Source organism: Dictyobacter kobayashii (assembly GCF_003967555.1).
GTDB classification, from domain to species: domain Bacteria; phylum Chloroflexota; class Ktedonobacteria; order Ktedonobacterales; family Ktedonobacteraceae; genus Dictyobacter; species Dictyobacter kobayashii.
This window is the reverse complement of sequence record NZ_BIFS01000002.1, coordinates 922,741-980,411: the sequence shown is the minus strand read 5'-3', so window position 1 is coordinate 980,411 and position 57,671 is coordinate 922,741. Positions and strand designations below refer to the sequence as shown.

The 57,671-nt window shown below is 48.5% G+C and carries 44 protein-coding genes, 2 pseudogenes and 1 riboswitch (2 of these 47 only partly in view); of the genes and pseudogenes, 23 read left to right on the top strand and 23 right to left on the bottom strand.

The features are described 5' to 3' along the window. Positions 1-219, top strand: partial view of a hypothetical protein gene (locus EL645_RS30985; RefSeq protein WP_126556160.1) — the 3' portion only. It extends 183 nt beyond the left edge of the window; only the last 219 of its 402 coding nucleotides appear in the window; its start codon lies off the left edge, out of view; its stop codon occupies positions 217-219. Positions 220-315: 96 nt separating this feature from the next. Here the strand turns inward: EL645_RS30985 and murA are convergent, their stop codons facing one another. Further along, the gene (gene murA / locus EL645_RS30980) at positions 316-1,608 is read right to left on the bottom strand and encodes a UDP-N-acetylglucosamine 1-carboxyvinyltransferase (RefSeq protein WP_246035637.1); all 1,293 of its coding nucleotides are present in this window, start codon (positions 1,606-1,608) and stop codon (positions 316-318) included. 586 nt (positions 1,609-2,194) lie between these two features. Between murA and EL645_RS30975 the strand changes: the two genes are divergently transcribed. The 4 genes from EL645_RS30975 (at position 2,195) to EL645_RS30960 (ending at position 6,977) form a co-directional block, all read left to right on the top strand. Next, on the top strand, positions 2,195-2,872 hold the full coding sequence (locus tag EL645_RS30975; RefSeq protein ID WP_161977837.1) for a DedA family protein: 678 nt from the start codon (positions 2,195-2,197) through the stop codon (positions 2,870-2,872). A gap of 39 nt (positions 2,873-2,911) precedes the next feature. Continuing rightward, positions 2,912-3,808, top strand: a complete 897-nt coding sequence (locus EL645_RS30970) for an alkaline phosphatase family protein (protein WP_218032145.1) — start codon at positions 2,912-2,914, stop codon at positions 3,806-3,808. Between the two features lie 352 nt (positions 3,809-4,160). Next, positions 4,161-5,288 carry a HEAT repeat domain-containing protein gene (locus EL645_RS30965; RefSeq protein ID WP_126556154.1) on the top strand — a complete coding sequence of 376 codons (1,128 nt, stop codon included), beginning with the start codon at positions 4,161-4,163 and terminating at the stop codon, positions 5,286-5,288. A 423-nt stretch (positions 5,289-5,711) separates the two neighbouring features. Further along, positions 5,712-6,977 carry an MFS transporter gene (locus tag EL645_RS30960; RefSeq protein ID WP_161977836.1) on the top strand — a complete coding sequence of 422 codons (1,266 nt, stop codon included), beginning with the start codon at positions 5,712-5,714 and terminating at the stop codon, positions 6,975-6,977. A gap of 58 nt (positions 6,978-7,035) precedes the next feature. On the opposite strand, the gene EL645_RS30955 is transcribed toward EL645_RS30960, so the two are convergent. Then, positions 7,036-7,884: a phosphatase domain-containing protein gene (locus EL645_RS30955; protein WP_126556149.1), complete on the bottom strand. Its 849-nt coding sequence runs from the start codon at positions 7,882-7,884 to the stop codon at positions 7,036-7,038. Positions 7,885-7,948: 64 nt separating this feature from the next. Continuing rightward, complete coding sequence (locus EL645_RS30950; RefSeq protein ID WP_126556146.1) at positions 7,949-9,004, bottom strand: RNA ligase; 1,056 nt, start codon at positions 9,002-9,004, stop codon at positions 7,949-7,951. Positions 9,005-9,542: 538 nt separating this feature from the next. Next, a riboswitch (cobalamin riboswitch) is annotated at positions 9,543-9,688 on the top strand. Between the two features lie 140 nt (positions 9,689-9,828). Here EL645_RS30950 and EL645_RS30945 point away from each other — a divergent pair. Continuing rightward, on the top strand, positions 9,829-12,288 hold the full coding sequence (locus tag EL645_RS30945) for a ribonucleoside-diphosphate reductase subunit alpha (RefSeq protein ID WP_126556143.1): 2,460 nt from the start codon (positions 9,829-9,831) through the stop codon (positions 12,286-12,288). 27 nt (positions 12,289-12,315) lie between these two features. Next, on the top strand, positions 12,316-13,347 hold the full coding sequence (locus EL645_RS30940) for a ribonucleotide-diphosphate reductase subunit beta (RefSeq protein WP_126556140.1): 1,032 nt from the start codon (positions 12,316-12,318) through the stop codon (positions 13,345-13,347). Between the two features lie 49 nt (positions 13,348-13,396). On the opposite strand, the gene EL645_RS30935 is transcribed toward EL645_RS30940, so the two are convergent. Next, the gene (locus tag EL645_RS30935) at positions 13,397-14,530 is read right to left on the bottom strand and encodes a potassium channel family protein (protein ID WP_126556137.1); all 1,134 of its coding nucleotides are present in this window, start codon (positions 14,528-14,530) and stop codon (positions 13,397-13,399) included. Between the two features lie 362 nt (positions 14,531-14,892). Here EL645_RS30935 and EL645_RS30930 point away from each other — a divergent pair, with 362 nt between their 5' ends. Beyond that, positions 14,893-16,239: an acetyl-CoA hydrolase/transferase family protein gene (locus tag EL645_RS30930; protein ID WP_126556134.1), complete on the top strand. Its 1,347-nt coding sequence runs from the start codon at positions 14,893-14,895 to the stop codon at positions 16,237-16,239. 110 nt (positions 16,240-16,349) lie between these two features. Here EL645_RS30930 and EL645_RS30925 read toward each other — a convergent pair whose 3' ends face one another. Next, positions 16,350-16,904, bottom strand: coding sequence for a Dps family protein (locus EL645_RS30925; protein ID WP_126556131.1), 555 nt, complete (start codon positions 16,902-16,904; stop codon positions 16,350-16,352). Between the two features lie 333 nt (positions 16,905-17,237). Between EL645_RS30925 and EL645_RS30920 the strand changes: the two genes are divergently transcribed. Continuing rightward, positions 17,238-17,957 carry a response regulator transcription factor gene (locus EL645_RS30920; RefSeq protein WP_126556128.1) on the top strand — a complete coding sequence of 240 codons (720 nt, stop codon included), beginning with the start codon at positions 17,238-17,240 and terminating at the stop codon, positions 17,955-17,957. Positions 17,958-17,969: 12 nt separating this feature from the next. Continuing rightward, positions 17,970-19,670: a sensor histidine kinase gene (locus EL645_RS30915; protein WP_126556125.1), complete on the top strand. Its 1,701-nt coding sequence runs from the start codon at positions 17,970-17,972 to the stop codon at positions 19,668-19,670. Positions 19,671-19,960: 290 nt separating this feature from the next. Here EL645_RS30915 and EL645_RS30910 read toward each other — a convergent pair whose 3' ends face one another. Next, positions 19,961-22,972 carry an NACHT domain-containing protein gene (locus EL645_RS30910; RefSeq protein WP_161977835.1) on the bottom strand — a complete coding sequence of 1,004 codons (3,012 nt, stop codon included), beginning with the start codon at positions 22,970-22,972 and terminating at the stop codon, positions 19,961-19,963. Positions 22,973-24,092: 1,120 nt separating this feature from the next. Here EL645_RS30910 and EL645_RS45940 point away from each other — a divergent pair. From EL645_RS45940 to EL645_RS30890, 3 genes and pseudogenes are all read left to right on the top strand, one after another. Further along, a pseudogene (locus tag EL645_RS45940) lies at positions 24,093-24,484 on the top strand (DUF4135 domain-containing protein); the annotation flags it as partial. A 50-nt stretch (positions 24,485-24,534) separates the two neighbouring features. Further along, positions 24,535-26,610 (top strand): type 2 lanthipeptide synthetase LanM, encoded by a 2,076-nt coding sequence (gene lanM / locus EL645_RS30895; protein WP_126556113.1) that lies wholly within the window; start codon positions 24,535-24,537, stop codon positions 26,608-26,610. 133 nt (positions 26,611-26,743) lie between these two features. After that, positions 26,744-27,001: a mersacidin/lichenicidin family type 2 lantibiotic gene (locus EL645_RS30890; protein ID WP_126556110.1), complete on the top strand. Its 258-nt coding sequence runs from the start codon at positions 26,744-26,746 to the stop codon at positions 26,999-27,001. Between the two features lie 148 nt (positions 27,002-27,149). Here EL645_RS30890 and EL645_RS30885 read toward each other — a convergent pair whose 3' ends face one another. The 3 genes from EL645_RS30885 to EL645_RS30875 all read right to left on the bottom strand — a co-directional run bounded on the left by EL645_RS30885 (position 27,150) and on the right by EL645_RS30875 (position 31,925). Further along, complete coding sequence (locus EL645_RS30885) at positions 27,150-28,310, bottom strand: carboxylate-amine ligase (RefSeq protein ID WP_126556107.1); 1,161 nt, start codon at positions 28,308-28,310, stop codon at positions 27,150-27,152. 291 nt (positions 28,311-28,601) lie between these two features. Beyond that, complete coding sequence (locus tag EL645_RS30880) at positions 28,602-29,396, bottom strand: alpha/beta fold hydrolase (RefSeq protein WP_126556105.1); 795 nt, start codon at positions 29,394-29,396, stop codon at positions 28,602-28,604. A 249-nt stretch (positions 29,397-29,645) separates the two neighbouring features. Continuing rightward, positions 29,646-31,925 (bottom strand): PAS domain S-box protein, encoded by a 2,280-nt coding sequence (locus EL645_RS30875; RefSeq protein WP_126556102.1) that lies wholly within the window; start codon positions 31,923-31,925, stop codon positions 29,646-29,648. 598 nt (positions 31,926-32,523) lie between these two features. Between EL645_RS30875 and EL645_RS30870 the strand changes: the two genes are divergently transcribed. The 3 genes from EL645_RS30870 (at position 32,524) to EL645_RS30860 (ending at position 37,213) form a co-directional block, all read left to right on the top strand. Continuing rightward, entirely contained in the window at positions 32,524-35,556 is a 3,033-nt protein-coding gene (locus EL645_RS30870) for an ATP-binding protein (protein WP_126556099.1), read from the top strand. 104 nt (positions 35,557-35,660) lie between these two features. After that, entirely contained in the window at positions 35,661-36,053 is a 393-nt protein-coding gene (locus EL645_RS30865; RefSeq protein ID WP_126556096.1) for a response regulator, read from the top strand. 224 nt (positions 36,054-36,277) lie between these two features. After that, a complete protein-coding gene (locus EL645_RS30860) occupies positions 36,278-37,213 on the top strand; it encodes a DUF2705 family protein (protein WP_126556094.1) in 936 nt (311 codons plus the stop codon). Between the two features lie 151 nt (positions 37,214-37,364). On the opposite strand, the gene EL645_RS30855 is transcribed toward EL645_RS30860, so the two are convergent. The 4 genes from EL645_RS30855 to EL645_RS30850 are packed head-to-tail and all read right to left on the bottom strand — an operon-like array spanning position 37,365 to position 38,653. Further along, positions 37,365-38,114: an RNA-guided endonuclease InsQ/TnpB family protein gene (locus tag EL645_RS30855; RefSeq protein ID WP_218032144.1), complete on the bottom strand. Its 750-nt coding sequence runs from the start codon at positions 38,112-38,114 to the stop codon at positions 37,365-37,367. Continuing rightward, positions 38,059-38,346 carry a hypothetical protein gene (locus tag EL645_RS41620; RefSeq protein ID WP_218032143.1) on the bottom strand — a complete coding sequence of 96 codons (288 nt, stop codon included), beginning with the start codon at positions 38,344-38,346 and terminating at the stop codon, positions 38,059-38,061. Before EL645_RS41620 ends, EL645_RS30855 begins: the two co-directional genes overlap by 56 nt. A 33-nt stretch (positions 38,347-38,379) precedes the next feature. Then, a complete protein-coding gene (locus EL645_RS45935) occupies positions 38,380-38,502 on the bottom strand; it encodes a helix-turn-helix domain-containing protein (RefSeq protein WP_218032142.1) in 123 nt (40 codons plus the stop codon). After that, the gene (locus EL645_RS30850; RefSeq protein ID WP_126556091.1) at positions 38,468-38,653 is read right to left on the bottom strand and encodes a hypothetical protein; all 186 of its coding nucleotides are present in this window, start codon (positions 38,651-38,653) and stop codon (positions 38,468-38,470) included. Before EL645_RS30850 ends, EL645_RS45935 begins: the two co-directional genes overlap by 35 nt. A 382-nt stretch (positions 38,654-39,035) precedes the next feature. Here EL645_RS30850 and EL645_RS30845 point away from each other — a divergent pair, with 382 nt between their 5' ends. Together EL645_RS30845 and glk are read left to right on the top strand one after the other, a co-directional pair. Next, the gene (locus EL645_RS30845) at positions 39,036-40,136 is read left to right on the top strand and encodes a WD40 repeat domain-containing protein (protein ID WP_161977833.1); all 1,101 of its coding nucleotides are present in this window, start codon (positions 39,036-39,038) and stop codon (positions 40,134-40,136) included. 361 nt (positions 40,137-40,497) lie between these two features. Then, on the top strand, positions 40,498-41,520 hold the full coding sequence (gene glk, locus EL645_RS30840) for a glucokinase (protein ID WP_126556085.1): 1,023 nt from the start codon (positions 40,498-40,500) through the stop codon (positions 41,518-41,520). A gap of 143 nt (positions 41,521-41,663) precedes the next feature. Here the strand turns inward: glk and EL645_RS30835 are convergent, their stop codons facing one another. Both EL645_RS30835 and EL645_RS30830 read right to left on the bottom strand, forming a co-directional pair. Beyond that, positions 41,664-42,674 carry an aldo/keto reductase gene (locus tag EL645_RS30835; protein ID WP_126556082.1) on the bottom strand — a complete coding sequence of 337 codons (1,011 nt, stop codon included), beginning with the start codon at positions 42,672-42,674 and terminating at the stop codon, positions 41,664-41,666. A gap of 16 nt (positions 42,675-42,690) precedes the next feature. After that, the gene (locus tag EL645_RS30830; RefSeq protein ID WP_126556079.1) at positions 42,691-43,410 is read right to left on the bottom strand and encodes a ThuA domain-containing protein; all 720 of its coding nucleotides are present in this window, start codon (positions 43,408-43,410) and stop codon (positions 42,691-42,693) included. A 366-nt stretch (positions 43,411-43,776) separates the two neighbouring features. Here EL645_RS30830 and EL645_RS30825 point away from each other — a divergent pair, with 366 nt between their 5' ends. Beyond that, a complete protein-coding gene (locus EL645_RS30825; protein WP_126556076.1) occupies positions 43,777-45,264 on the top strand; it encodes a hypothetical protein in 1,488 nt (495 codons plus the stop codon). A gap of 57 nt (positions 45,265-45,321) precedes the next feature. Here the strand turns inward: EL645_RS30825 and EL645_RS30820 are convergent, their stop codons facing one another. The 6 genes and pseudogenes from EL645_RS30820 to lepB all read right to left on the bottom strand — a co-directional run bounded on the left by EL645_RS30820 (position 45,322) and on the right by lepB (position 52,523). Then, on the bottom strand, positions 45,322-46,503 hold the full coding sequence (locus EL645_RS30820; RefSeq protein WP_126556073.1) for a hypothetical protein: 1,182 nt from the start codon (positions 46,501-46,503) through the stop codon (positions 45,322-45,324). Between the two features lie 1,099 nt (positions 46,504-47,602). Beyond that, the gene (locus EL645_RS30815; protein ID WP_126556070.1) at positions 47,603-49,063 is read right to left on the bottom strand and encodes a hypothetical protein; all 1,461 of its coding nucleotides are present in this window, start codon (positions 49,061-49,063) and stop codon (positions 47,603-47,605) included. 365 nt (positions 49,064-49,428) lie between these two features. Beyond that, positions 49,429-50,468: pseudogene (gene hemE / locus EL645_RS45930) on the bottom strand (uroporphyrinogen decarboxylase). 161 nt (positions 50,469-50,629) lie between these two features. Next, positions 50,630-51,430 carry a uroporphyrinogen decarboxylase family protein gene (locus EL645_RS30805; protein ID WP_281276439.1) on the bottom strand — a complete coding sequence of 267 codons (801 nt, stop codon included), beginning with the start codon at positions 51,428-51,430 and terminating at the stop codon, positions 50,630-50,632. Continuing rightward, entirely contained in the window at positions 51,408-51,701 is a 294-nt protein-coding gene (locus EL645_RS44665; protein ID WP_281276438.1) for a uroporphyrinogen decarboxylase family protein, read from the bottom strand. The genes EL645_RS30805 and EL645_RS44665 overlap by 23 nt, the downstream gene beginning before the upstream one ends. 273 nt (positions 51,702-51,974) lie before the next feature. Then, positions 51,975-52,523 (bottom strand): signal peptidase I, encoded by a 549-nt coding sequence (gene lepB / locus EL645_RS30800; RefSeq protein ID WP_126556067.1) that lies wholly within the window; start codon positions 52,521-52,523, stop codon positions 51,975-51,977. A gap of 412 nt (positions 52,524-52,935) precedes the next feature. Between lepB and EL645_RS44660 the strand changes: the two genes are divergently transcribed. Both EL645_RS44660 and EL645_RS30795 read left to right on the top strand, forming a co-directional pair. Continuing rightward, positions 52,936-53,067, top strand: coding sequence for a hypothetical protein (locus EL645_RS44660; RefSeq protein WP_281276436.1), 132 nt, complete (start codon positions 52,936-52,938; stop codon positions 53,065-53,067). Between the two features lie 15 nt (positions 53,068-53,082). Further along, positions 53,083-54,717: a protein kinase domain-containing protein gene (locus EL645_RS30795; protein ID WP_307720595.1), complete on the top strand. Its 1,635-nt coding sequence runs from the start codon at positions 53,083-53,085 to the stop codon at positions 54,715-54,717. A 111-nt stretch (positions 54,718-54,828) separates the two neighbouring features. Here EL645_RS30795 and EL645_RS30790 read toward each other — a convergent pair whose 3' ends face one another. Next, positions 54,829-55,110 carry a hypothetical protein gene (locus EL645_RS30790; protein ID WP_126556061.1) on the bottom strand — a complete coding sequence of 94 codons (282 nt, stop codon included), beginning with the start codon at positions 55,108-55,110 and terminating at the stop codon, positions 54,829-54,831. Between the two features lie 417 nt (positions 55,111-55,527). Here EL645_RS30790 and EL645_RS30785 point away from each other — a divergent pair, with 417 nt between their 5' ends. Further along, positions 55,528-56,094, top strand: coding sequence for an HdeD family acid-resistance protein (locus tag EL645_RS30785; protein ID WP_126556058.1), 567 nt, complete (start codon positions 55,528-55,530; stop codon positions 56,092-56,094). 281 nt (positions 56,095-56,375) lie between these two features. Continuing rightward, positions 56,376-56,744, top strand: coding sequence for a DUF1622 domain-containing protein (locus EL645_RS30780; protein WP_126556055.1), 369 nt, complete (start codon positions 56,376-56,378; stop codon positions 56,742-56,744). A 26-nt stretch (positions 56,745-56,770) separates the two neighbouring features. Here EL645_RS30780 and EL645_RS30775 read toward each other — a convergent pair whose 3' ends face one another. Beyond that, positions 56,771-57,671 carry the 3' portion of a DmpA family aminopeptidase gene (locus tag EL645_RS30775; protein ID WP_126556052.1) on the bottom strand. 203 nt of this gene lie beyond the right edge of the window, so only the last 901 of its 1,104 coding nucleotides appear in the window; the start codon falls outside the window, past its right edge — the gene reads right to left on this strand; it ends in the stop codon at positions 56,771-56,773.

The following is a 57,671-nucleotide window of genomic DNA, read 5'->3' as shown; positions in this document are numbered from 1 at the left end:
GGAACCTATAATACAGCTACCGGTGAAGAGGATACTGTGACTGAGGCCTCTGAAGAGTCATTTCCTGCCAGCGATTCACCTGCCTGGGCTGGCATTCCTGATCAGTTTTCTCGTGCTCAAAACGCGGCTAATGCCACTAATGGCTTCTTTTTTGTGGCGACTGAGGATGGAAGTGTATGTGGTTTATGTGTGGGCATGAAGGTCCGGACCGCTTCATAAATTAAGCACATAGCTTGCCCTTAATACTTACAACTAGAGAGCGACCTTTGATCTATATCTATGGGTCGCTCTCTAGTTGTAAGTATTAAGGGGATATTAGTGGATGGCGGCTTCTTGCCGTTCTTCTTCGATCTGTAGCCCCAGGCGTGTCAGGCGGCGAATAATTGAGCTGTAGCCGCGCTCGATCATCTGGGCATTGTCGATGATGGTTTCTCCTTCAGCTACTGAGCCTGCGATGATCAATGCGCTTCCGGCGCGTAGATCATGGGCCCATACCGTGGCCCCTGTCAATTGAGCAGGACCAGTGATGACTGCTGACCCATCTTCGAGTTTGATTTTGGCACCCATGTTATTGAGATCATTAGCAACGCCAAAGCGCTGATCAAACAGTGTCTCACGAATATAAGATGTACCCGAGGCCAGACAGGCCAGGGCCATCAAGGGCGATTGTAGATCGGTGGGATAGCCCGGATAAGGCCAGGTGATGACGTTGACGGGACGTAGAGCACCCCGACGCTGTACACGAATGACTGGTCCGTCTTCCTGGAGCTCGACACCCATCTGTTCTAGCTTGGCGCGGACAACACCAAAGTGGCGCAGATTCGCACCAATCAGCGCGACATCTCCCTGGGTGGCGGCGGCCATAATCGCCATTGTTCCGGCGTCGATGCGGTCTGGCATAATAGTATATTCAACCGCAGATAATTCTTTGACACCATCGATCTGGATCACACCTGTGCCGACCCCTGAGATCCTGGCGCCCATCAGGTTTAAGAAATTGGCCACATTGGCGATCTCGGGTTCCAGGGCTGCGTTCTCAATAATGGTTGTCCCTTCGGCCAGACAGGCCGCAGCCATCAGATTTTCCGTTCCTGTGTGACTGGGTGTATCCAGATAGAGATAAGCACCTTTAGGTTTTTCCATATACACTGAAATGGCCTGTTCATCTTCTACCACTTCAGCTCCCAGGCGTACAAATCCGCGATAATGGAAATCCAGGCTACGCTTGCCCAGGTTGCAGCCTCCAACCTTTTCAATGGTCACCTGGCCGGTGCGCATCATTACTGGTGGCAGGAAGAGCACAGAGCCCCGAATCAGGTTGGTTAGTTCAGGTTGCAGGCTGCTGGATGTAATGTTTGAAGCATCAATGACCAGTACTTGCTCTTCTTCATGTAATTTTATCTTGGCTCCGAGCGCGCGAGCAATCTCGATGGCCACATAAACGTCGTTGATCAACGGAACATTATGCAAAATAGTCTGCCCATGCTTGGCGAGCAGAGAGGCGGCAATAATGGGTAATGCGGCATTTTTCGCCCCTTGAATAATAACAGTTCCTTCAAGGCGTTGACCGCCGCGCACGTGATAGCGAACTGGTTGGCGTATCGACATAGAATTAGAATCCCCTTTAATGTATATGCATAATCTATGCGTATTTAGCATATCATATCGTTAGGTCTGAAATGGGAATGGCAGTATAAAGGTATAGTAGGGGTCCCATTTGGTGGCAACCTTATGGAGGGACAAGTCGTAAATGAATAGAAAAAGATATTTTTCTCTATGTTTCAAGGTCAATAAGCAGGAATAGAGAGATTTCTGACTGCAATTAGGAGAAAAGTACTATTTTATAGCTGATGAAGCCGATAAAATGCTCAGCCTTCTGAATTATATCGATATGCTAGCGCTTAATAACATACTATAATAGATTTGGAAATGCTATTGTATGGCGTTCCCTTTGAGTGTCCCGCTGTTTTTTAATGTTCCTCTTTGGCGCCTGCGGCGCCGGGTTGGGAGTGTGGAGTGTATGGTGGGCGGCTGCGGTCGCCCACCATACACTCCACACAGGAAAGAATGTCCATCGTATCGCTGGCTTGTAATCTCTGGACGAACATGAAAAAGCCCTTTGAGTGTCCCACGGTGAATTGGATGCGATATAGGAATGTAGGCTATCCGTCGTATGGATAAGGAGATGATGTGTATGTTAGCGTCCTTGATTTCTTTGGAAACGCTACAAAACGTTTTACATGTGATTGGATATCCTGCGGTTACGCTATTTATTCTGATTGAGTGCATTGGTATTCCAATTCCCGGTGAGACTATGTTGTTGTTGGCTTCATTTTATGCTGCTACAGATGATACGCTGCAGATTCCAATTGTAATTGCTTGCGCGGCCTTTGGTGCGATTATGGGCGATAATGTTGGCTATTATGTCGGCCGTACTGGTGGTAGGGCCTTTGTGGCCCGCTTTGGTCGCTTCTTCTTTATCAAGATGGAACATCTGGATGTGGCGGAACGTTTTTTTCAACGTCATGGGGCTAAAACGGTTTTCTTTGGTCGCTTTATCTCTATTCTGCGCATATTTTCCGCGTTTCTGGCGGGCGTTAATCGCATGGAATGGCGCTCCTTCATGCTTTATAATGGACTGGGAGGTATTGTCTGGGCAACCTATGTCGGTCTACTTGGTTACATTGCTGGACGCTATTTCCATGAGCACTTTGATCAGGTTGAGGCAGTAGCTAGAACGGTTGGCTGGGCTGGATTTGTCATTGCGGCTGCAATTACGATTGGCATTATTATATTCGTCAAGAAACGTATTGCACGCAGCATTGAGACTCCTGTAACGGTTGAGGAGCCTAGGGAGCACTCGCTCCGCTAGTTGTGTTGTGCATTGTAGTAGTGTTAGTTCAGGAGATTAATGATGAAGTTGCGCACATTTGTAATTGTGCTTATTGCGGTTGTTATAGTGATTGCTGGTAGTTTGCTAGCTAGCTTTTTTTTAATCCGGCCTGGCGAGACTGCATCTCAGGCTCTGGTTGCTCAAACTAAACTTCAGAAACCCGACCATATTGTGATTGTGCTTGAAGAGAATCACAGCTATGCTGATATCATCGGCTCTTCCCAGGCTCCATATATCAATGCCCTGGCCAGCAAGAGTGCTGTTTTTACTAACTCCCATGCCGAGACCCATCCAAGTCAGCCTAACTACCTGGCATTTTATTCTGGTTCTACGCAAGGAACCACCAGCGATGACTGCCCTAATACTTTTTCAGGTCCCAATCTAGGCCAATCCTTAATCGCTACCCACCTCAGTTTTGCTGGTTATTCTGAAAGCATGCCAGCAGCTGGCTATACCGGCTGCGCTTATCCTGACCCTTCTAATGCTCTTTACGCACGCAAACACAATCCCTGGGTAAACTTCACCAATGTCCCGGCCAGCAGTAATCTACCCTTCACACAATTTCCCACCGACTACAGTAAGCTCCCCACAGTCTCATTCGTCATTCCAAACCAGATCGACGACATGCATTCCGCCTCGGTTGCCGCCGGTGACACATGGTTAAAGCAGAATATGGATAGCTATGCCCAATGGGCCACTACCCATAACAGCCTGCTTATCGTCACCTGGGATGAAGACGACGGCTCTGATGTCAACCAGATATTAACGCTCTTCAGTGGCTCCATGGTCAAACCGGGACAATACAACGAAAACCTCAATCACTACAACATACTGCGCACCATCGAAGACATGTACAAACTCACCCCCATCAACCAGAGCGCCACCGTCCCATCCATAACAGATATCTGGAAATAAACACCATATCACAGTGGACCCGATCCCGGGCCCACTGTGATCTACTCATGCGACTTTTCGCCCTTCACATTCAAAAAGTTTCCTGTGAGTTGCAAGAAGATTTTAAAGGCTCCAAACAAAAAATTATAACTGTGAGTTGCGGGAAGATTTTAAAGGCTCCAAACAAAAAATTATAACTGTGAGTTGCGGGAAGCGCGCGAAGCACGTTTTCCGCAACTCACAAACAAAAAGTGTGCGACCGCATCGCGGTCGCACACTTTCCCCCATTTTTTATGGAATTTTGATCTCAAAATCCCCAACTTTCGAGTAAAATAAAAAGAGATGACGCAATATATAAAATAGGGGGTAGTGTATGAATGAGGGCACATTTCTAACTGCACCGGAAAAAACCATTTCAGAATTGAAAAACACAGCTGATTCTATACGCGAAGCAGCCGTTTACTATAGTATGGCACTAAATGCTACTCAAATTATTGAACCACTCATTACCGCCTTCAGCGTCGAAGGCAACACAAAAATTCGCGCCACCATGGCGCGAGCACTAGGCGTATTAAAAGACAGGCGAGCGATAGAACCTTTGTTGTTGGCCTTGACTACAGATAGATGCCCTTCTGTACGTTATGAGGCCGCCAATGCTCTTGGGGAATTGGGAGATGCGGATGTGGTTGAGCCGCTCATAGCTGTCCTCTCAGTTTCAAATGAACACAAGGGTAATAAGATGGATGTAAATGTTGTCTCCAGTGTTGTATCTGCATTGAGAAAGCTGAATGACGGGCGTGCAGTCGAGCCACTTATCGCGGCCATTGAGCGCAAGGATGAACAAACACGCGCTGTAATCGCCCTCTCCCTGGGTAGCTTTGGTGATACACGCGCGGTTGAGCCACTGCTGAATCTTCTTCATGACAGTGAACCTCTAATTCGGCGTGCGGCCGCCTGTGCTCTAGGTGACCTGGGAGATCGGCGTGCCGTTGCGCCTCTGATCGCCCTACTTAGTGATCCAGATTATGAAACGCGCAGTAGCGCCATCAAAGCTCTGGGGCTACTTGGCGATCGGCGAGCCATTGCGCCGCTCTGCGCCCTATTGAAATTGGATCGATCCTCATATCGACGCGTATTTATTATCGAGGCCCTTGATCGCCTGGGTGGCATCCAGGCAGTCGAATCGCTAATTACCCTTCTATTGAATCCTCTCGAAGAGGAAGAAGTGCGGACAGCATCAATCGAAGTCTTAGGGCATCTAGGCGATAAACGTGCCGTTCGCTTTCTACTGGATATCGTAACAAACTCTGCCGTCGACGACGATGCCAACGAGATACGTTGGCGTGCCGTTGTAGCCCTGGGACAACTCGGTGACACCCGCATCATCGAACAACTCAGCATGTACCTCAGCGATCCCGAACCCGTTATGCGCATGGCCGTAGGGGCAGCCCTACGCCAACTAGAAATAATACAAGCCGTCGAAACAGCAACCAAAAACTAATAAACTCTATCCAGTGTGGAGAGGCGCCACCCTAAAACCTGTCCGGTGTGTAGAGGCGCCACCCTAAAACCTATCCAGTGTGAAGGGGAGGCGGCCGCAGTCGCCTCCCCTTCACACCACAAACCCCAGGTGAGCGCCGCAGGCGCTCGCTTCAAACCAAAAACTCATATACCCCACCGAAAAAAGAAAAAAACACATCGGTTACCATCGATGGTAGAGAACCGTCTATGCAAATGAACAACATAATAAATTTATGTATAAATTCTTAGTCTATTTTATTTTGTCTATGAAGTGGAATTGGAAGATAGCCCTGAGGATATACAAAAACTAAGGAGCAACGAACGCTCCTTTTACTATGCTGAAATGCTTGTACTTATCCCTTCTCTCCATCTCCTACTTGTTCGCAATAACAAAAAGAGAGATATGAAAAATACGTCCCCAACTACCGGGCATCCGCCATTTACGCGCGACCGTTTTACATGGCTCGCCTACGCCCTGCTGGGCAGCTTTGCGTACTTGCAAGCCTCGCCCGGGCCACTGGCCCCATTTTTTCACACCGAGATGCATCTTAACTATACCATTGATAGCCTGCATATGAGCGGCATCGCCCTGGGCATGATTGTCGCAGGCTTACTGGGAGATCGCATCGCTGGCCGCTGGGGCCGCCGACTGATGTTCTGGGGTGGCGCCTTTGGGATGCTGATCGGTGCCTTACTGGCCTTGTTTAGCCATCATCCTGTAGTTAGTGTCTTCAGTATGTTTGTGATTGGCCTGCTGGGCACTTTCTTGATGGTAACGATCCAGTCTACCCTATCAGATCATCATGGAGAGCATCGGGCGACCGCGATTACCGAGGCGAATGTGGCCGGCAGCCTGGGTGCTGGTCTGGCCCCTATCTGCCTGGGTGGTATGGTCTTAATTGGCGCTGGCTGGCGTAGCATGCTATTTGTGCCAATGGTCATGGTCTTGCTGCTGGCCCTCTTCTTTTTCAAAGTTCCTGTACCTGAAGCGCCAATATATGAGCGTAAGCAAGAGGCTCGTGGACATATCAAGGCGCCCATTGCATTCTGGCTTTATTGGCTCTCTATGGTAATGGGTGTGGCCGCTGAGTGGAGCGTCTCGTTCTGGGGCTCTGGCTATTTAATCAATGTGGTCGGTATTGAGCGTACCAGCGCGGCGACATTGATGAGCCTGTTTTTCCTGGCCTCTGTAATTGGTCGCTTGATTGGTAGTCGGCTGACGCAGATCATGGCGGTAGAAAAATTGCTCCTGCCAGTGCTGGTGGTGGCGACGCTTGGCTTCATCCTCTTCTGGCTGGGTCCATCGCTGCCTTTACATGTGGTTGGCCTGTTTATCGCTGGCCTGGGTATCTGTAATCTCTTTCCATTTACCTTCTCAGCATCGGCCAATCGTATCCCTCGCCATGCCGACCTGGCCAGTTCCCGTGCTGCCTTTGGAGGAGGATTGGCCATGTTCTTTTCTCCGCTGGTTCTGGGACGGTTAGGTGACATGATGGGACTGTGGCGTGCGTATAGCGTCATTCTGATCCTGTTTGTGCTGGTGGGTGTCTTTGTTGTGCTGGCTGGTCGTGCCACTAAGCGCATGAACTCCCTGGCTACTCGACAAGAAGAATTTATTGAGGCGGATGTGCCCACTGATACAGCAGATGTTGTTATTGATCGTATCTAAACAACTGCGAAGCGTAGTGGCAGGGTATTTTACCCTGCCACTTGAAAAATTGCACGCGCTAAAAATCTCCATCCGCGACTTGCAGGCATATCAAACCAAGTGAGCGCCATAAATTAACAATCGAGTTCCTATCATCCAGGCAAAACTGAATAGCGTATTTGCCCAGGATGTGTTCTCTATAGATGTCCTCTTTGGTAAGAGAATCTTTCCGATTGTCTTCGTCTTGCCTCATCCACAGCGAGGTATAGGGAATATCATGCTGCGTCAGCCAGTTCACGGTCTGTGGACGATGGCACTCTTTTCTGCCAGATACCAGCAATACATGTACAGTCTGGCTATAGAAGCGTACGATATTCGCGATATGCTCATTGAGCAGATCTTGCTCGCAGTCCGCCGCGTTATATGGATTTCGGCCATTTAGTACAGCCAGGGTCCCATCTAGATCGCAGATGATGGCTTTGGGTAGCGCTGGATCATCTTCGATAACCGGCGGCGCTGGCTGCAGAAAATCACGATACATTTTACGGATCACCTGTTCTCCAACGTAGTTGGCGCGGTGGCGATCGCGCTCGATACAGGTTTCCAATGGCACATCAGTGAAATCCTTGACCTCTAACTGAGCCTTCATTTTCTGGGCAAACTCTCTCCACATATTTTTGGCGGTCTCTGAGAGATTGCAGTCGTCGATAATGACGGTGTACCCATTAGAGAGATATAACTCCGCCAGGGCTAATTCTGACTGCCTGATAAGTTTCTCTCGTGCCTTGCTCCATTTCCCATTGTCGATCATCGTGCGCAAATCATCGCGATTAATACGCTTATAGCGATCTGGATGCTGCTCTATCTGTGTTTTAGCCCAGTGACTTTTACCGCTTCCAGGTAAGCCTGTACAGATAATTACTTTCATTGCCAATGTTTATCTCTTCTATATATACTATGAAAAATCATTTCATATACTCATTCGCACTACATTATTCTTCGTCAACCTTAAATGGTCGTGAGGCGGATGGATACAGTATTTTCCAGATTGCATCCTGATAATTTTTGTTGTCGAGCATCGAGAAAATCACAGCGCGATATTGTTTCGTTGAAATTATCGCCGCCTGCTCTTTGCGTGTTGGTAGGTCTCTGACCTGATTGAGATCCTCTCTGCATTGTTGCTCGATAGCCCGGAATTGAGCATGGAAGTTGTCGCTGGTCTGTTTGACCCAGGCATAAAATTCATCGGGCACCCGATCTAAGAGTGGCTCTATCGATTCATTGTTTTTTAGGAGCTCCCAGATTATGCGTGCGTTGATGTGCGTCATCAGCCTGTGCAGGCGCATATATTCGGAAAATTTCACCTTTAAGCGTAAGCCGCTCTCAAAGCGAATCACGAAACCTTCTTTGTTGTCTTCCTCTAGCTGCTTGAGTGTTGCGATATCATCAATGCCGTCATAATAGGTTACAATTGGAAAAGGCCAGCTATTTACGCATTGCGCATGGTGGATATCTTTTTCTTCGCCCGATAGCGTGTGAATTACAGCCAGTAAGACGATATCCTCGGTCGCGCCATAATTAACCACGATCCGATTCTCGGGGTAAATTACCTCAAAGAGATAGGTATAAGCAGGCGAAAACTCAAAATTGCCATAGCGCTTTTCTATGATCTCGTTCGCCTTGATGGCCTGCTCGCTTGTAAAGCTTCCACGCGTAGCAACGATTCTGTCGCCTTTATATGTGCATACAATGAGCAAGCTACCATCCATCTTCTCCGTAGCCTTAAAGGGCTCTAACGGCAGTGGACCCTGGTGCTGTTCCATATTCATAAATTTACGGAATGGCCGTGCGATGATGTTCCCATCGGGCTCAGTAATCAGGCCGCGTGCCTGCATGGTCACCTCATCCCATGCCTGTTCGTACTGGCATTTGGGCGTGTAATTCCAGATGATCAAATCATGTTTGGGGTGCGGACGAGCAGTAATTAATCCTTGAGCCTGTCTTTCCTGGAAAGCTGTTAAATCGATAGTTATTGATGTTTTTGCCACTTTGCTAACTCCTTTAGCATGAAGGGTATTTGTCTTCCGTGGATGTGTTCAGAGCCTAGTTTCTGTTGTTGAGGTTTATAGAGGCTAGATCATATGGTGGGACATAGTAAAGAACCCCTCGTTTCCTTCTGGGAGAAGGTATAGAGGCGTTTTATACTGGAGCTATTTGTTGTGAGGTGGGTGAGATCCATCTCTAAATTCTTTCCTTTGCTGTTCTGCTTGCGGAACAAGCTTACCTGAGATAAGCACTTCTGTCAATAGGCTTTGTGAGCCAGGCAGGGCTTTTTACTGTGCGTCCAGAGTGCGCAGGGAGATTACGAGCCAGCGATACGATGGACTTTCTTTCTAGTGTAGAGTGTGCCTGGTGGGCGGACGCAGCCGCCCACCAGGCACACTCTACACTCCCAACCCGGCGCCGCAGGCACCAAAGAGGAACATGAAAAAGCCCTGTGCAATCCCAGTCAATGCTTGACGTATTGAATCAACATATGGTATTGTAGCACTTGTAAGTACTACATGTTGTGCATTATCACAATAAAATAGAGAAAAACTCATAGGGCTAGACTATCGTGGTGTAGCTAAAAATGGGGGAAGTCCGGTGTAAATCCGGCGCTGTCGCGCAACGGTAAGGCGGAATTATTTGTTTCGTCAAGCCCGAATGCCCACCTATGGTGTTATGGATTGATCCCTTCGCGTGAAAGGGGAAGACCGGCAGGGGCCTGTGTCTGCTTTGCTTGTATATTCATCAGACATATTTGCCTCCTTGACTGTCAGCCTGTTCTCGCTGGGGAACAGGTTTTTTGTTGTCTGGGGAGGTATACTTTATGACTTCGCTTCAATTTTCTAAGTCAACTACTGCATCGAATCTGCCGTTGACGGATCTAGATGTGCCCGCCCTTATTGCTGAGGCGTGCCGTGACCTTGCTGCTGACGTGGATGAGGAGCAACTTTTAAGCAGCATACAGGCTAATATCTATGCCGGGGTTTCTCGGGATGAGCTATGGCAGGCGCTGCTTATGTCTGCTCGCGCCTATATTGAGTCAGAACCTGCCTATACGTTTGTGGCGGCCCGTTTCCTCTTGCTCTCTCTCTACAATGCCGTGGGAGTTTCTGGTGGACCACAACTGGGATTGCAGGATGCGCCTGCCCTCTACTCTGGCTATTTTGCGACCTATCTGCAGCGCGGTATCGAGCTTAAGATGCTTGATCCGCGCCTGGCTGAATTTGATCTGACTAGCCTGGTTGCGGCAATCAAGCCCGAGCGTGATCTGCTCTTTGCTTATCCTGGCTTGCAAACTCTCTATGACCGCTATCTGTTACAGCACGGAGGATGCCATTTTGAGTTACCCCAGCTGCTCTGGATGCGGGTTGCTATGGGGCTGGCCCTTAATGAGCAAGACAAGGAACTGCGCGCCATTGAATTTTATGAGCTGATCTCACAATTTTACTTTACCCCTGCCACTCCTACCCTGTTCAACGCAGGTACCTGTCATCCTCAACTGTCATCCTGCTATCTAACCACTGTGCAGGACGATCTGTGGCATATTTTCAAGAGTATTCAGGATAATGCTTTGCTTTCGAAATGGGCTGGTGGACTCGGTAATGATTGGACTAATGTGCGGGCGTCCGGTTCTCATATCAACGGGACGAATGGCACTAGCCAGGGCATTATTCCTTTCCTCAAAGTGGTCAATGATACCGCGGTGGCCGTCAATCAAGGAGGCAAGCGCAAGGGGGCGGTTTGTGCTTACCTGGAGAACTGGCACCTGGATATTGAGGATTTCCTGGATCTACGTCGTAATACTGGCGATGAACGGCGGCGTACCCATGATATGAATACGGCCTGCTGGATCTCTGATGAGTTTATGCGCCGCGTGCAGCAAGGTGAGCAGTGGACGCTCTTTAGTCCTGATGAAGTGCCTGATCTACATGATCTCTATGGGGAGGCCTTTACCCGACGTTATTGTGAGTATGAGCAACTGGCAGCTAATGGACGGCTTAGGCAGTTTCGACGTGTGCCAGCCCTCGAGCTCTGGCGCAAAATGTTGACCAGGCTGTTTGAGACTGGCCATCCCTGGCTGACCTGGAAGGATGCCGCTAATGTGCGTTCTACCCAGGATCACGCGGGCGTCATTCATAGTAGCAATCTTTGTACCGAAATTTTGCTCAATACTTCAAAAGATCAGACGGCTGTCTGTAATCTTGGTTCGTTGAATCTGGCGGCCCATCTTTCCAATGGGCAGTTGGATCTGCCACGTTTGCAAGCTACCATCGGTACCGCGGTGCGTATGCTGGATAATGTGATTGATATCAATTATTATCCCACGCCAGAGGCGCGCCAGGCTAATTCACGCCATCGTCCGATCGGCCTGGGTTTGATGGGTTTTCAGGATGCCCTCTTTCATCTCGGTCTCAGTTATGCCAGTCAGACGGCGGTCGATTTTGCTGACCAGAGTATGGAGGCCATCTCCTACTATGCCCTCTTAGCTTCTACCGAACTGGCGGCTGAGCGTGGTTGCTATGCCAGCTATCAGGGCTCCAAGTGGCAGCGCGGCCTGCTACCGTTTGATAGTATCGCTCTATTGGAGCGGGAGCGTGGGATGGCGCTTGAGGTGGATCGGACGGTGCGCCTGGATTGGCAGGTTGTGCGTGACGCTATCCAGCAGCATGGTATGCGCAATAGCAATGTCCTGGCTATTGCTCCGACTGCAACCATTTCAACTATTGTCGGTGTGAGCCAATCTATCGAGCCAGAGTATAAAAACCTCTACGTCAAAAGCAATCTCTCCGGTGAATTCACTACCATAAATACTTTTCTGGTCAATGATCTCAAGGCAGCTGGCCTTTGGAGTGCTGAAATGCTTGAAATGTTGAAGTATTATGATGGCTCGCTGCGAGACATTTCGCAGCTGCCCACAGAGCTCAGGCAGCGCTACCAGACCGCTTTTGAGGTTGATGCAACCTGGTTGATCGAGTGCGCCAGCCGTCGTCAAAAATGGATCGATATGGGGCAGTCTCTGAATCTCTACCTGGTCGAACCAAGTGGCAATAAGCTACATGATATTTATATGCTGGCCTGGCGTAAAGGTTTAAAGACCACCTACTATTTGCGTACTGCTGCCGCTACGCAGATTGAAAAATCCACTATCGATGTTAACCGCTGGGGTATTCAGCCGCGCTGGATGAAGCATAGTAGCCCCTCCAGTACTATCCAGGTTACACGCGCATCTATAGCCAAACCGCTTGCTTGCTCACTCGATGATCAGTGTGAGGTTTGCCAATAATTTTATACCTGGAAATGGGAGTAGAAAATGAGTTTATTGTTTGAAAATGGGCCATCGGTAAAGCAGAAGCAGTTGTTGAATGGCCAGCAGGTGACCGTTAATCAATTGATGCCCCTCAAGTATCATTGGGCCTGGGAGCATTATCTAAATGGTTGTGCTAATCATTGGATGCCCAATGAAATTTCTATGAATAAAGACATTGAAACCTGGCGCAGCCATGCGCTTACCGAGGCTGAGCGTCTGGTGATTATGCGCAATCTGGGCTTTTTTGCCACCGCTGAAAGTCTGGTTGGCAATAACCTGGTGCTCGGTATTTTTAAGCATATTACCAATGCCGAGTGCCGCCAGTATCTGCTACGCCAGGCTTTTGAAGAGGCCGTCCATTCGCATGCTTTTCTCTATATTGTGGAGAGTCTGGGTCTTGATGAGCATGAAGTTTTTACTATGTATCATACGATTCCAACGATTGCCCGTAAAGATGCTTTTGAAATGAAGTTGACCTCTGCTTTATTGGACCCACACTTTTCAACGCAAACGTCGGAGGGCGCTCAGACCTTCTTGCAAAACTTAATTGGTTATTATGTGATCATGGAAGGGATCTTCTTTTATAGTGGCTTTGCCATGATTTTGTCCTTCCATCGGCGCAATAAAATGACCGGTATCGGTGAGCAATTCCAGTATATCTTGCGCGATGAGACGATCCACCTTAACTTCGGTATCGATTTAATCAATGGCATTAAAGCTGAAAAGCCTGCGCTCTGGACGCATGATTTTCAACAACATATGCTTGCCTTGATTCAAGAAGCTGTAGAGTTAGAGATTGCCTATGCGCAAGATTGTTTGCCACAGGGTGTTCTAGGATTGCAGGCCAGCGCATTCAGGCAGTATGTACAGCATGTGGCCGATCGGCGTCTAGAACGTATTGGTCTGCCCGTCCAGTATCATTCTCCCCACCCTTTTCCCTGGATGAGCGAGACGATTGATTTGAGCAAGGAAAAAAATTTCTTTGAGACTCGGGTTACCGAGTATCAGGCAGCCTCTACACTACGCTGGGATTAGCTTCTAGTAGGAACGATTGTGGGTTCTCTAGTTTGGAGAACCCACTTTTTTATTCGCGGCGCATTGCGCGGTCAATAGTATAGGGGGTTGAAGGTAGGAAGTGATCCCAGGCGCTGGTCTGCCAGTCGTCGATCCGTTCTCCCTGGGGTACCCAATCGGGGAGTGGCATAAGCAGGTGTTCTGAAAGTGAAACCAGGAATGGTTCATAGGTGCTGCGAATTTCTGCCAGCCGACGTTCAGCTGTTTCTTCGCGGCTGAAAACTAATCCGGCCTCGGCTAGCTGATCGCGCAGTTTGACGAAATCTTCTGATGATAATCTTTTGGCATTGCCGGTTGGCGGTGTGCCATAGGTCTGTGCCAGGTCGACTGCCGCGTGGCGGGCGATGGCAAAGGCAAATTTCATGGGTTTGATGGGTAGGTTTTCAATCCCGACCAGGGCTAATGCACTGACATCCAATACTGTGGTGAGGGCTCCCAGCCAGGATTGGCGTTCGTGCTGTGACCGATAATAAGTCAGGACGGGATAAGAGATATGGCTTTCGAGTAGCTCGGCGCACCATTTTTCCCATTCGCGCATGAATTGTAGTAGTTCATCTGGATAATTGCTGTGCGCGTGCCGTTTGAGCAATTCCAGGGCTCCTGGAGGTGAGCCTGCCCGGGCATCTAGCAGGGTGATATTGGTTTCACGGCGCGAAAAGGCCTGGTAGATTACGGGTACATACCCAATGATTAATGCCAGGAATGCCAGGCCAAAACCAGCCTCCAGCGCTACCAGTGCGCGCGCCAGGCCGGAAAGGGGAATGACATCGCCCAGGCCAAGGGTGACAAAGGTGGTGCCGCTCATATATACATAGGTGCCAAATGATATTTTTGTCGCTGGTGAATGGAGCGGCGAGTTTAATCCCCATTGGATCAAGGCAAAGCCTAACACAAATGCCGAGGCCCATACCGCCAGGAGCAGAAGTAGTGAAAGAGGTCCATAATAACTTAAATATTGCCCACGTCGATTGCCGGGACGCATCTTACGTGCCACGCCCGCCCACAATATCCAGGTCGTGCGATAGAAAATCTGTGCCAGGCGAAATTTTCGCGCCACGCGCCTTGGTAGGATGACTGTTTCGAAGCCGTCTTGCGCAATCAGTATGATGAGCAGTATGCCAATAATGACCGCGATGATCCGCATATTTTATCCTTGTCTCTGCTGTTGCTGAGCTGTGTGCTGATATTTTTACATCTGTATTGTATTCATCTCGGTGCTGTGTTGTCTACCTGGAAAGTCAGGGCTTTTTTATGTTCGTCCAGAGATCACGAGCAAGCCATACGATGGACCTTCTTTCAGGGAGGGAGGAGAGTGTGGTGGGCGGCCACAGCCGCCCACCACACTCTCCTCCCTCCCAACCCGGCGCCGCAGGCGCCAAAGAGGAACATGAAAAAGCCTTGATGGAAAGTGAGAGCGTTTTGTGATGTTCAGGCGGGGTTTTTGGCAGCAATAGATCGTCTTTTATACTGAAGATAAATGTAATTTCTATAATTCAGAGGTATTATATGACTACTTGGTGTGATGCCGCTACTGCTGTACGGGCTGTCTCCTCCGGTGACCGTGTGTTTATCCATGGCGCATGTATGACGCCGACCCCACTTATTAATGCCCTGGTGGCGCGTGGTTTGGAGCTGCAGGATGTTGAATTGACCCATTTGCATACCTATGGACCTGCTCCTTACACCGATGAAAAGTGGCGCGGCCATTTTTCGACGCGCGCACTCTTCGTGGGAGAAAATCTGCGCCAGGCGGCCAATAATGGTCGCGCTAGCTATACACCTGTCTTTCTTTCGGATATCCCGGCTCTCTTTGAGCCAACCGGTTCTCTACCAATAGATGTTGCGTTTGTCCAGGTTTCCCCACCCGATATGCACGGTTATTGCTCGCTAGGGGCTTCGGTGGATGTCGCACGGGCCGCCGTGGATTTTGCTCGGCAGGTGGTCGCGCTGGTGAATCCCCAGGTGCCGCGTACCCATGGCAACAGTTTTGTACATATCTCTAAGATCAATTATGCGGTTAAATGTGATGAACCGCTTTATGAGGTCGCTCGTCGTCAGCCGGATGAGATACAGATGCAGGTTGGACGCTATGTGGCCAGTTTAATTGAGGATGGGGCTACGCTGCAATTGGGGATCGGGGCTATCCCTGACGCGGTTCTGCAGGCCTTAAGCGATCGGCGCGCTCTAGGTGTACATACTGAGATGTTCTCTGATGGCATTCTGGATCTGGTGGAGCAGGGTGTGATTACGGGTGAAAATAAGATTATGGATCGTGGGAAGATTGTGGCTAGCTTTGTGGTTGGATCGCGCCGACTGCTTGATTTTATTGCTGATAATCCTACTGTTGAAATGCGACCTTCAGATTATACAAATAGTACAGCTAATATTCGCCAATTTGAGCATATGGTGACCATAAACAGCGCGATTCAAGTTGATTTAACGGGTCAGGTCTGTGCCGAGTCGATTGGGACGCGTTTTTATAGTGGAGTGGGTGGGCAGATGGATTTTATGCGCGGGGCTGCGCTGTCGAGGCGTGGTCGCCCCATTATTGCTTTGCCCGCTACAGCTCGCGTACCACGTGGGGATGAGTTGACTGCCGCTGTGCTGGACACCCTTCCTGGCTTGCTGAAACCTGTTAATAATGTGGCTTCACGTATCGTCCCTATTTTGACGCCAGGCGCTGCCGTTACGACATCCCGAGCCCATGTTCACTATGTCGCAACCGAGTATGGGGTCGCCGTTCTACATGGCCGTGATCTCGCCGAGCGAGCGCGGAGCCTGATCGCTATCGCGGCCCCGCAATTCCGTGAAGAATTGGAGCGAGCTGCTTACAATCTACATCTCTTAGCCTAGAAAATATTCGTGTCATGCTCGCGATGCAATCATCCCCGACTCTTAATCAGGAGCCGGGGATGATGCTGTTCCTCATAAAGACAAGATTTGATTTACTGCTCTTCAAGCGTTTAGCCAGCGTTGTCTTTTCCTTGTACGATCTCAAACAAAAACCACTTGCGGCGCTCGGCTTGATCTAGTAAATCCTCCAGCGCGTTGGAGGTACCGTTGTCATGATTGCGGTCTGCAATTGTAATGGCTGCGCGCAACATCTGGGCGCAATGTGCATTGTCATTCATCAAACGTTTGGCCATCTCTCCCGCTGGCACAAATTCGTCGTTGTCATCTTGTATAGTTTGCAGCTGGCTAACTTGTCCGATACTACGGATTGTGGTGCCGCCGATGCGCCTGACGCGCTCCGCCATGACGTCGATAGATTCCAGTATATCCTCGGCCTGTTTATCAAACAAAAGGTGGTAATCGCGGAAATGTGAGCCGGACAGGTGCCAGTGGAAATTCTTTGTCTTTGTGTAAAGAGCAAATGCGTCAGCGATAAGTGGGTTGACAACATTGCTTACGGCCTGTACTTCATCTTGTGTTAAGTCAGTTACAGTGGCTAATTGGGGCGCAACCGTTTTCTGATGGGTTGTTGTATGTTTGGTTGCTGGTTTCTCTTTGGTTGTCATAAATTTTCCCTTCTTCGACGCCATGAAACAGTTCCATCGCTCAGGATTTCCCCTGTTGCGTATGCTCTGTTTTGTATGACACTGTTATTGTCTGTATCACATTATTGATGTGTTTTGCTCTATCTTAACGATTGTTACCGGTCTTCTATTCATGAACACGGCATTGGAATGAGAAGGGTGACAATTTTTAACCTGCTAGCGCTAGATTGTCGCAAATTTGTCGCAATATCTAAATTAATTGATCATGGAGTCTACCAGGTGTTTAACCATTTCCGTTTTGCGGTTATAATTGTGTTAATTACAGCTGATGATAGATAGAGAAGAGATGGATAGATGACAACCATATTGTTAGTTGAAGATGAAGCGGCCCTGGCCCAGGTTGTTTTGCGTGAGCTCACCTCATCTGGCTATTCAACGCTGCATGCCAGTGATGGCCTTGCTGCGGTTAAGCTTCATGGCGATTCTCATGTGGATCTGGTGATTCTGGATTGGATGTTGCCAGGGTTGAATGGCCTGGATGTGTTGAGGCAGATCAGGCAGACATCTTCTACTCCTGTGTTGATGTTGACGGCACGCAGTGAGGAGGCGGATCGTGTGGTTGGTCTGGAGGTCGGAGCGGATGATTATCTTACCAAGCCGTTTAGCGTGCGTGAACTGATTGCACGTGTGCGTGCGCTCTTACGCCGCAATGAGTTGATCTTGCAGACATTGAATGCTGATCGTAGCGATGCAGGCGCCATGCTGGTGCGCGGCCCATTGCAGCTTAATCCACAGACGCATGTGGCGACCCTGAATGGGGTGATGCTGGATTTAAGTCCTACCGAGTTCACTTTGCTACAATTGCTGCTGCGTAGTCCCGGCCGCGCTTTTAGCCGTGCATATCTTATCGAGACGGTCTGGAGCGAGACTTATGTTGGTGGTGATCGCTCGGTGGATAATGTGGTGCTGCGTTTGCGTAAAAAGTTAGGTAAACTTGGTGACTCTATTGAGACAGTTTGGGGCGTTGGTTATCGTTTGAGGCAAGAGTCGTCAACAGGCCTGGCACGCTCTTAAGAGGGGTATAGAATGGATAGACAGTTTCCTATGATGGGTGATCTGGTACTGCGTTGGAATATCTTTTTGCGTGCGCGTTGGACGCGTGCCCTGATCGAAGTACTGGTTATTCAAGGCTTTATTGCGCTGGTATTGCCATCGGCTTTTGCTATCTCTGCCACTCAGAATGCCTCTCTTAATGACTATACAACCCAATTTTGTGCTGTCTATAGTTTGTTCTCGCTACTCTGGCTGGCTTGCCGCTGGCGCCTGCGTCCACCCCAGCGCACCATCTGGCAACAATTACTGATAGAGATTGAAGTGGCAGGCGTTTTATTATTCGAATTATCGTGCAGCGCTCTTTTCTTTCTCTGGCTATTTCACCAGGCTAATCCAATTACTTTGATGGGTGCCAATATGACAGATGTAGTGCCTCTTGTTGTCTGTTCTATCCTTGCCTGCATCGGTTTTTTCGCGTTACGCATGGTGTTGCATGTGTTGGTATTCTGGGAGCGCTTGCGACAGAAGCGGCTGCGTTGGGCGGTGACGCATTCTCATTTGATGGTTGTGGTTATTGGGGCGGGTGTTATTAGTGCAGTAATTGTGTTCCTGCTCTTGATTCTAGATGCCCGTACACTTTTTACAGATACCAGGCCTCTTTATTTGATTATCTCTTTCCTCTTTGTTATGTTCATGTGTACAATCTTTACTGTAGCCTGTGTGTTGCCACCCTCTATTTTGTCCTCTTATATCTTTACTCGTCGCATCACCCGGCGTATCGAACATCTTGCTCTAGCAACCAGCATGCTGCGCAGTGGCGATTATAGTATTCGTGTTAATATTGAGGGGGAAGATGAGATTGCTCATCTACAGGCTGATTTTAATGCGATGGCCTCTGCCCTTGAAAGTACCATGCGTGCGCTGAAAGAGGAGCGCGATAATGTTCAGACCCTCCTCAATGCTCGTCGTGAGCTGATTGCCAGTGTCTCTCATGAACTGCGTACTCCTGTAGCGACCGTGCGTAGCTACCTGGAATCCAGCCTGGCTAACTGGCAGCAAGATCAGCCTCCCGTAACTTTGAAGCAAGATATGCAGATCATTGAGCAGCAGACTATACGCCTGCAATCCTTGATCAATGATTTGTTTATGCTGGCTCGTGCTGAGGTTGGTCGTTTGGAGACTCGTTGTGAGCCGACTAACATTGAGTTACTGGTTACTCGTGTTGTAGAGACTATCGCTCCTGTGGCCTGGCGTGGTAGCCGAGTTGAGGTTATGGCAGAGATCGCTTCTATCCAGCCTGAATTGCCATTGGCGCTGGTGGATCATAATCGGCTGGAACAAATTTTATATAATTTGATTCATAATGGTATCAGGCATACGGCCCCGGGAGGCATTATTGTTGTTGCGGCGGATGCCGATGAGCAGCAGGTGATTTTGCAGGTCAAAGATACCGGTGAAGGTATCGCGTCGGCTGATCTTACACGTATCTGGGATCGTTTTTATCGGGCCTCTAATGCACAAAATGGGACTGGGACTGGTCTGGGACTGGCTATTGTTAAAGAGTTTTCTGAATCTATGGGTGGTTCTGTCGCGGTTGAAAGTGTGCTTGGTCAGGGTTCCTGTTTTACGATCAAATTTCCCATCTCTTCCCCGGGTGCTCCGAGTCTTGATAGTGGCGTGCTTGAACACAACTCCATTCAAACGATCAAAACTGTCCCTCTCTCTTTGTCTTGAGGGCGGGCGCAGGCGCGCCCGCACTTTTTTTTCTTATGTGGTGCAAAAAGTGCGTACATCGCACTTTTTGCACCACATAAGAAAACTTCTTGAGCGCCTTTGGCACTCAAACTCAGGCATGAAGATCACACAGGACAGGTGCTTACTCACCTGTGGTACTCAACATTGTTTTTATGGCGTGGTGTAGAAAAATGCGACCAGAGCATTTTTCTACACCACGCCATAAAAACAGCCTGGGCGCGCCAGTGCACGTCCGCTATTATTTAAACCGAGGATCGGCGCTTCAAGACTTAAAGTATTAAGCGTGACGATATATGTTCGTTGGTATCATCCACTGTTTCACTTGTGCCCCTGGGTGTAAGGGCCGCAAAGTAGTCCAATAGCAGGCGATGTACAAAAATGTATCCTCCTCCAACTTTGCGTAAGAGAATACGTTCGGTGGCGAAATCGAGAAATTGTGCGTAATTCCAGGGCATGTCTTCGCTATGCCAGAGGAGGATGCGCAGAACTATATGTTGTATACAGGCCCAGCCCCCGATTAAAAGCCCTACTAACAAACCGCAGGATGGCCCTATGTAGAGCGCATTGTGCAGTCCAAAGCTCAGCACTTGATTGATACCTTCATCGAGCAATATATTTAGTTGTTGGCTGGATTGATCGCTCAACATCATTCCAAGACCTTGACTCAACAGATAGTAGGATCTTGTGAAGACGAGCAGCATTAAAATGTGAATGCCCCAGGTGGCGCATGTACAAATGATCCCTACAATCAACCCATTGCGCGCTGAGCGGCCAATCCCCTCGTTGGGCGTCATCCGGCGCTGTTCCTCAAGCTTATGATTCGAGAGCCCGTTTAGCAGACCTAAAATAAAGCAATAGCTCAGGCCAATACTCAAGCCTGTACTGAGTCCAAAACCAAGCCCAACAATCGCACGATAAATAAGTTCCGTGTCATTGCCCAGGGCTAAAATTTTATTCACTTCAAAGCTTAAACTGCGTGCCAGCGCTACGCTAGGTCCAAAGATCAAGGCATTGCTCAGGCCGATGCTTGATCCGACGAGGCCACCTACTAATAATCCTTGCTTGATGTAACGTGTACTGATTAGTCCTTTTAGTAAACTTTTTGGATGCCAGGTAAGGATCTCGGTTAGTTGGATGGTTGGGCTTCTTTGTGAGAAGAAGAGTAAAAGTAGTAATGAAATTAAGCCGAAGCTAATGCCCACAATCAAGCCAAAGCCGATGCCAATGATGGGCCCGATCAGAAAGCCAAAACTGAGCCCGGTGCTCAGTCCGATTAAGGAGCCGATCAGAATGCCTTGCTTGACTAAATTATAGGTTCTCCGTTTGCCATTGGTACTGGCCGTCGGCGCCAGTACAATACTTAAGAGCATACTGGTTAGACCAAGGGCGCTGCCGATAATTAATCCTTTGGATGGATCATGCCAGGTATAGCCACCCGGGATAAGAATTGCAATCAAGGCAACTCCCAGACCATTGCGAGTTGGTCCGTGGCTGATGAGCCGGTTCAGCCAGGTCTCCCAGCCTCGACCGGTCGGTCGTGTCTTTAAATCAGGTAATGGTTCAAGCGTCCTGCCACTTAATAGTCCTCCCAGGAGTCCTCCCATCAGACCGTAAATAGTACGTATGGTTACGGTTAAACTACCTAAGAAGAGCAGACTGACGACCAGACTAATCAAGGCACCGATGCAGGTACCGATAAGTTGTATTGCCAGGCGTTCGTAGATGCGTTGAGATCTCGGCTCTTCCAGCCAGTCAGCCTGGATATGCTCGATGTAAAAGACGCTTTGATTTTGTTGTTTCATTTGCCGGGCCAGGTAGGCTAGCCATTGAATGGTCTGGGCGGGAGGATGACTGGTAGAGTTTCCACGTCGGCTAAGCATGCGTTGTACATACGTGGCAAAAATCTGTTGCCGTTTGCTATCCATCGTACCATTTTGCAGAATCTCGTCCAATGGCATCCCGTGATAAGCCAGTGCCAGTACACTTAACATCAGTGGCGTGGTTGCCAGTTCCTGCAGGTAGAAGTCTTGTTGTAGTGCGACCCGCAGTGCCTCTAATGGTTTGCCGACTTTCTTGAGGTATTGTTCAATTTGGCGGGGAGCCAGTGGCTGGATGACTACCGCCATTTGCAGACTTAATTGTGTGGATAAGTTGTGATATTCTGCGCTGCGGCTACACACTACTATTGGCACTAGCCCGTGTTTTTGGCGGAAGAGATTGATCGCATCGATACAGGCTGCACGGTGTGTCGCGCTAACTTCATCAAGTCCATCTAATAATAATAAAATCCCTTCGGTCTCGACCCAGTTCTGGCCTACCTTTCTTGGGACCTGGTACTTATCGTGGAGTTCATCAATTAGCCAGTCGTGTATGGAGGCACGCCTGATTGCCCACGAAGAAAGGTTGAAGACTACTGGTAATAAATGATTTTCGTCTTGCTCGGCTCGATCTAGCAGGTAGCGTGTTAGCTCCAACAGCAGTGTGGTCTTGCCCGCCCCGGGCTCTCCCAATATGAGCAGGGCACCATCAGCCTCATCATAGACCTGGGCGATTGAGGTATTGGCTGGCAATGTTCGTTTGGCCTGGGCCGACTCTTGCAGTAGATGCCAGGGATTAATCAGGGCATCTGGCCTTGTTTGCAGCCCGAGTTCGATCAGGGCGGCATGATGAAGTGAATGCTCAAGTACATCCGTTATCCAGAAGCGCCGTACGCGTTTGAGTAGATGCTGGCGATTGCTTTTTTCCTGGGGCGCGTGGGCGGTTTTTATATTCCTGAATACGGTATTATCAATACTTTCTGGGGGATAGTATGGTGAGGCTTTCTCACCTGCCCGGTCCGCCATTTTGTGTTGGGTGCTGGATGTTCTGTTATCCTTTTGTGGAAAGTGCTCCAATAAGCCTGTTAATGCTGTATCTGGCTTTTTCCAATAGCCTGGCTCGCGGAGCAATGTTTCCTCACCTCCAGCCACCGTCTTATAAATATCTTCTTCAGGCAGAAACGCCCCTTGTATTAGTAAGTTTTGTGTGGGGGGGGTCAGCCCCAGCGAATAGGCATCCATTTGAAATATGGTGCATAGCGCCTGGCAGTAGCGGGGGGTAGGAAAAAGTATCCCTTTTTCCCAGTATTCTACTATGTCCGGATCAGGCTCACCTGGCCCAAAGTTCGGTAGATGATTGATATGCCTGGCGACGTCTTCTAGCGTCCAAAACCGTCGTTCCCTTTCTTGTTTAAGCCTCTGGTTCGGCGCTACCATTTCTCTTGGACAAATTTTTTCTCCCATCCCTTTCTTCCTCCTTCGCATTGCCCTTGAGGTGTTCCTCTACTCTTGTCCTTTCGTTCTCTGCTGTAAGCCAGTAATATGCGCGCATTGAACGATGCAAAATCATTATAACATGTTAGCCGTTATTACGTGTTTGTTGCTTCTATTTATCCTATATGATGGTACCTTTTAGTCTTGTATATCTGGCAAAATATTCCTACTCACTTATAGAAATGTTTTAAATTATTGTATATTATATTCAAATGCCAGGAATGTATTGATTGCTTGACGTATGCCGAAAATAATTTCATAACAAAATTATACTGTTAAATGTAGTGGTCTGTAAGAGGGGATGTGATGAAATGATAGGAGAGGGGCATAAGACGACAACTGGCACGCCACAACGGGCAATTTCTGCCTCCTGGTATCGTGCTCTCACCTTGACTGAACGTGTGGCTCTGTGGAGAGCTGATGGTAAGCTCAAAGTCACTTATGATCGCCTCGATTCTGATCTGGCGGCCCGTAAGCTACGATGGTGGAAGGAGCTACCCCCTTTTCAAAATGAGGCGCAATTCGTTGCTCGCCTGGCCATTGATGACCTTTCAGAAGAAGATCTGCTCTATCTATTGGCTGAGCCAATAGAGGTTATGCAGCAGAGGGTTGCGGGCGATCTGATCTGGCTGGATAAATTGATGCAGGCCTTTACTCTGAATGATAAGGACATGCCGTGTCCTCTTCCCTCATTGCAGGAAGAAGAAGGGGTAGATTTACTTGTTGGGGCTATTCGTCCTCTTCTACGTAGCGCCTGGAAACGTGTCTATGTGGAGATGCAAATATTCCTCCAACGTCAGAAACATCCTCCGTTTGATCCTCAAACTGTGATGACCTTGCTTTTCCGGCAATTGCCGGGCCAGCTTTTACTGAAAGTGAGCAAGGTATTGGCCCTTGAGCTGAATGTGATGCGCCTGCAAGGGCGTTTACAGGGCCCAACCCCTGAGGCGCGTTTTGCTTTTTTTGTGGATTGGTGTAGCCAGCCACAGGTCATGTTGTCTATCCTGTCTCGATATCCAGTCCTGGCCCGCCAGTTGATGGCACAGATGGACCAGTGGCGTGAAACTTCATTGGAGTTTCTGCGACGTTTATGTGCCGATTGGAAGGAGATTCGGACTCTCTTCTCCCCGAGGAAGATCCTGGTTTCCTGGTTGAGGTGTTATGTGGAGCCGGGGACTCACATCGAGGGGGCCGAAGTGTTTTCCTCTTGCGCTTTAGCTCTGGCCTGCGGCTGGTTTATAAGCCGCGCTCTTTGTCGGTCGATATCCATTTCCAGGAATTATTACAATGGTTAAATGTCAGAAGCAAATTGCCGCCGTTTCGCCTGCTCCGCTTTTTGGATCAAGGGACTTATGGATGGTCTGAGTTTATTGAAGCCTGTGATTGTACTTCCCCGAGCAGGTTGAGCGCTTTTACATTCGGCAAGGAGCTTATCTGGCTCTCTTATATACTTTGTCTGCGACCGATGTTCATGCGGAAAATCTGGTGGCAGCTGGTGAGCAGCCAGTACTGGTTGATCTAGAGGCGTTGTTTTGTCCTCGTGTTCGACAGCAGGAGGTTACGGGGCTGCAGGCACTGCTGTTGATGAGGTGTTGCAAGCGTCTGTGTTGTCGGTGGGCTTATTGCCTTATCGTTTCTGGTCGAATGAGCAAGTCGCCGGGATGGATATGAGCGGTATGAGTGATATACAGGGCCAGATAATCCCGGTCGCAATGCCGACATGGGCCAATGTTGGTACGGATCAGATGCACGTTATACGCGATTTCGCTACTTTGATGGGCCGCAGAAATCGGCCCTATCTGAATGGGCAGCCGGTAGCTCTCTCTGACTATCAGCATTGTATCGTGTTTGGCTTTGTTTCTATGTATCGTTTATTGGTTGCTGACCGTGAGGCGCTGTTGGAGACGATATTGCCCATTTTTGCGCGTGACGAGATCCGCATGATTTTACGACCTACCATGGCCTATAGCTTGATATTGCAGGAAAGTTTTCATCCCGATGTGTTACGTGATGCTCTCGATCAGTATCGCTATATGGATCGTCTATGGTCAATTACGCTTCAGCAGCCGCACTTAGCCAGCGTGATTGCCGCGGAACGGGCTGATCTGTTATCGGGGGATGTGCCTTTTTTCTTGACCCAGGTCTCCAGCTATGACCTCTATACCAGTGGAGGAGAGCAGGTGGCTGCATTCTGTTCGCATAGTGGGATGGATATGGCCGTGCAGCGTTTAACGCTATTGGATGATACAGATTTGTTGCGGCAAGTATGGATCATCCAGGCTTCTTTGGCGTCTGTGGCAGGCCAGGAGCAACATTTTCAGCCCCCGATTCTACCGCTCCGTGCTCCTGTCTCTCCTGCCGACCCTGAGCGCTTGCGCGCTGCGGCTGCCAGAATTGGACGGCGGTTAGAGATTCTATCCATTCACAATAGTTCTGGTGTTGACTGGCTAAATCTATCATTGGGGACCCATCAGGAGTGGCATATTAGTGCTGCTGGCTATGATTTATATAATGGCCTCGCTGGCATCGCTTTTTTTCTGGCCTACCTTGGTGAAGGCGAGGACCAGGAAGAGGCTGCTGAACTGGCTCGCACGATTGCTTCTTCTATCTGCCAGCAGTTGCTGCCATCCTCTTCTTCTCCTCTGTCAATGCAAGGCGTGGGGGCTTTTGCAGGCTGGGGCTCGCTAATATACCTCTTTTCCCATTTAATTGCGCTCTGGCATGAGCCCTGGTTATTGGAGGCTGTGGAGCGTGTGCTTGAGCATATCGAGCCATTGATTGAGCAAGATCGGCAGCTCGATATTGTGCATGGTTCTGCTGGCTGTTTGTTGGCGCTGTTGAGCTTATATACCGTACTACCCACACCCCGGGTTCTTGCTAATGCTATCCGTTGTGGTGATCATCTGCTTCAATCCCTGGACCTGGCCGCCCGGGATGTATCAATGGCCACCCTGCGGCAAAACGGATTGTTAACCGGATATGCGCATGGGGCCGCTGGCATGGCTCTGAGCCTGGTGAAGCTGTCTGCTGTCTGCCAGCAAGAGCGCTTTCGCAGTGCTTCTCTCCCCCTACTCTCTTTCGAGCGACAGTTGTTTTCAATTGCGCATAAAAATTGGCCTGATTTGCGGAACTCGCCGTGGTCTAATGCGCAGGATCAAGCGACCATTAATGATGAGGCACATTTTGTGGTGGCATGGTGTCATGGCGCGGCTGGCCTGGGGCTGAGCCGTATGGAGTTACTGAAATATGAAGATACTGCCATCCTGCGCCAGGAAGTGGATGTGGCTCTACAAACAACCTTAAAGGAGGGCTTTGGTTCTAACCACTCGCTTTGTCATGGGGACCTGGGCAATTTAGAATTGCTGCTAACTGCTACACAACATTTAGGCATGACTCAATATTTGGAGCCGCTTTCCCAACTGACTGCGATGCTACTTGAATGTGGTGAACGCACAGGTTGGGTGACCGGTCTTCCTCTCGGTGTCGAAACTCCTGGGATGATGCTGGGATTGGCAGGTATTGGCTATGAATTCTTGCGCTTAGCGCAGCCGCAAGCCGTGCCTGATCTGCTTATTCTGGCCCCTCCTGTTCGTATGATGGCTGAATAAGACCATCGTAAGGATGCCGACGCATTTTTTCTTGTGTGTTTGGCTGCGAAGGTTTTTTATCGTACATATGTAGCCTGTATGTTGTAGCTTTGGAAGTGATTTACTCTCGCTTCCATGTAGAAAGGATGTTCCTATGTCTTCTATAGATATTGTGCGCGCCTGGACAGACGAAGCGTATCGCCGTAGTCTGAGACCCTCTGATCTGGCACAGCTGCCTGCCAATCCAGCGGGTGAGATCGAGCTTATCGATGCCGATCTCGCGACGATTTGTGGCGGAACTGGCATTGGCATTGGCGTTGGCATTAATCGTTCAAGGGAACAATTTTCACTTGGATGTTCTGCCGATTGTTTGAAGTCTTCTTATTGTTTTACATTCGGACCGTGCTGTTAGCACTGGAGAAAGGGTACCATATCGCAACGATTAATGCGTTAGCTGCTTTGACATCTGCCCATTTTGTGTTGGTGCGGATGCATTTTCTCGCATCCGCACCAGCCTATCGCTTTAAGGCCGTTTCCTGGCAGGAGAAGCCGGCCGGGCTTTAATGTTGAGCAACTTTATGCTGTAGCTCTGCTACTAAAGGGTGTTGCGCTACACCCCTGGCAGTTTCAGCTACGATAAAGTCTACGACGTCTTGATGACGTTCTGTGTTTTTGAAGGCTGTTCGTTGGCGCATTGCTCCGTTGCCATGCCGCAATGTTGCATTGACCAGTGTGGAAATCTCTGCCCACTCGTTATTCTCTTTGAGGACTGGGCGTAGCAGAAGCAGAAAGCGTTCGATCAGTTCATGTGCTGGTATGATGCTGCCAGCATCTGCATCTGTCAGATCTTGTTCTAAGCCATAGCGAGCCGCACGCCAATGGGCAGCTCGTAATACCTCGTTGGGTACCGTTGGATATGGAATACCTTGACGAGCTTGTTCCGCGCAGGTCTGGACCAACGCACGGATAAGTCCAGTGAGCATGACGGTTTCGTCAACTGTCATACATACATCCATGATTCTAAATTCAATTGTTGGATAATGCTCTGATAGGCGAATATCCCAGTAGACATGACTGGCATCTTCCAGTGTGCCGGTTCGTATGAACAGGCGTATCAGATCATTATATGCGGCGCTGGTCGGAATATAAGGCGGAGGCCCTGCTATTGGCCACCGCGACCAGATGATGCTGCGGAAACTGGCATAACCTGTGTCTGCTTTTAGCCAGTAGGGAGAGTTGGCGCTAAGTGCCAGTAGTGGCGCGAGCCAGAGGCGCGCCCGGTTGATGATCTGGAGCGCCAGCTCTCGATCAGGACATCCAATATGCACGTGACATCCTTGAATAACCTGTTCATGGCTTAGCTGCTGGTAGTTTTGTTGTACCTGTTGATAGCGTGGCTTTTGCGTGATTTGTTGCTCGTTCCAATGCGAAAAAGGATGGGTGGCGGCGGCTGCGATCCAGCAATTAGCTTTGGCGGCGGCGCTGATCAAGCCGGCACGCATGTGGATAACCATATTACGTACTTCGGACAATGTGTAGCAGATGGGTGATGCGGTTTCGATTTGGCTGCTCTGTAGCTCGCTATCAATGTGTTGTTGCAGGTCTGGCTCGATAAAAGAGAGGATACTCTGGGAGGCCGAGGTCAGGGCCCGGGTATGTGGGTCGATAATCTGGTATTCTTCCTCAATACCAATGCTCCAGGATTTGGGATCAGATGACATGCGTTGCTCCTCATTAAAGATAGCAGGATAGGACGGTTGGAGTGGAGTTCGACGCTGGAGCTGCCATAGGGGAGCGTTATCTTACATTGATCCGCTCGTTCATTTGCTGTTGCTTGCTCTTTTCTAGTTTGCCTTGCTACATGTGTCAATTTGTGTGTTTTTGTCTCACTCTTTCGATACGGACGTCCAAGAAATTCGTAATGTGTCTACGGCCTTCTATTCTGTTCCTGCAATCGCTGGATGAAGGTCTCCGGGGCTATATTTTCCTGGTTGCATATGGGGAGACGTTTGTCATTGGATGATTGAGTCAGGCTGCGCTGGATGTAGAAATTGCAGCACATGTTTGTTGAAGAGGGGAGCCTGCTCAAACATACAAACGTGACCTGCGCGTGTCAGCACGATGAGTTGGGCTTGCGGTATTTCTTGCACGAGCGTTTGGCCCAGTTCGGCCGGTACCAGGGTGTCGTGTTTTCCCCATATTAATAGCGTTGGCATGCTGAGATCGCTGATATGCTCGCGATTGTTGTGGCTCAGTAATTGTTGGGCGGCATTGAGCAGGGTCAAAGGACCTGTACGTATGGTGTCGTAGGTAAGAATAGGCCAGAAGGCCGGTGATGTATGTGATATACCGCGCCATAAGGGTAACAGGTAATGATAAAACTGGCGTTCAGGCGGCATAAAGGCCGGCGCTACCAATACAAGTTTATTTACTACATCGGGACGCCTCGCGGCTAGTTCGGTACAGATAAAGCCTCCCATCGAGTGACCAATGAAGTGCGCCCTGGGTAGTTCTACTTCCTCCATCCATTGCAAGAGCCAGGAGGCTGTTTTGGAGAGCTGAAAATTCTGGCGCTCCTGCCGCATTGAACCAAAGCCTGGCAGATCGATTAAATAGAGACGATAGTGCTCTGATAGTTGCTCTAGATTCCGACTCCACCAGTAACTGGATGCACACAATCCATGTACCAGCACAATAGCTTCCCGGGGCGCTGCTTGATCTTTTAGAGCCGAGTTGACCAGCTGGTAGTGCACGGGACGTTTCTCGATAAAAACTGTATGGTGCGATAAACGGATAGGCGTTTTCATGATCAAAATATATTTCTGTCTATTGGCGCAGGAAAATGGGTCGCTCAGGAACGCAGAGCCCTACAAATATTAGTTATTACTAATAATACTACTCTCACGCTCCTTTTGGCTACTGGCCAGCAACGCTAACGATGGATATTCAAAATTGTTTATATAATGTGGTGTAGAAAATGCTCACAGAGCATTTTCTACACCACATTATATAAACAGATGCGGGCGTGTCAGCGCACGTCCGCATCTTTAAAAAATCTAGCGCTGTAAGCCTGGATGTGTAGAGACTGGAGCTACCTCCAGTGTATCCGGTTGCTTAAGCGGCAACGAGAACCAGAACGAAGAGCCCTTGTTCTCCTGACTGATAACCCCTACCTGTCCGTTGTGGCGTTGGATCAAGATCTGGCAGATGTGGAGTCCTAGACCAAGATTGACTCCGTGGCCCTTTTTGTCTTTGGCATTGGCTGCACGATAATAGCGATCCCAGATATGTTTTTGCGCCTCTTCTGACAGACCCTGTCCTTGATCCTGCACCCATACGCGGGCCTCGTTCTCATCTTTGGTTACTTCTATGGTCACGGGCGTATCTGGATTCGAATATTTTAGCGCGTTCGTAATGTAGTTGGCGACTACCTGGCTGATGCGATCGCTATCGGCCGTGACTTGTAGTTGTGTTTGTTCGGGCAGGATCAAGTAGATAGGGTGATTGCCTTCTGCATAGCGTATATCTTCGACTGTTTCCTTTACAACATTGATGAGGTCACAGGGCTGCATCGCGAGCTCTAACTTATCGATTGCTAGCCTGGAAGCATCCAGCATATCGTTAATCAAGCGATTCTGTACGCGTGTCTGGCGTAGCGATTGTTCGAGTAACTTGCCTAGCTTGTTAATCATAATCTCTACATCAGGTGGCAATGTTTCGGGACGATTGTGTAAGAAGCGTTGTATACGGCGCTGGGCAAGCTGCATACTTCCGTTAATAGCAGTAAGTGGGGTGCGTAATTCGTGTCCAACAATACTCATAAAGGTTTCTTTTTGCTTTTCTAGCTCTTTTTGGGAGGTGAGATCTACAATAATGGCGGCGCAGAGGGGCCGCTCATTATTGACCATCACGCCTGCCATCAGTACTGGTACGCGCTGCCCATGCTTATTGTAATACTCTTTCTCCACAGGCGTGAACACACCTGTGTTCAGGAGATCTTCGACCGCTTGACGGTCTATCTCCTTGTAATCCATCGGTGTAAAATCTTGCCAGTTTAATTTGCCGTTGGCAAGATCTTCCCTGGTATAGTCGAGCATCTTTAGCAATTCGTCATTGGCTTCATAGATTTTTCCATCTAGATCCGCCAGGGTGAAGCCCATAATATTGGCGTCTATCAAAGTTTTGAATTTATGTTCGCTGGCCCGCAATGCTATTTCTGTTCGCTTGTATGGCGTAACATCGTTGTAAGTGACCGATAAACCTTCGGGGATTGGATGCAGGTGGACGTCATACCAGTGCTGGGTTGGTTCAAAGATCGCTCCAAATTGGATGCTATGTCGAGAACGGACGGCTTCATACGCCTTTTCTTCAAAGATTGTGCCTTTAAGGGCAGGTACCGCTTCCCATATATTTTGTCCAAGCAGTTCTTCCATTGGTTGATGGATAAATGTAGCTGCTTGCTGATTTACATAATTGAAGCACCAGTTATGGTCAAGCAAGAAAAAAGCGTCTCTGAGACTTTCCAGTATGGTATGGAGTCGGTGGTTTGATTCGTTTAATTGGTTTTCTTTTTGCCTTTGCCGGCTGACATCAATCGCCATTCCGATCATCCTGGTAGGCTTTTTATGCTCATCATAGACGGCTCGTCCCTGTACTTCGATCCAATGCTCGCGCTGATTCTTATCAACAAATACGTATTCATCGAAGTAATTCTCGCCAGTTTGTAAAGCACGCTGAATCGCATGCTGATTGGCAATCTGGTCGGCAAGATATAATGATTGCTCTTCTTGAGCCATGTTATTGAGGGCCGCTAGTATCTGGGTCTCAATGGTGGATTGGACGTTGGCAATGTCCCAGGCCCAAAAGCCAATTTCTTTGGCTTTAGCAGTCAAAAGAAATTGATCTTGTAGTCTTTGCTCCATTTGTTTTTTGTCGGTGATGTCTTGATTGGCAATCAAAATGTGCATGGGATGGCCTTTTTGGTTTTTAAGGATTGTCTGGCTGCTTTTTATAATAATCGATGTGCCATTCCGACTGGTCTGCACCAGTTCGCCTTCCCAATGATCCTCTTTCAAAAGCCTGAACAGGCTATCCTGGTCACCCTCACTGGGCCTGGTTTGAAGTAGTTCGTGGTAAATGCGTCCCATCGCTTCCTGGCTTGTCCAGCCATATAGCCTTTCGGCACTATGATTCCAGCTTTGAATATGCTGTTGAGAATCACAAATAATCATTGCATCATGGGACATCTCAATGAGTTCCGTGAGTAGCTGCTCTTCAATTTGCTGAGGCGGGGCCGTGTATGTCCTCATCTGTTTGTTCTGATACGATTTTACCATAATTCCTTCAGGAGTAAGAGATGACTTTTCTTTTTCCAAATCCTACCTCTTTATTATGCTTCTATTGCACTTAAGTTGTGCTATCTCTGTAGTACGATCACCCTCTGGCTTCATCATGATTTATAAATGAGGCTTTATTATAGATGTGTTTTTTCATCTATAGTAGAGCTATTTAGATGACTATCGGATTCGTTTGCTTATTATACCATGTGATTGCCAGTGCATGCATTTGTTATCAATAATCTCTGGATATATTTTGGAGCAGACTATTTATAGTAGAGTCATGGATAGGGATGGCAAGATGTTATTTTCTTATGTAAAGCTGATGCATATCCTTTAATCCTTTGCTGTTACCCGTTAGATCTGCAGGCGTTTTACCAGAAGAGATTACCATAATTATTTAAATATTGGCTCTTTAATTTAGGGCGTTGATGCGGTATGATAGGATGGACCTGGCCACCCCCTATTTGCATGAATATCGTGGGAATAGATAGCTACATTGTGCTTATTTACCCGGTCACTTCTCGTTTTGGGATTTGTAAGTGACTATGATGGACGTTCATTGAGACATCTCTCATTTTAATAAAAAGAGTGCATTATGATCAATAATTCACAGCTACAACCACGGAAAGATGCACAGCGCAGCTTGATTGCACAGTTGCGTAAGCGATTATTTATTTCCGTTGCATTTTTAGTGCTTTGTCTGCTGCTAAGCTCTGTTGCTAGTTTCTATGTTTCTAGTAATCAGCAGCAGTTGGGAGAGCAAAAAGTTGCATTACATGATAATATAAATGGCCTGTTGCAAGCTATGATCGATCAGGAGACAGGTTTACGTGGCTATATCGCTACTAATAATTCCTCTTTTTTGCAACCTTTCACCAGTGGCCAGCAGAACTATACCTCTTATTTGCAGAAATTAAAAACTGCCATTTCGTCAGATAGTTTTCATAACACGGCTCTGGCTCTGGATCGGGTGGAGGGGCGTGTCATAACCTGGACAAATAATTATGCTAATCCGCAGTTGGTGAATATGCGCAAAGGCGATTTGAAGACTGCTCGCTCAGATAACCTGAATAGCCGTGGTAAAGGCTATTTCGATGCTCTGCGCGCGGATGTGGCGTTTATGCAATCTACCAGCGATAGCGATCTGGCTGTATTACAAAACGGTGTGAATATACGAGGCTGGTCCTTCCTGGGTTCCTTAATTGCTTTAACTTTAATTGTTATCGTTTACCTCTGGTATACTTTTCGCTTATATGTGGCTGTGCAGAGGGAGCAACTGGATAATCTTAAGTCTGCGACCACGGCTTTTGGGGCTGGCGATTTGACGGCTCGTGTGAAGGAGGGCCGTGACAGTGAGCTCAATGAGGTTGGCCTTACCTTTAACAATATGGCCGAGGTCTTACAGGAGCAACAGGGTATTTTAAAGGATCGCGATATCCTTGAGCAGGTAATGCAACTTAATACGCTCTTGACTGAGTCCCTGGATCTCTCTCTTTTGATGCAGCATTTTTTTCAACGCCTGTTGAGTTTGCTGGATGTGCAGATCGCGGCCTTGTATTTGTATGATGATAAGCATAAACAATTAGAACTTTCCTCTTCGCGCGGTCTGCAATTTGCTGGCCGGCAGACGATTTTTGCTCTGGGTGAGGGCCTGGTTGGCCAGGTGGCGCAGGATCGCGAGCCCCTGCTGGTAACACGACAAAGCCCAGCCACGGAGGCTTTTTCTATTAAGACGGTTATTGGTGAGGTTTTACCTTCAACGCTTTATCATTTGCCTCTTATTCAGGGCAATGAGTTGATGGGCGTGCTGGTGGTCGGCTCTGTTTTTTCTATGAGTGAGCGCACCCGCAATGTCATCCAGGTCGTGGCCAGTAATGTAGCGACCGCTGTTCGTAATACTCAGACCTATGAACATACGCAGCAACAGGCACGCGAGCTGGCTGAATATTCGCATCAGCAAGAATTGAGCAATCAAGCCCTGCGCCAGCAACGTGATGAGTTAACGGTGCTCAATTCAGCCTTAGAAGAGGCGAATCGTGTGCGTAGCCAGTTTTTGTCTACCATGTCGCATGAATTGCGTACCCCGCTGGCCTCTATTATTGGTTTTAGCCAGATCATTATGCGCTCAGAGCAAAAATCTCCTTTGTCGGGCCGCCAACATGATAATGTCGAGCGCATCTTGAAGAATGCTCAACACTTATTGAGCTTGATTAATGATGTTCTGGACCTGGCTAAGATTGAGGCTGGTCGTATGGATATCAAGGCTTCTGAAATTGATGTGCAGGAGTTATTGAACTCGGTGGTGGAGGAGACACGCTCAATTGCTCTTGAGCGTAAGTTACGGCTCTCGACTTCGGTACAAGAGGGGATTACTACTATTGAGACGGACCCGCGTAAGGTTCGTCAAATTTTGTTGAATCTGGTCTCAAATGCTTTGAAATTTACTGAGAAGGGGTCGGTGACTGTATCGGCGGTTCGACAATCTGTTCCTAATGGACGTGACGATGGGGTTGAGCAGATTGCTATCTCGGTTGTGGATACTGGCATTGGTATCAGTAGCGATAAGCAAGAGCATATTTTTGAGGCTTTCTATCAGGTTGATAATAGTAATAGTCGTAGCTATGGTGGCACTGGCCTGGGACTCTCGATCGTTCGCGAATTGACCTTGCTGCTGGGCGGTAAGGTTGAGATCCAAAGTGAGGAGGGGAAAGGTTCTACCTTTACTATTGTGCTGCCCATACACCTGCGTGATCAGCGCTTTATACATGAAATGCGATTAAATACACTGCAGGATCAAAAAAATATTACCACCATTCTACCAAATGAGGAATTGCCTTTGATCGCTGATACGGCAACTTTGCGCGCGGTTCATAATGTTGAGCCACTGGATAAAGATGCTTACCTGGTAGTGGCTGTCGATGATAATCCTGATGTGCTCCAATTGATTGCTGCTTCTCTGGAACAGACCCCTTACCGCGTGGTTGGTGTTCAGGATTCAAGCAAGGCGATTGAGATTATTCAGGAGCTGCGCCCTAAGGTAATTACGCTGGATATTATGATGCCGCGCGTTAATGGCTGGCAGATTCTGCATCAACTAAAATCTAATCCCGCGACCGTTTCGATTCCGGTGATTTTATTGACTGTGCTAGAGGATCGTTCGGCTGGTTATGTGTTGGGAGCTGATGAGTATCTGGTTAAGCCGGTTGCTCGTGATGCCCTTCTGAATGTGCTGCAGCAATTGACAACCAGAGAACCCGTAGCTGTACATGATCTGTCAGATTCACCGTTTGAGCCTCAATCTTTAGAGGGAAGCGCTTTGATTGGTGATACCGTTACTCCCTCTGCTAGTGGTAATAGCTTGCGAAAGCCAATCCTGTTGGTCCATAATGAACCCAATATCCATCTCTTGATTGATAAGTTAAAAGATAAAACCGGCTATGTCTTGCAGCGAGCTTCAGAAGGTCAGGACTTGATGAATGTAATCGAAAAGGTACGGCCAGATCTTCTGATGATGCTAATTCATGCTGATGATGGTAATTTATTGGGAGAGCGTATAAAATCTGTTGTGGAGCAATCGCCTCCTCCGTATTCTGTCAATGAAGATTCAGAGGGCACACGCTCTTCCTGAAAATCTGCTAATACGATGTATAATTATCTTTAGCCAGTATATTCTTTTCAGGTGTCGCCCTATTATACCCGCTCTTTCCTGGGATATTGAAATAAAGGTGCAAAATGAATAAACTTGTGGATAGACAAGCGAAAAAGCGAATCCTGGTGGTTGACGATAGCGAGGATATGCGTCAACTCATGCAACAGATTCTGGAAGAAGAAGAAATATACGATCTATTCTTTGCAGAGGATGGTCCACAAGCTATTGAGCAGGCTACCAAATCTCTTCCAGACCTGATTCTGATGGATATGTCTTTACCTGGAATGAGTGGCTGGGAGGCGGTGGCTTATCTGCGTAAGCTCGCGCTATTTCGCCAGACCCCGATTATTGCGGTGACCGCCCATGTATCTCAGGCTGATCAAGAGCGGGCTCGCACCATTGGCTGTAATTCTCATCTCGGTAAGCCTTTTGATGTCATTACCGTTCTGGATACGATTGCTGAATTTTTGTCTTAATTTTTTCTCTATCCAAATTAAGTATTTATCTGCATATTTATATTTGGTTATTTATATTGATCAGGTAAGTGGCATCTCCTCCTTTTGGACGATCCAAAAGCGAGGAAAATTCACCATGATAAATGCTCTTTTTGGGTGATGACAGCCGACGCTTTCTGTCATACACTGAACATGTTCGATTTAGACTGTTTGGATTTAGCATGTTAGGGAGAGGGAGCGTTTTAATGGCAGAGCAACTTTTAGGACCAGCGTTAAATACGGCATCTCCCGATATCTATACGCGGGGCTGGCTGGCTCAAACCTGGCATATGGTGCTTTGGAACCTGTTTCAACTGCGGCGCCGGGGCATGTCCAAAGTGCTGGCAGGTCTCTTTTTTGGTGGCTATACTCTTTTACTACTTCTAACTATTATTTCCCACTTATTATTGGGAGATGGCCACGTGCAGCAGGTAGGATCTGACCCTATTGTGGCCCTGGTATTTCCAGGCTCCTTACAATTTGCTCTGGGTTATCTCGGCTTATTATCTCCTATTTTTCTCTGTATTGTAGCCGGAGCGCTGGTAGGCGGTGATTATGCCTATGGAATGCATCGCCAGATGCTGACACGTGGGTTGAGTCGAGGTCAGGTCTTTACTGCTCAGGTGGTGACACTGGCTTTAATCGCTTTACTACTGGTTGGATTTATGATGATCCTCTCCACTCTTCTCGGTTTTCTGGTCGGCCCTCTTTTTGGTTTGCGACCAACCCTATTATCCCCAACGGGATGGTTAGGCTTTGTCCTGACCTGGTTGACGCAATCGCTGCGCTACTTTATTTACATGCTCATAGCTGTCCTGGCCGCCACTATTGGCCACTCCGTTCTAGCTGGCATCGGCTTTTCCGTTGGTTATGTTTTCATTGAATTTCTAGCCACCAACATACTTTTTACCCTCGTCGGTGGATTAAGTGCACCCATGGGAAGGGCCATCGTCTCATTTGTTAACAACCTTCCAGGTACAGTATCTAATTCACTCAATGGATACACCACCGCCATGCTCGCAGGCCAACCCATAGCCACTCTCGACCAACTCCCCCTGCAACTCATCCTCACCATCGCCTACTGCATAATCCTCATCCTCCTCAGCTACCTCATATATCAACACAGCGACATCTTCGACTAACCGTTATCAAGAAATCAGACAAATATGGACAGGCCATATTTGTCTGTCTTGTTCCTGCTTCATCCAGGGGAGTTTCACTTGGTATTACTACCAAGCTAGCGCTCCCCTGTCCACAGGCTTGAAATCCCGTGTAACTCACGGTACTCTCTGCTCAAGCAAGGTCTGCCAGATTGTACGATGCGTTTAAATCACGGTCGATGACCAAACCGCATGCATGGCAAACAAAAGTTCGTTCGCTTAAATCCAATTCTTCTCGGACAACTTTGCAGCTTGAGCAGGTCTTGCTGGAAGGTTCCCAACGAGAAACCAGAAGAGTTTCACAACCGGCCTGCTCCGCTTTATAGATGATTTGACGGCGGAACTCATAGAATCCAACATCGGCAATGGCACGGCTCAACCTTCGGCTTTTTAGCATTCCTGACACATTGAGATCTTCAATCACGATAACACGGGCTCTTTCCTGATCGCACTTGGTTTTCGCGACGATCTGAGACGTAGCCTTGTGCAAGGTATCTTTACGTATGTTGGCAATATGGGCATGCAAGCGTGCTAATGTACGAGTAGCCTTGAGCCTGTTCTTGCTCCCTTTTTGTTTTCGAGCATGTTGACGGGAAACACGTTGAAGTTTGTTAAGATTGGAACGTGGGGCGTTTGGATTGGCAATGACCGTGCCATCAGAGCAGGTTGCTAGTGCCTTAATGCCCAGGTCAACGCCAATCACTGTCCCCGTTGCCTCTTTGGGTTCAAGGATGGACTCCTCTACCTGGACACTGACGAACCAGTGGCCCGCCTGCTCGGAGACCGTCGCTGACAAGACTTTTGCTGTCGTAGGGAGGTAGCCATGCTCATACAGTCGCAACACGCCCAGGCGGGGGAAGTTGAATATGATCCTCGAAGACATGGATTGCACCTGTGAGGCGGAAAGAGCCAATACCTTTCTTTTTGGACTTGAAACGAGGATAACCGAGTTTGCCCCGATATGTGCCTTGTGTTTTCAGTCTGGCTTTTCCGAAGAAGTTTTTAAACGCTTTTTCGAGATTACGCAATGCCTCTTGAGGCGCGCACTTGCTGACTTCATACATCCATGGCAGTTCAGTTTGTTTCAGGGCGTTTAATTCTTTATGCAGGCTCATGGCATTGGGAGCTTTCCGACCGGCTTTGTATTCTTACTCATACCGATGCAGCCCCCAATTATACGTCCACCGAGCTGCGCCAGCATGTTTGAGGCATGCGGTCTTTTGCGTATTATTTAGATCAAGTTCTGTCTTGTATCCGCGTATGACCTTCATGCCCGGGTTCCCTTCCTTTCGTTTTTTCGTATTCTTGCTCAATTAAGCGCTCTAGCAGATCGATCATCGACTCATTATTGGTGGCAGCAGCGATCTTTAATTGTTGCAAAGAATGCCGCCAGATTTTCGTTGTCACTCGTTCTTTTTCCATGTACCCATTGTGCACCATTTACCCCTTCGTGTCAAGGAATAAGTGTCATCAAAAGGGCAGAAATGACCAAAAATTTAAAACTAATTTTCACCCTAACTTATTTTATGTCATGTGTGGTAAAGAGGCGGCGGCCACATTGTATATCATGTGTGGTAGAGAGGCGGCGGCCACATTGTATATCATGTGTGGTAGAGAGGCGCACACCAGCAACATAAAAACCATTTATCATAATATATTGCATATTATGATAAATGAATACATCTATAGAAAAAGCATTTTAATAGCATATTAATGGCAAATCACAATTTTAAAAGTAACAAAGAGTTATAATCCACCTATGTGGTTACCTAAAACCATATAGGAAGGTATAATGGTACAAATCATGCGAAATCGCCTAGCGAATTCTAAATATACATCTACAACCCAACTCACACGACGCTCCATTTGCATAGCGGGCCTGGGCCTGCTAACAGCAGGCCTGAGTCTCAACGTCAGGCACATAGTAGGAGCAAGCAGCTACACAGTAACACCGGACGCCCACATGCTCTTGATGCGCCAGAATAATTATACTAGTTCAATTGCCTGGTCCCACGATGGTAGCAGAATTGCCTCAGGTGGTATAGCCGCACCGGTTGAAGTTTGGAATGCGGCTACTGGCAAGACACAGGCCAGCCTGCTTGCTAAGGATGGTGTCTTGCTTGATTGGTCCCTGGATGGTCAGCATATTGTGACCGCGGGCGGATTTGAGGGGATTGACCAGAGCAATGCGGCGTCAGGAGTGCCCCAGGCCGTGTCTGAGGTCGTACTATGGGATGCTGTTACAGGGAAGCGCCTGACTACTTATAACGGTATGTCCTATGTTAGTGCCCTGGCCTGGTCACCCGATGGTACACGTATTGCGTTAGCGGGTAGTGATGCGGTGGGCGCGACCGTCCATGTTTGTGATACGCATACTGGTAATTTGTTGCTGGCATATCGGGGACATGTCGCTTCCCGACTGGCCTGGTCGCCTGATAGCCAGTGGATTGCCTCCAGTATAGATAGCATTATTGGTGGTGTTTTTGAGCGCACGTTACGAATATGGAACAGCACCACGGGACAGGATCGATTGGTGTGGTCTGGTACCGCCAATTCGTTATCATGGTCGCCGGATGGTGCCTTAATTGCCTGCGGGGATGAGGAGGTGGTTCAACTCTGTGACACGGGCACAGGCGCTCTTACCTCTTCATATAAGGCTAATAGCGGGGCACCCATCTTAGGTGTCGCCTGGTCTCCTAACGGGCGGTTTATCGCTACCGTGGGCGGTAGCCCTCAATTCCCTGACCCTAAAGGCTTTGTGCAGGTGCGAGAATTAGCAAGCGGCCATACAACGGCATATCATGGTCATACCCTTACTGTAGCCGCTTTATCCTGGTCTCCTGCCAGTGATCGCCTGGTCACCAGTTCCTATGATGGAACGATTCGGGTCTGGGAAATAGCGTAAGATGAGCTAACGGCTTCAACTTTTATCCAATCCTCATTGTGAACAAACAGATAGGACTATGCTACCCGTATTTCTATCTGTTTGCTCATGCATTTCATCTGCTTATGACACGGATTCCTTTATCGTGTGGTATTATTTTGTGGTATCTTGAATAAGGGCTTGCTTGGCTGCTGATTGAGTGAAGGGTAGGCCCATTCGTTTCATGTCTTTTATTTTTACGTTAAGAAGCCGATTAAATATAGATGTCTGTCGATATTTCTTCGGATTTGTTTTTAACCTGGACAGAGCATTCGTTTTGTCTCTAATTATTAAAATGAAGTGTACTGTCTAAACAGTACCTATCGAAAGGTTGCACTTAATCATGTTACTGGCTGGTGACATTGGAGGAACCAAAACCAATCTGGCTTTATATGCCTCGAAAGAGGATATTCGGACGCCATTACGTGAAGCAACATTGCCGAGTGCGCAATATGCGACGTTGGCAGCATTGGTTAATGATTTTTTAAAGCAGATCGATCTTTCTAATGTGACTATTGATCGGGCCGTCTTTGGCGTGGCTGGACCAGTAGTTGCGGGCAAGGCAAAGATAACCAATTTGCCCTGGAAGATGGAAGAGAAGCAATTGCAGCAGACGTTGAATATCCCTTCTGTCACATTGCTGAATGATCTGGCTGCTATGGCAACGGCTATTCCGCTTTTGCGCTCATCCGATCTCCATACACTCAATGCGGGAAAGCCGGCTACCCATGGAACATTGGCAGTGGTTGCTCCTGGCACTGGTTTAGGTGAAGCAATATTGACCTGGGATGGTGCTCATTATCGCGTTCATCCTTCGGAGGGTGGCCATGTCGATTTTGCCCCGACGAATGCTTTTGAAGTAGGCTTACTTGTTTATCTGCTTGAGCGTATGTCACATGTGAGTTATGAACATGTTTGTTCAGGTATTGGTTTACCAAATATTTATGCCTACATCAAGGCATCTGGTGTATTTGAAGAGCCTCAATGGCTGGCTGATAAGTTAGCACAAGTTAAAGATATGACGCCAGTAATTGTTCGAGCCGCTATGGCTCCCAGAGAAACTGAGACGGCCCCAACTGAAGAAGGTGGTTATGCCGCTATTTGCGGTGCTACTGTTAAGGCCTTTGCATCTATCCTGGGTGCTGAAACAGGCAATATGGTATTGAAGGTGTTAGCTACTGGTGGTGTTTATCTGGGTGGTGGTCTGCCTCCTCGTATTCTACCATTCTTAGAAGATCAGGAGTTTATACGCATCTTCCAGAGCAAGGGGCGTTTTTCTGAGATGCTGGCCGATGTGCCTGTGCATGTTATCTTGAATAATAAAGTTGCCCTGATTGGCGCAGCCTCATTTGGTTTCGATCAATAAAAAAAGTGTGGGCATCCACGCTAGCGGTGCTCAACATTGTTTTATAGGTTCGTGTAGAAAATGCGCATGACGCATTTTCTACACGAACCTATAAAACTGTACGGGCGCGTGGGCGCCTCAGCGCCCGCCCGTACAGGAATGATTTAAGCAATGAATGGCACAATCTCATTGATAGCTTTAAGCTCTTCCTCGCTGAATTCAAGATTCTTCAAGGCAGCAACATTTTCATCGATCTGCTCAACTTTTGAAGCACCAATCAGAACACTGGTGACTGCAGGGTGACGCAGATTCCAGGCCAGAGCCATCTGAGCCAGTGTCTGCCCACGTTCCTTGGCAATTGCATTCAAGCGGTGAAGTTGGTCCAGTGTATCTCCCTTGACGACCTCATCGTTGGCCTTGCGACCCCACCATGCGGCTGCGCGGGAATCTTCCGGTAGATCATTCCCAAGGTACTTATCACTTAAAAGTCCCTGTGCCAGAGGACTAAAGGTGATGACCCCAATGCCATTACGGATGGTATGATCGAATAAGTTGTGCTCGCAACGTCGATCCAGTAGATTATAGCGGGGTTGATGGATGGTGATTGGTGCCAGCCCCATTTGTTTAGTGACCTGCACGGCCTGCTCCAGGTGATCCCCTGGGAAGTTACTGACACCCACATAGAGTGCTTTTCCCTGGCGTACGATCAGATCAAGCGCGGCCATGGTCTCTTCCAACGGTGTCTCGGGATCTGGACGGTGGGCATAGAAAATGTCCACGTATTCCAGTCCCAGACGCTTGAGGGATTGATCCAGGCTCGCGACTAGATATTTCTTGGAGAGTCCGTCCCCATAGGGTCCCGGCCACATATAGTAGCCAGCCTTACTGGAGATGATCAGTTCATCACGTGGCATATCCTTCAGGACTTTGCCAACGACCTTTTCGGCGTTTCCAGGTGGGCGCCCATAGTTATTGGCGAGGTCGAAATGGGTGATTCCGAGATCGAAGGCGCGATAGAGACATGCACGCGCAATCTCTTCTCCCCGGTATCCGCCAAAGGTTTCCCAGGCTCCCAGTGAGATCGCTGGTAATTGTAATCCTGAGCGACCGGACCGGCGATATTGCATCTGATCATACCTATCTTCTGCAAACTGGTATGTATCCTGCTCTGACATACGCTCTCTCTTTCGCTTATTTTTCTAATGCTGGCGTGTTGCCTCGAATCAACTTGCGAGTCGCCGTTGGGTTGGCCCAGCGTACTGCGTTGCTGATAACCAGTTGAATTTCTGGATTGTGATAGGTAGGAAGCGTTTCGTGGCCGGGACGGAAATAGAAGATTTTGCCCTGTCCACGGGTGTAGCAGCAGCCACTACGGAAGACTTCTCCGCCGGTAAACCAGCTCACGAAGACCAGGGTTTCTGGTGTGGGAATACCAAATGGCTCTCCATACATCTCTTCGTGCTCAAGCTCAATATAGTCGCCTATTCCCTCTGTGATGGGGTGGCCCGGCGCAACTACCCAGAGACGCTCTTTGTCGTTAGTTTCGCGCCATTTGAGATCACAATCTGTGCCGAGCAGCTTTTTGAAGATTTTGGAGAAGTGGCCAGAATGTAAGACGACCAATCCCATTCCATCCAGCACACGCTGGTATACTTTCTGAACGATCTCGTCGCGTACCTCTGGATGGGCCATGTGCCCCCACCAGATCATTACATCTGTATTTTCCAGCACCTCATCGGTTAATCCATGCTCTGGCTCGTCGAGGGTTGCGGTACGCACTGTGAACCCTTTTTCACTGAGCGCTTTGGCCAGTGTGCCATGAATACCTTCTGGATAAATTTTGGCTACCTCAGGTGAGCGGCGCTCGTGGCGATATTCATTCCAGATGGTGACTCGAATATTTGCTGTCATTTCATGCCTCTTTCTAGTTGTTGCAATGGCATTGGTGTCGCTTCATTGGGAAATCTCTATCTGGTTCGTGCATCCAAACCGGATATCTGAGATGGTCGTCCTGCATTTGTATTTAAGGGCAAACACATCTTTGTTCGCTTTTATTGTAACACGTGCCTCCTGAAATTGCATGGCGTTGCAGGCAGCTTTTTTATTTTTTGTGCAGCCTTGAGCTTATTTATGATTTTATTGAACTTATCCTTTTAAAGAAATTCCAGGGCCTAAAGTGATTCCTGCGTAAGTTTTTTATTGTTATTTGGCCTCTGTTTGTATGCTGATTATATATTCCGTCCGAGTCATTATGTGCTCTTAAGAAGGGACAAATTGATGAGTCAATTGCAGGAGCGACCTCCACAGCATGAGTCCGATCAATCTCTGTGGCGGCGTTATCGACGCTCAAAGAAGGCCCGCCGGGCCACCCTCTTTGTTTTATATGTTCTGCCAATTGTGGTTTTGTTGACTTTGATGTATACGGTTTTTATTCGGCCACCTTTTAATCCCAATGAGGGTAAGTCAGTGCCGAAGCCGATAACAAAGCAGCATGAACCAACTGCCCAGCCAACAGCGATACCAGGTGCGCGTATTAAAGATCTTGATACCATTGTGACTCAGGTCCTCAATGATATGAATGCGCATAGCTGGGATGATCAGTTGGATACAACGCTGATAAATTGGCGCAAAAGCGATGTTAATCAGGTGAATTGTAGCCCTGATCATTGTGATCAACGTGGCCATTCAACACGCCGGGATAATCTCAATGATCTGCGTATCCTGGATAATATGTACTGGTATAAAGTTCGCCATCCGTCAGATACGTCAATGGATACGTATATTGCACGCATTCTGCCGAGCGCGCAGCGTGAATGGGGAAATACCGTTCAAAATAAAGGATGGATCTACTTTACCCTGTTGCATATGAGGGACTTCAGCCATAATACCGATTATTGGAATCATACGTTGATCGGTTGGGCAACCTCTGAGTATCGGCGAATTGATACGCAATTAGGCGTGCAACATGGTGGCCTGGATACCACCGCTGGCGGGGGAAATGTCCATTTGCAGGATGGTTACCGGGTCGATCATGCTTTAGAGACAAGCCTGGCTCTAGTGGATGCAGGAGCGCGTTTTAATCATCCAGAATGGGTAGCCGCTGGCACCAGGGGTGCTGAAGTTGTAATTCAACAATCATATAACCGTCAGTATCATCTGTTTGGGCGTATTTATCTGCTGAGCGATCCTCGCTATGGAACCAATAAACTGCTAGATACGCAGGCACGTATGGGTGAGACTGGTCAAGAACTTGAAGCGTTGTTGCGCACAGGCGCTTATACCCACAACCAGACCTATCTGGGATTAGCTAAAGAGATGCTGGATGCGCTTGAAACTTCGCCTTTACGCGATAAAACTAATGGTGGCTTCTACTTTAAACTCTATCTAGGACCTTACCAGGGCTATAATACTGGCTATGTTGATAAGAGTATTAAAGAAGTGCGCCAGATGCATGTGCTGATCTCGGTTCACCTGGCTAATCTGCTTTTTAATAATCGCTGGGCCGATATGGAGCAAGACCTTATTCAAGTGGCAACACAGCGCCTGTTCTTGCCCGCCCCGGTGCCTGGTTTTAGTTATCGGGTTCTCCCTAATGGCGACATGTATCCCTGCAAGCCCTGCGCAGTAGCCCTAAAGTGGAAGATTGGGTTACATCCGAGGCTGATAACATTGCCCTTGAAGCGTTGCAGAGTGTCCTTTCGCAGCGCCAATGGCTCCTTCCAGACAAATAGTTTTCTCTTGCATGGTACTGTTTATATAGAGTGAGGTGTAGAAAATTTGCCTGGCAAATTTTCTACACCTCACTCTATATAAACAGTATCCTCAACCATTGCTACGCAAGTTGATGCGGAAATGGTACTCGTTTGAATGGTTGCCGTAGGTACCATCCAGATAATTGCTGAGCGGATTTCCGCCACGCGGCACATTAAAGGTAGGTGCATGACAGAAGTCATCATCGGTACAACCCGGGAACCTGGATATATCCAATTTAATTGGCGCCTCTAACTGGGTGCCATCTGTATCGCTAGCCGTACCAGGATAGATATTAATGGTCTGCCCCTGATCATCCATACTGATCAGGTAGAAATGGCCGACCGCATCCTGTATTATACGTACCTTGTTTGGCGCCGTGACATTTTGAATCACATTTTTGATAATCGCGCCATGATCAACAATGACATGATGGACACCATCATATAGATTGCTATAAATGATATGAGTTCGCCCCTGGGTATCCATATAGGCATCGGTGAGGTAGGTTACATCAGCATCGTCATTATTCTGCGGCTGTACCTCGGTGATAGGTAGTTGTTGCAGGACAGGGTTGTTGACATCGCTGATATAGAAATACCTGATCTCGTTAAAGATATAATTAAAGCCCGAGGCGCTGGGAAAATGTAGCGTTGGGCGTAGTACGTCGCGCATACCGACCATGGTTAGATCGTTATTATTGCCTGGGAAGAAGAAGGCATAAGTATGGCGATAATCCATCTGGCTGGTATGAAAGGTCCATTTATTGGTTATGGGTGAGTAGTAAGTCCAATAAAAGATGCCTGGCACATCATCGCCGGTCTGGAAAAAGACGATATCGCCCTTTGGATTGATTGAAGCCCCGCTATATCCCTGGTCGCTGGACCATTGTCCACTTAAAATTTCCTCGCTAAAGGATTGTCCCAGATTGGTAGATACGAAGTGATGCGCTTCTTGCTGTGTTCCCGGCCAGGAGAAAAGATGAATTTCATCATGAGGGCCACGGATAATATTGATTGGCTCAGTGCCGGCATTACCCTGTTTTAGCTCATTCCAGGTGCTGCTGCCAGGTGCTTGATGCATCAGATGCCAGGTACGATTTTGGGTATCACTTCCCTGAGAAATGAAGACGGTGAACAGATCTCCAGAAGTAGTACGAATGATACGTAGCTTATGAGCCCCCCAACTGTTTGGTACGTACTCATCCTCATTGCCAAAGGCCTGGTCTGTCACCTGGTCCAGGCTATTCAGCACAGGCACCCCTGGTGTGGTTGGTTGAATAATTGTAGATGTTGTAGCGGATGTAGATTTTTGCTTTTGCCTGGGTTTCGCAGTTGGTGTTATAGCATGCTGGGCAATTGAAGCCCAATACCATTCTGCTGTGGCGTTGCTGTAGCAGATGTACTCGCCGGATGCGATTGCGAGTGGGTCTTTTGTGTATAGATTGAAATTGATGCAATGATGACAGCAATCGCAAGAATTGTGAAAAGTATAGTCCTTTTATGCTCCGTTACACCGTTACTACTTTTTATTTTATCTAAAATTGGTGCCTTCAATATCCCAAAACCCCCTTATGAGCGTTATCTACAAGAGCCAGCCCTGATATTTTTGTACGAACACCTATGTTGCGTGAAAAGTTGCAATAGCCTCCAAATATAAGACGAAACCTATATGTCTTTCCCCCTGGACTATGACTATTTACCTACCGATCACTGCACACTAACATAAGCCCTTATTAAACATTTTCTTCTCACAAGAAAAGTATCTACCACTTTCCTTATTAATAAACCCCTAAGAGCGTAAACGAACAATATGATAGGCAGATTAAATACTAAGCCAGAAAAAGCCAATCACCACTCTTCCCCTCCCTTGTGTCACCATCATGCGAAAGCGGGGATGCAAGAGGCGGCCAGCCCCTTGACTGGGGCGTAGGAGCTGTGTCCCCTCTCTTTTCTCGTGTCGCCATCATGCGAAAGCGGGGATGCAAGGGGCGGCCAGCCCCTTGACTGGGGGCGTGGGGCTGTGCCCCTTCTCTTTTCTCGTGTCGCTATCATGCGAAAGCGGGGATGCAAGGGCGGCCAGCCCCTTGACTGGGGCGTGGGGCTGTGCCCCTTCTCTTTTCTCGTGTCGCTATCATGCGAAAGCGGAGATGCAAGGGCGGCCAGCCCCTTGACTGGGGGCGTGGGGCTGTGCCCCTTCTCTTTTCTCGTGTCGCTATCATGCGAAAGCGGAGATGCAAGGGGCGGCCAGCCCCTTGACTGGGGGCGTGGGGGCACAGCCCCCACGCCCCCAGTCAAGGGGCTGGGGGCGTGGGGGCACAGCCCCCACATCTTCCTCCCTTCTCGTGCCGCCGTCAGGCGGCACGAGAAAGAATCTCCCCCTTTTTATCTTCGAGATAAAAGGACATCATAGAAGTAAAAGGCATTTGAAAAGACTGAGACGCCCCCTTATCATTTCCCCGCAAATTGATACGGAAATATATCTCCTTATTCATATTTCCATAAACCCCATCAATAATATCCGAAAGCTCATTGCCATTGCGTGGCACCGTAAACGTAGGGGAGTGGCAAAAATCATAATCTGAACAACCCGGAAAGTGTGAGATATCGATCTTAACAACAGGCGCCAGCTGGGTTCCGTCGGTATCATCGGCCGATCCAGGGTAGATATTGATACTTTTCCCTTGCTCATCCATCGCGATTAAATAGAAGTGCCCCTGTGTGTCTTGCGTAATGCGTACCTTTTGACCAAAGGAAACATTGGGCATCAGGACATCTTTGACGATTTTGCCATCCTCGATAATGGCCTGGTGTGGCCCATCATACTCGTTAAGATAGAGTACATGCAGACGGCCCGCGGTATCAATATAGCTGTCTGTGACATAGGTCAGGTCTCGATCATTGGTATCATTGCGATTTTTAGGTGAGAGCTCTTTGATCACCAACTGGTCGAGGCTGGGCTGGCTAGGCGTAATATCACTGATATGAAAGTATTTGACCTCGCTGAAGATCCAGGGATTGCCGTCCTGCGCTTGTGGTAGATTGAGATAATGGCGCTGAACATCGCGGGTCGCTACAATGGAGAGATCATTATTGTAGCCAGGAAACAGGAAGGCATAGGTATAGCGAAGGTCCAGGGTATTATGATGGAAGGTCCATTTGTTAGTTGTGGCACTGAAATAGGTCCAATTAAAGATGCCCGGTTTATCCGGCCCGGTCTGAATAACCACTATGTCGCCACGATCATTGACGCCTACACTGCTATAACCCTGTTCTCCATCATCGCGCCAGTTGCCCTGCAGCCATTCACTGGTGAAAGTCTTTCCATTATCATTTGAGTAAATATGTTGTAGCTTCCCCTGTGTTTTGGGCCATGCGAAAAGATGAATACTATCATTTTTTCCCAGTACAATATTGATTGGCTCGGTACCCGCATTCCCGGATTGGATCTCCTGCCAATCCCCGTTGGGAGCTTTATGCATCAAGTGCCACTGGCGATCATTTAGATCATCCCCTTGTGAGATATAAGTCATAAAAAGATCACCTTTTGAAGTACGGATGATGCGATCTTTATGGGCTCCCCAGCTATTTGGGACATATTGCTCTCCATCGCCAAAGGCCTGATCCGTTACTTGCTCTAGTTTTAAGAGCGTCGGTTTACCTGGTTGCGATGCTTTTGGTGTAGCAAAAACATGTCCTGTTGCAGTTTCGCTATTTGAATCTAACCCCAATAAATAAATTGCCAGTACGACAATTGCTACCAGAGATAAAACAGATGCGATGAGAATAATTGCAGATTTTTGACTTATTTTCAATTTTACCATCTCCTTGTACGAGATAGAATCTCTTTCTTGCTCATATCATACATCACAATATACCAAAACAATAATCTGACAACAACAAGTATTTCTTGAAGCTTTTAAACTTTTGCTTATCTTATAAAAATAGTATTCAAATCTGAACAATATTAATGCCAGATGCACACATCAAAAGCCACAAAACTATGTATTCCTTGAAGAATACATAGTTTTGTGGCTTTTGGTCATAATATTGGACTATGAGTCTTCCCGGATTTTTCAAAAATCCGAAAAACGGGTTTCGCGCTCCCAATGCGGGAGGTGCAGGAGGTCCCTGCACCCCCAGGTTTGGGAACTTTTTCAAAAGTTAGGGATGACTCATATTAGACCTGGCTGGCTGTATATTCGTGCACGAAGTCTACCAGGCGCTGGACATTTTCGACCGGGGTGCCCGGTAAAATGCCATGTCCGAGATTGAAGATGTGCCCCGGTCGCCCTTTGACACGCTCTAGAATCTCTCTGGTTCGTTTCTCAATCTCAGCCCATGGGGCCAGTAGTGTAACGGGGTCCAGATTACCCTGGACGGCTGACTCTGCTTTGAGGCCATTCCAGGCCTTGTCGAGGTCTAATATGCCAGTCGACACCGATTACATCTCCGCCTGCTTCCTGAATGAGGTCGAGCATGCCACTGGTGTTGGTGCCAAAATGGATAATGGGGACGTTCGCCTGTTTGGCGATTGAGATGGCATGGCGGCTATGTGGCAGAATATATTCACGGTAATCGGCGGGGCTGAGAGCACCAACCCAGCTATCAAAGAATTGTAATGCCTGTGCCCCTGCCTGTGCCTGTGCTAGTAGATATCTACCAATGAGCTCACTCAACTTCTCCATTAAGAGATGCCAGGTGGGAGCATCGCTCATCATCAGGCCCTTGGTATGTAGATAGGCTTTGCTGCTGCCTCCCTCGATAGCGTATGAGGCCAGGGTGAACGGGGCGCCACTAAAGCCGATCAAGGGGATACCACGAGCATCAAGCTGCTGACGGGCCTGTTTAATGGCCTCTAGTGTGAACCACAGGCTCTCAGTCGGATTTGGAATGCTCAAGGCTTCAACATCCGCACGGGTACGAATAGGATTATGAATGACCGGTCCCTCGCCCTTCATAAACTCCAGGTTAAGTCCCATGCCTTCTAGTGGGGGGAAGGATATCGGCAAAAATAATGGCGGCATCCAGATTGAATGCACGGATAGGTTGCATGGTGACTTCCGCAGCCAGCTCAGGCTGCTTGATTATCTCCAGTATTGGATGTTGGGCACGTAGGGCGCGGTACTCTTCCATATAGCGGCCAGCCTGGCGCATGAGCCAGACCGGGGTTGCATCCACGGGCAGGCGGTGGCAGGCGCGTAAGAAGCGGCTCTGGATTGTCGTGGTTGGCGATGTCGGTGCCGTTGATGGTGTTACATTCATAGTGCTGCTCTACTTATCTCCAATTCGCTCTGTTTAATATATTATTGCTGTGATGTGCGTGTTGATCTCTATGGTAAGATGCCTGAACCAGACAATCTGTACCCTCTCTGGGATTTTTAGTTAGCTGCATGGCCGTTATAGCTGTGTACCATATCGACGAGCCGGCGCAAATGGTCAGGATTGGTGGCGGGATGAATTGCGTGCCCCAGGTTAAAGATATGGCCTGGCCGGCGCTGAATCCTGTTGAGCACATTTTCTGTACCCTCGACCACTGTTTCCCAGGGGGCAAGTAGGAGCGTTGGATCTAGATTCCCCATTATGCCGTGCTCGAAGCCAATCTGTTGCCACGCTTGATCGATATCTACGCGCCAATCTACCCCCAGTACATCGCCGCCCGCTTCAGCCATGGCCGTTAGCAGGCTGGCATTGGCCGTACCGAAATGAATACTCTGTGCTCCAGCTTGCTTGATTGCTGCCAGAACGCGTTGTGAGTAGGGTTGGACAAAGTGTGTGTATGCTCCTGGTCCCAGTATGCCTACATTGCTATCAAAAAGTTGAATGGCATCTGCGCCAGCCCGGGTCTCTGCCTGTACATAGCTGATCAGGACATCTGTTATTTTATTCATCAAGGCATGCCAGATGTCGGGGTGTTGGTACATCAGCGCTTTTGCCGTACTGTACTCACGCGTGGGTATCCCTTCGATCATGTAGAGTGCCAGCGTAAAGGGGCCGCCGGCAATAGCTATCACGGCCTGCTGCTGGCTTAACTCCTTTTTGACCATCCGTATCGCTTCCATGACAAATGGTGTCGCCTCGTCGGCTGCTTGAACGCGCAGTGCGGTAACATCTTGCAGCGTGCGAACTGGATTGCTTACGATAGGCCCACGTGCTGGATCAAGCTCGGTTTGCAGGCCCATGCCGGCAAAGGGAAGGATATTCTGTATACATTACCGCTGCATCGACTCCGTATTGGGACACAGGCATTAGCGATACCCGCGAGCAAAGTTCAGGAGTACGGGCGATAGTTAAAATATCATAGGATTCTCGCAATGTGCGATATTCAGTCAGACAATGTCCCGCCTGGCGCATAAACCAGACTGGTGTCGCGTCCGTTGTTTGCCGTTGACAGGCGGCGAGAAAACGTTCGAGCCCTGTTTGCGCAGGGACAGATCGAGGTGGTAACTGCATACGACTTCCTTGTATATCTCAAAAGCATTTATAGCATACCTGATGCGCTATCGGTTGCTAGCAGCAGCCTCAAAAGGATGATCTTTAGCCTGTCCCTTTTGGTCTTGTGGTCGCGGTTCTCGAATGCTGCCTGGTATGATACATTCCATATCATAACGTGAGGAAAGCCGGAATGCAATGTGCAAACTTATGTAATTCTATAGCCAGCGAGAAATCACTGGAGATTTTCTTAACTTTTCGTAATTGCTCGGGCGGGCGGTCCTTTTCCTATGTTTAATGATTATCCTTGACCTGGCTAAAGACAGATGGATAATTATTAATGATTTTCCATGCGTTGACGGGCCAGAAAACTATTACCGCTTTGCCTACCACCATGTCGCTGCTTACTGTTCCCCAGCTGCGTGAGTCGTCTGTCATTGGACGATTGTCATTCAACACAAAGTAAGAATTGGCCGGTACTTTCCATTCGCGCGCCTCAGGATTAAAGGCTTTTTGCACATATGGTTCCTGAAGTACTACGCCATTGATTGTGAGATGAGTGCTATCGGTTTTTATAACGTCGCCAGGCAATCCGACGATGCGAGCCATGACGTCGATATTGGGATTGGGTGGATAGTGGACGACAACCGCATCTCCGCGCTGAGGCCCTCCGAACATGTAGGAGGTTCGATTTACCATGATATATGCGTCACTACTAATCTCTGGTTGCATGCTGGTGCTTTGCATATGATAACCATGGATTATGAAGCGGATCACTATGAATAGCAGCAGGGTAATTGCTATCAATTCTATGATTTCGCGTGTAAAATGCGATCGTTTCAACGTCTATCTCCAGGTGTATTTCTTATATACGTTTTTTTGCCGCTTTATAAGGGTAGGGGCAGCAGCGCTAGCCGCGCTCAAGCGGCGCGTTTAAGATTGCTTTTAAGAGCATGCTTTGAGTTTTTGTTGACTGCGGCTTCAGGCAACACGTAGGGGTAGTATAGCGCAATGCACTTGAAAACTTCGAGAACGTTATGTTGCGTAGCCCAAAACTACAACTTGATTGGTATAAAAGGAGGACCGTAGCAGCGTGCGTTTTGGATTGGAATATATTGATATATCAGGCATCACCATTATCCACAAGTCCTATTGGTGTCTCGATTCTATTGACGCTACATGTGTACTGTATATACACTTTATCTGATGATCGGGTTTCCTGGATCATTGGATGGCAGATATCAAGGGGGATGAAATGCTCGTACCCGTGGAGGACCTTGTCGGTAAAAAATTAGGTGATTATCACCTGACACACAAGCTCATTGGTCAGGGTGAGCGCGCTGACGCGTATTCTGTCAATGGCAAGGTAGTGAGCCGCGGGAAGTGATGTTGACGGTTTTTTTTGTTGCCTGAGGATTGTAAAGGGGCGGCTCGGGAACGCTTTATGACGCGCTTTAACCAGCAGGCCGCTGCCTTGTGCCGTTTGCAACATCCTTATATCGTACCTACATATGCCTTTGGTGAACAATATGGCTATCCTTACCTGGTGACTCCACTGATTGAGGGTGAGACTGTAGCTTCGTTTTTGAAGCGACAGCAGCGTTGCGCTCCTGATTTGATGCTGGCCTTGTTGCGTCAGATCGCTGATGCATTAGATTATGCTCATAATAATCATGTTATTCACGGTACGCTTAAATCCTCAAATGTTCTTCTGGTACGGCAGGGTGGACCTGATGGCATCTATAGTGTGATGGTGGCTGGTTTTGGCCTGGCACATATGTTAGAGATGCGCGGCATTGGCCAGGTGGCTCATCAGTATCCTGGTTTGTTCAGCGTGGCGGGTACTTTATTAACCAATCCCGTCTATATTGCTCCGGAAGTTATTCTGGGTGGCCCATTTGATGCTCGGTCTGATGTCTATGCACTGGGTATTTTGATTTTCGAGATGTTGTGTGGGCACCCACCTTTTTCTGATCCTGACCCTTTTGTTATCCTGCGGAAACATGTGGATGAGCGTATCCCTTCTCTCCAGGCTGTCTCTCCAGATGTGCCGGCGGCCTTAGATATCGCCTTGCAGCGTGCGCTTGAGAGAGATCCGGCCTTCCGCTTGCAGTCACCCGGTAAACTGGTTACAGCCTTTGAGCGCGTTTTAGACGTGATGGAGGAAGCCGCTCGCCCGGCCCCCAAACCACCAGGTACTGCTCTGCCAATGAATGTCCATCTGGCGTTGGTGGATACTTTACCTCCAGGGGAGAATGGCGAAAATGTGGTGGCTATGGCAGGTATTACATCCAGCCGCGTTCCCAGCGTGGCCCCTACTTTTCCTGGTAATACCTTTAAGTTGCAGAGTATTCCCAATCCCAAAGAGTTGGCGCTGGGACCTGCTCCTCGTGGCCCTGTGGCTGAAATGGTGAGCCCTGACATGGCTCGACGTGTATATCAGGCGACATCTCCAGTTGGACCCCGTGAGCAGTCTCCCCTGGGCTCTCCACCACCATTGCCAGGCGGCGCCACCAATCCTGCTGCTACTGCGGTGGCTAAAGAGCAGTCGAAGGCCAATGTACGGCCTGATATGGGGCGTCGCCGGGTGGTAATGGCCGTGAATGGCGTAATTACCGCGGGCGTCTTGTTGGGTGGTGGGTTTAGCCTGTTGCGTTTATTCCAGAATGGAACGCTACAGGTACCCGGTCAGACAGAGGCACATAAGCCACAATCCTTGCCTGCTACAAGCGGTGCTGTTATCCACACCACCGTTCCTGCGAAGAACACAGCACAAATTTTTAAGAATCCTGTTACTAATCGTGAGGATATTTTGATTCACCTGCCTGATGGTCAATTGGTGGCTTATGATCGGGCCTGTTCCCATCAGCAGGCGCTGGTTAATTATGATCCACAGACCCACAAATTGATCTGCCCTTTGCACCATTCCCAATTTGATCCCCAGCATGCGGGTGCGGTGCTAAAGGGGCCAGCGACCCGGCCGCTCAAATCGGTTACCATCCATGTGAATACTAATGGGACAATCACGGTTAAATAGGCTGCGCTCTTATCTCTATGCTACTGCTTATCTGGCTGCTACTGGATGCCTGGAAGTGGATCTGTTGGAGGCTTTGGGAGACATCCAGTCCGCTGCTTTGAAATAGGTAGTTTAATTGCTGACTTCTTCTCGTCTCTCTATATAGTAGTCTACGACATAGATTCTACTTTTCAAGCGTTTTTGTTGCGCTGGATCTAGCAGGCTGGTTCTTGCAATGGAGCGATATTGAACTACATCTGGCTGCTGTTCAATGACTACATTTGACTGTGGATGGATGAGGCCATGAAAGGCTTGTTTCAAAGACCGAGCATAGCAACGTGCGCCTTTATGCAGGATAGTGAATGTCTCAGGCTGTTCTTCCAGGGTCAATAACCCTCTCGCTGTCTCTTTCATTGTCGTCCCTCCAGATGTCTTAGACTGATCAATTACGGCATCCTGTTTGATTCAAACGTAAATTTGCTCTTCTAATCAAATATTCTGTTTCTTGTTGATAAATCTGGTAAAAAATTCTGCATCTGTTCTCTATTATATTGACGCTGCATGGAGCTTAATTTGGACAAACCTGTTCTTTATGTGACTGAGTCCTGCCCATATGGGCTATTATGCTCGTTTAATGTAAACAATATCTATTGTAGTAAATCCACTATTCCTGCCCCTTTGGGGGGCTATTTTTTTGTTCTCGCAAAAAAATACCACATTTGGAGGATGTCAATTCGCCTATATTGATATATATATCGAGGAAGAAAGGAATAAAAATGAGGGCTAATCCCCATCGTTAATAGAGAGATTTAATCGAGGAGAAGAATGATCATGGAAACATTGTTTCGTGATTACCGCTGGTCATTGTTGTTTAGGGGCATCATCGCGATTCTCTTTGGCATTCTGGCCCTTGGTTGGCCAGGTAAGACATTGGCCCTGTTGATCGTCCTGTTTGGTGCCTATGCTATTGTAGATGGCGTTGCTAGTATCTTTTCTGCTGCACGGGGCAGAACTGCTCACAACTGGGGATTGTTAGTCGTTGAAGGTATCGTTAGTATTCTGGCTGGTATTATCGCCTTTGTATGGCCGGGACTTACCGCGCTGGCACTTCTCTATGTGATCGCTGCCTGGGCGGTTATCACTGGCGTCACTGAAATAATGGCTGCCTTTTCTTCTCACACGGATGTTGGAAGGGACTGGTGGTTGGTGTTGGCGGGTATTGCCTCCATCATCTTTGGTGTTTTGATAGCGGTCCAACCTGGAATTGGCCTGCTGACAGTAATCTGGCTGATTGGAATTTATGCCATTGTCTTTGGCGTGTTGTTCCTGGCACGCTACTTCCAAACACGTTCCATAGCCCACACCATGGCCAATGCACCACATTCCGGCCTGGTTTAAACAAAATAAATTCAAGAACCTGGCCACTTCCAGGCAGAGTTTTCCCTGAGTAGTCTCTAGAAAAGCGGGTAGCAGCCCTCGATTGGGGAGTCTGGGGGCTGTGCTCCTAACCTCTTTCTCTCCTTTAATTTGCTACAGCAGGCGAAAGCGGGGATGCAAGGGGTGAACAACCCCTTGTGACTGGGGGCCTATGGGGCTGTGCCCCCAAACTCTCTTTTTCTCTGGTGCCGCCGTCAGGCGACACCAGAGAAAAACAAAAAAACACGCATGGGGATGGCTAAATGGAAGAGTTTTTCAAGCTTGCAACCAGCTACCTCGCATCCTGCGTCGAAGCAGGGGCCGCCCTCATCATCGCCTTTGCAGCTTTACAGGCATTCTTACATGCTGCCCTCTTGTTTTTCCGCAAACCCTCCACTCAGGAAGCACAGACCGAACATATTCGCTTGCGGCTGGGACGCTGGTTGGCTCTGGCCCTCGAATTTGAGCTTGGCGCCGATATCTTACGTACCGCTATTGCCCCCACATGGTCAGAAATTGGACAACTTGCCGCCATTGCGACTATTCGTACCCTCCTGAACTATTTCTTGCAACAAGAGATCGATCGCGCCTCTCAGCGTTACCCTCGCATTCCTGAACAAACGCAACTTTGATCAAGTGGCCTCCGCGGACTACCATGCTATTGAGGACGGTATGCCTGCATGATACGCTGCAACTCGTCCAGCGGTAATGCATGGACTGTACGGCCTTGCCAGCCGGTCATGGTTTCGGCGGCCGTGAGCGCATTCAAGATAGACTCTTCCGTTGCTTCGGCGACCGCTTCAAAAAATGGATTGAGTTGATCATGTGGGAGCATTTTCACGTTCAAGGGCGCCTCAGCACCCATTGGAACGTCATTTCCGGTTGAGAACGCGAGAAATATATCCCCACTACCGTTGTGTCCGACTCCTCCGGCCCTTGATAAGCCGACTGTCGCTCGTTTGGCCAGGCGGTTGCATTGGATTGGCAGCAGTGGCGCATCGGTGGCTATAATGACGATAATGGAGCCGCCTTTGGGAGGAGTGGCCCAGGGATCGGCTACTTTTGTGTAATCGATCTCGCGTCCAACCGGAACGCCATCTACGCGCAGCAAACCGCGACTGCCATAATTGCTTTGGACCAGCACGCCAACCGTGTATTGTTCTCCCAGGCACTCTACTATTCGGGATGAAGTGCCAATGCCACCTTTGAATTCATGACAGATCATTCCCGTTCCACCGCCCACATTTCCTTCCGCGACCCAGCCGCTGTGTGCGTTTTCCAATGCCTTAAAGGCATGCTCTTTGGTGACATGAAAAGCTCCAATATCATTGAGCCAGCCATCCCAGGTCTCGGCCACCACGGGTAGTGAACCAAGCCACGAAGCTGCGATTGAAGGGGGCGTGTGCCATTTTTCGGCCATCTCCAGGGGATAGGCACATAGCGCATCTCGTACGGTGCCTACAGAATTAGTATTGGTGATCCCTATCGCGGTATGGATCACGCCTGCTTCAGCGATCCAGGGCAGACCCGTCATCTCTCCGCAGCCGTTGAAATTGAAG

What these genes read in the sequence shown, in the direction of transcription:
- EL645_RS30940 (WP_126556140.1), top strand. Translation starts at nt 12,316, where the DNA reads ATGAGTTTATTGTTTGAAAATGGGCCATCGGTAAAGCAGAAGCAGTTG.
- EL645_RS30925 (WP_126556131.1), bottom strand. Translation starts at nt 16,904, where the DNA reads ATGACAACCAAAGAGAAACCAGCAACCAAACATACAACAACCCATCAG.
- EL645_RS30870 (WP_126556099.1), top strand. Translation starts at nt 32,524, where the DNA reads ATGATCAATAATTCACAGCTACAACCACGGAAAGATGCACAGCGCAGC.
- EL645_RS30910 (WP_161977835.1), bottom strand. Translation starts at nt 22,972, where the DNA reads ATGGGAGAAAAAATTTGTCCAAGAGAAATGGTAGCGCCGAACCAGAGG.
- EL645_RS44660 (WP_281276436.1), top strand. Translation starts at nt 52,936, where the DNA reads ATGCTCGTACCCGTGGAGGACCTTGTCGGTAAAAAATTAGGTGATTAT.
- murA (WP_246035637.1), bottom strand. Translation starts at nt 1,608, where the DNA reads ATGTCGATACGCCAACCAGTTCGCTATCACGTGCGCGGCGGTCAACGC.
- EL645_RS30890 (WP_126556110.1), top strand. Translation starts at nt 26,744, where the DNA reads ATGTCTTCTATAGATATTGTGCGCGCCTGGACAGACGAAGCGTATCGC.
- EL645_RS30880 (WP_126556105.1), bottom strand. Translation starts at nt 29,396, where the DNA reads ATGAAAACGCCTATCCGTTTATCGCACCATACAGTTTTTATCGAGAAA.
- EL645_RS30805 (WP_281276439.1), bottom strand. Translation starts at nt 51,430, where the DNA reads ATGGGCCTGCAAACCGAGCTTGATCCAGCACGTGGGCCTATCGTAAGC.
- EL645_RS30785 (WP_126556058.1), top strand. Translation starts at nt 55,528, where the DNA reads ATGGAAACATTGTTTCGTGATTACCGCTGGTCATTGTTGTTTAGGGGC.
- EL645_RS30835 (WP_126556082.1), bottom strand. Translation starts at nt 42,674, where the DNA reads ATGTCAGAGCAGGATACATACCAGTTTGCAGAAGATAGGTATGATCAG.
- EL645_RS30930 (WP_126556134.1), top strand. Translation starts at nt 14,893, where the DNA reads ATGACTACTTGGTGTGATGCCGCTACTGCTGTACGGGCTGTCTCCTCC.
- EL645_RS30965 (WP_126556154.1), top strand. Translation starts at nt 4,161, where the DNA reads ATGAATGAGGGCACATTTCTAACTGCACCGGAAAAAACCATTTCAGAA.
- EL645_RS30845 (WP_161977833.1), top strand. Translation starts at nt 39,036, where the DNA reads ATGCGAAATCGCCTAGCGAATTCTAAATATACATCTACAACCCAACTC.
- EL645_RS30975 (WP_161977837.1), top strand. Translation starts at nt 2,195, where the DNA reads ATGTTAGCGTCCTTGATTTCTTTGGAAACGCTACAAAACGTTTTACAT.
- EL645_RS30860 (WP_126556094.1), top strand. Translation starts at nt 36,278, where the DNA reads ATGGCAGAGCAACTTTTAGGACCAGCGTTAAATACGGCATCTCCCGAT.
- EL645_RS30875 (WP_126556102.1), bottom strand. Translation starts at nt 31,925, where the DNA reads ATGGTAAAATCGTATCAGAACAAACAGATGAGGACATACACGGCCCCG.
- EL645_RS30830 (WP_126556079.1), bottom strand. Translation starts at nt 43,410, where the DNA reads ATGACAGCAAATATTCGAGTCACCATCTGGAATGAATATCGCCACGAG.
- EL645_RS30970 (WP_218032145.1), top strand. Translation starts at nt 2,912, where the DNA reads ATGATGAAGTTGCGCACATTTGTAATTGTGCTTATTGCGGTTGTTATA.
- EL645_RS30855 (WP_218032144.1), bottom strand. Translation starts at nt 38,114, where the DNA reads ATGTCTTCGAGGATCATATTCAACTTCCCCCGCCTGGGCGTGTTGCGA.
- EL645_RS30955 (WP_126556149.1), bottom strand. Translation starts at nt 7,884, where the DNA reads ATGAAAGTAATTATCTGTACAGGCTTACCTGGAAGCGGTAAAAGTCAC.
- EL645_RS30865 (WP_126556096.1), top strand. Translation starts at nt 35,661, where the DNA reads ATGAATAAACTTGTGGATAGACAAGCGAAAAAGCGAATCCTGGTGGTT.
- glk (WP_126556085.1), top strand. Translation starts at nt 40,498, where the DNA reads ATGTTACTGGCTGGTGACATTGGAGGAACCAAAACCAATCTGGCTTTA.
- EL645_RS44665 (WP_281276438.1), bottom strand. Translation starts at nt 51,701, where the DNA reads ATGCAGTTACCACCTCGATCTGTCCCTGCGCAAACAGGGCTCGAACGT.
- EL645_RS30825 (WP_126556076.1), top strand. Translation starts at nt 43,777, where the DNA reads ATGAGTCAATTGCAGGAGCGACCTCCACAGCATGAGTCCGATCAATCT.
- EL645_RS30780 (WP_126556055.1), top strand. Translation starts at nt 56,376, where the DNA reads ATGGAAGAGTTTTTCAAGCTTGCAACCAGCTACCTCGCATCCTGCGTC.
- EL645_RS30850 (WP_126556091.1), bottom strand. Translation starts at nt 38,653, where the DNA reads ATGGAAAAAGAACGAGTGACAACGAAAATCTGGCGGCATTCTTTGCAA.
- EL645_RS30915 (WP_126556125.1), top strand. Translation starts at nt 17,970, where the DNA reads ATGGATAGACAGTTTCCTATGATGGGTGATCTGGTACTGCGTTGGAAT.
- EL645_RS30920 (WP_126556128.1), top strand. Translation starts at nt 17,238, where the DNA reads ATGACAACCATATTGTTAGTTGAAGATGAAGCGGCCCTGGCCCAGGTT.
- EL645_RS45935 (WP_218032142.1), bottom strand. Translation starts at nt 38,502, where the DNA reads ATGAAGGTCATACGCGGATACAAGACAGAACTTGATCTAAATAATACG.
- EL645_RS30935 (WP_126556137.1), bottom strand. Translation starts at nt 14,530, where the DNA reads ATGCGGATCATCGCGGTCATTATTGGCATACTGCTCATCATACTGATT.
- EL645_RS30885 (WP_126556107.1), bottom strand. Translation starts at nt 28,310, where the DNA reads ATGTCATCTGATCCCAAATCCTGGAGCATTGGTATTGAGGAAGAATAC.
- EL645_RS30945 (WP_126556143.1), top strand. Translation starts at nt 9,829, where the DNA reads ATGACTTCGCTTCAATTTTCTAAGTCAACTACTGCATCGAATCTGCCG.
- EL645_RS30790 (WP_126556061.1), bottom strand. Translation starts at nt 55,110, where the DNA reads ATGAAAGAGACAGCGAGAGGGTTATTGACCCTGGAAGAACAGCCTGAG.
- EL645_RS30960 (WP_161977836.1), top strand. Translation starts at nt 5,712, where the DNA reads ATGAAAAATACGTCCCCAACTACCGGGCATCCGCCATTTACGCGCGAC.
- EL645_RS41620 (WP_218032143.1), bottom strand. Translation starts at nt 38,346, where the DNA reads ATGAGCCTGCATAAAGAATTAAACGCCCTGAAACAAACTGAACTGCCA.